Origin of the sequence: Syntrophus buswellii, from assembly GCF_046097065.1 — a bacterium.
Classification (GTDB): Bacteria; Desulfobacterota; Syntrophia; order Syntrophales; family Syntrophaceae; genus Syntrophus; species Syntrophus buswellii.
In genome coordinates this window covers 2,337,501-2,395,171 of the sequence record NZ_CP175563.1, presented here as the reverse complement: position 1 = coordinate 2,395,171, position 57,671 = coordinate 2,337,501, and the positions used below count along the sequence as shown (strand labels likewise).

52 protein-coding genes and 2 other RNA genes (2 of these 54 cut by a window edge) are annotated in these 57,671 nt (G+C 55.3%); 18 read left to right on the top strand and 36 right to left on the bottom strand.

Annotated elements, in window-relative coordinates; translation table 11 throughout:
• Nucleotides 1–35: the 5' end (the start) of a hypothetical protein gene (locus ACJ77P_RS10975; protein WP_408998242.1), read on the bottom strand. 382 nt of this gene lie to the left of the window's left edge; only the first 35 of its 417 coding nucleotides appear in the window; its start codon is at nucleotides 33–35; its stop codon lies beyond the left edge, outside the window.
• Between the two features lie 602 nt (nucleotides 36–637).
• Between ACJ77P_RS10975 and ACJ77P_RS10970 the strand changes: the two genes are divergently transcribed.
• From ACJ77P_RS10970 to ACJ77P_RS10960, 3 genes are all read left to right on the top strand, one after another.
• Nucleotides 638–1,702 (top strand): integrase core domain-containing protein, encoded by a 1,065-nt coding sequence (locus ACJ77P_RS10970; protein ID WP_408998241.1) that lies wholly within the window; start codon nucleotides 638–640, stop codon nucleotides 1,700–1,702.
• A 114-nt stretch (nucleotides 1,703–1,816) separates the two neighbouring features.
• Nucleotides 1,817–2,206 carry an AAA family ATPase gene (locus ACJ77P_RS10965; RefSeq protein ID WP_408998240.1) on the top strand — a complete coding sequence of 130 codons (390 nt, stop codon included), beginning with the start codon at nucleotides 1,817–1,819 and terminating at the stop codon, nucleotides 2,204–2,206.
• An 18-nt stretch (nucleotides 2,207–2,224) separates the two neighbouring features.
• Nucleotides 2,225–3,175: an ATP-binding protein gene (locus ACJ77P_RS10960; protein WP_408998239.1), complete on the top strand. Its 951-nt coding sequence runs from the start codon at nucleotides 2,225–2,227 to the stop codon at nucleotides 3,173–3,175.
• A gap of 14 nt (nucleotides 3,176–3,189) precedes the next feature.
• On the opposite strand, the gene ACJ77P_RS10955 is transcribed toward ACJ77P_RS10960, so the two are convergent.
• From ACJ77P_RS10955 to ACJ77P_RS10890, 14 genes are all read right to left on the bottom strand, one after another.
• Nucleotides 3,190–5,589: a TOTE conflict system archaeo-eukaryotic primase domain-containing protein gene (locus tag ACJ77P_RS10955; protein ID WP_408998238.1), complete on the bottom strand. Its 2,400-nt coding sequence runs from the start codon at nucleotides 5,587–5,589 to the stop codon at nucleotides 3,190–3,192.
• An 85-nt stretch (nucleotides 5,590–5,674) separates the two neighbouring features.
• Nucleotides 5,675–6,691, bottom strand: a complete 1,017-nt coding sequence (locus tag ACJ77P_RS10950; RefSeq protein WP_408998237.1) for a Fic family protein — start codon at nucleotides 6,689–6,691, stop codon at nucleotides 5,675–5,677.
• 18 nt (nucleotides 6,692–6,709) lie between these two features.
• The gene (locus ACJ77P_RS10945; protein ID WP_408998236.1) at nucleotides 6,710–9,961 is read right to left on the bottom strand and encodes a type I restriction endonuclease subunit R; all 3,252 of its coding nucleotides are present in this window, start codon (nucleotides 9,959–9,961) and stop codon (nucleotides 6,710–6,712) included.
• A complete protein-coding gene (locus tag ACJ77P_RS10940; RefSeq protein ID WP_408998235.1) occupies nucleotides 9,962–10,966 on the bottom strand; it encodes a virulence RhuM family protein in 1,005 nt (334 codons plus the stop codon).
• Nucleotides 10,963–11,151: a hypothetical protein gene (locus tag ACJ77P_RS10935; protein ID WP_408998234.1), complete on the bottom strand. Its 189-nt coding sequence runs from the start codon at nucleotides 11,149–11,151 to the stop codon at nucleotides 10,963–10,965. The genes ACJ77P_RS10940 and ACJ77P_RS10935 overlap by 4 nt, the downstream gene beginning before the upstream one ends.
• 70 nt (nucleotides 11,152–11,221) lie before the next feature.
• Entirely contained in the window at nucleotides 11,222–12,985 is a 1,764-nt protein-coding gene (locus ACJ77P_RS10930) for an ABC-three component system protein (protein ID WP_408998233.1), read from the bottom strand.
• Nucleotides 12,982–13,209, bottom strand: coding sequence for an ABC-three component system middle component 6 (locus tag ACJ77P_RS10925; protein ID WP_408998232.1), 228 nt, complete (start codon nucleotides 13,207–13,209; stop codon nucleotides 12,982–12,984). Before ACJ77P_RS10925 ends, ACJ77P_RS10930 begins: the two co-directional genes overlap by 4 nt.
• Nucleotides 13,206–13,964, bottom strand: coding sequence for an ABC-three component system protein (locus ACJ77P_RS10920; RefSeq protein WP_408998231.1), 759 nt, complete (start codon nucleotides 13,962–13,964; stop codon nucleotides 13,206–13,208). The genes ACJ77P_RS10925 and ACJ77P_RS10920 overlap by 4 nt, the downstream gene beginning before the upstream one ends.
• Entirely contained in the window at nucleotides 13,961–15,088 is a 1,128-nt protein-coding gene (locus ACJ77P_RS10915) for a restriction endonuclease subunit S (RefSeq protein ID WP_408998230.1), read from the bottom strand. The genes ACJ77P_RS10920 and ACJ77P_RS10915 overlap by 4 nt, the downstream gene beginning before the upstream one ends.
• Nucleotides 15,085–17,199 (bottom strand): N-6 DNA methylase, encoded by a 2,115-nt coding sequence (locus tag ACJ77P_RS10910; RefSeq protein WP_408998229.1) that lies wholly within the window; start codon nucleotides 17,197–17,199, stop codon nucleotides 15,085–15,087. The genes ACJ77P_RS10915 and ACJ77P_RS10910 overlap by 4 nt, the downstream gene beginning before the upstream one ends.
• 2 nt (nucleotides 17,200–17,201) lie before the next feature.
• On the bottom strand, nucleotides 17,202–17,435 hold the full coding sequence (locus ACJ77P_RS10905) for a helix-turn-helix domain-containing protein (protein WP_408998228.1): 234 nt from the start codon (nucleotides 17,433–17,435) through the stop codon (nucleotides 17,202–17,204).
• 588 nt (nucleotides 17,436–18,023) lie between these two features.
• Nucleotides 18,024–18,380, bottom strand: a transfer-messenger RNA (tmRNA) gene (gene ssrA / locus ACJ77P_RS10900).
• Nucleotides 18,381–18,501: 121 nt separating this feature from the next.
• Nucleotides 18,502–18,978: an SsrA-binding protein SmpB gene (gene smpB / locus ACJ77P_RS10895; RefSeq protein ID WP_408998227.1), complete on the bottom strand. Its 477-nt coding sequence runs from the start codon at nucleotides 18,976–18,978 to the stop codon at nucleotides 18,502–18,504.
• Between the two features lie 83 nt (nucleotides 18,979–19,061).
• Nucleotides 19,062–19,871 carry an ATP-binding protein gene (locus ACJ77P_RS10890; protein WP_408998226.1) on the bottom strand — a complete coding sequence of 270 codons (810 nt, stop codon included), beginning with the start codon at nucleotides 19,869–19,871 and terminating at the stop codon, nucleotides 19,062–19,064.
• 312 nt (nucleotides 19,872–20,183) lie between these two features.
• Between ACJ77P_RS10890 and selB the strand changes: the two genes are divergently transcribed.
• On the top strand, nucleotides 20,184–22,094 hold the full coding sequence (gene selB, locus ACJ77P_RS10885) for a selenocysteine-specific translation elongation factor (protein WP_408998225.1): 1,911 nt from the start codon (nucleotides 20,184–20,186) through the stop codon (nucleotides 22,092–22,094).
• Nucleotides 22,095–22,180: 86 nt separating this feature from the next.
• Nucleotides 22,181–23,179, top strand: coding sequence for a 3'-5' exoribonuclease YhaM family protein (locus tag ACJ77P_RS10880; protein ID WP_367361066.1), 999 nt, complete (start codon nucleotides 22,181–22,183; stop codon nucleotides 23,177–23,179).
• Nucleotides 23,180–23,272: 93 nt separating this feature from the next.
• Here the strand turns inward: ACJ77P_RS10880 and ACJ77P_RS10875 are convergent, their stop codons facing one another.
• Entirely contained in the window at nucleotides 23,273–24,415 is a 1,143-nt protein-coding gene (locus ACJ77P_RS10875) for a hypothetical protein (RefSeq protein WP_408998224.1), read from the bottom strand.
• Nucleotides 24,416–24,812: 397 nt separating this feature from the next.
• On the opposite strand from ACJ77P_RS10875, the gene ACJ77P_RS10870 reads away from it, so the two are divergent.
• Nucleotides 24,813–25,349 carry a hypothetical protein gene (locus tag ACJ77P_RS10870; protein ID WP_408998223.1) on the top strand — a complete coding sequence of 179 codons (537 nt, stop codon included), beginning with the start codon at nucleotides 24,813–24,815 and terminating at the stop codon, nucleotides 25,347–25,349.
• An 81-nt stretch (nucleotides 25,350–25,430) separates the two neighbouring features.
• Here ACJ77P_RS10870 and ACJ77P_RS10865 read toward each other — a convergent pair whose 3' ends face one another.
• The 11 genes from ACJ77P_RS10865 to ACJ77P_RS10815 form a co-directional block, all read right to left on the bottom strand.
• On the bottom strand, nucleotides 25,431–26,243 hold the full coding sequence (locus tag ACJ77P_RS10865) for an amidohydrolase family protein (RefSeq protein WP_367361063.1): 813 nt from the start codon (nucleotides 26,241–26,243) through the stop codon (nucleotides 25,431–25,433).
• Between the two features lie 189 nt (nucleotides 26,244–26,432).
• On the bottom strand, nucleotides 26,433–27,386 hold the full coding sequence (locus ACJ77P_RS10860) for a hypothetical protein (RefSeq protein ID WP_367361062.1): 954 nt from the start codon (nucleotides 27,384–27,386) through the stop codon (nucleotides 26,433–26,435).
• 252 nt (nucleotides 27,387–27,638) lie between these two features.
• Nucleotides 27,639–29,684, bottom strand: a complete 2,046-nt coding sequence (locus ACJ77P_RS10855) for a CHASE2 domain-containing protein (protein WP_408998222.1) — start codon at nucleotides 29,682–29,684, stop codon at nucleotides 27,639–27,641.
• 9 nt (nucleotides 29,685–29,693) lie between these two features.
• A complete protein-coding gene (locus ACJ77P_RS10850; RefSeq protein ID WP_408998221.1) occupies nucleotides 29,694–30,323 on the bottom strand; it encodes an OmpA family protein in 630 nt (209 codons plus the stop codon).
• A gap of 30 nt (nucleotides 30,324–30,353) precedes the next feature.
• Nucleotides 30,354–30,806, bottom strand: coding sequence for a FecR domain-containing protein (locus ACJ77P_RS10845; RefSeq protein WP_367361059.1), 453 nt, complete (start codon nucleotides 30,804–30,806; stop codon nucleotides 30,354–30,356).
• 392 nt (nucleotides 30,807–31,198) lie between these two features.
• A complete protein-coding gene (gene proB / locus ACJ77P_RS10840) occupies nucleotides 31,199–32,341 on the bottom strand; it encodes a glutamate 5-kinase (protein WP_408999425.1) in 1,143 nt (380 codons plus the stop codon).
• A complete protein-coding gene (gene obgE, locus ACJ77P_RS10835) occupies nucleotides 32,334–33,362 on the bottom strand; it encodes a GTPase ObgE (protein WP_367361058.1) in 1,029 nt (342 codons plus the stop codon). The genes proB and obgE overlap by 8 nt, the downstream gene beginning before the upstream one ends.
• A 228-nt stretch (nucleotides 33,363–33,590) precedes the next feature.
• A complete protein-coding gene (gene rpmA, locus ACJ77P_RS10830) occupies nucleotides 33,591–33,848 on the bottom strand; it encodes a 50S ribosomal protein L27 (RefSeq protein WP_367361057.1) in 258 nt (85 codons plus the stop codon).
• 12 nt (nucleotides 33,849–33,860) lie between these two features.
• On the bottom strand, nucleotides 33,861–34,172 hold the full coding sequence (rplU, locus tag ACJ77P_RS10825; protein ID WP_367361109.1) for a 50S ribosomal protein L21: 312 nt from the start codon (nucleotides 34,170–34,172) through the stop codon (nucleotides 33,861–33,863).
• A gap of 126 nt (nucleotides 34,173–34,298) precedes the next feature.
• Entirely contained in the window at nucleotides 34,299–36,791 is a 2,493-nt protein-coding gene (locus tag ACJ77P_RS10820; protein ID WP_408998220.1) for a TIGR03960 family B12-binding radical SAM protein, read from the bottom strand.
• A 15-nt stretch (nucleotides 36,792–36,806) separates the two neighbouring features.
• A complete protein-coding gene (locus tag ACJ77P_RS10815) occupies nucleotides 36,807–37,202 on the bottom strand; it encodes a hypothetical protein (protein WP_367361055.1) in 396 nt (131 codons plus the stop codon).
• A 133-nt stretch (nucleotides 37,203–37,335) separates the two neighbouring features.
• Between ACJ77P_RS10815 and ACJ77P_RS10810 the strand changes: the two genes are divergently transcribed.
• The 3 genes from ACJ77P_RS10810 (at nucleotide 37,336) to ACJ77P_RS10800 (ending at nucleotide 39,857) form a co-directional block, all read left to right on the top strand.
• Nucleotides 37,336–38,169 carry a hypothetical protein gene (locus ACJ77P_RS10810; protein WP_408998219.1) on the top strand — a complete coding sequence of 278 codons (834 nt, stop codon included), beginning with the start codon at nucleotides 37,336–37,338 and terminating at the stop codon, nucleotides 38,167–38,169.
• Between the two features lie 102 nt (nucleotides 38,170–38,271).
• Nucleotides 38,272–38,790 carry a hypoxanthine phosphoribosyltransferase gene (gene hpt, locus ACJ77P_RS10805; protein WP_367361053.1) on the top strand — a complete coding sequence of 173 codons (519 nt, stop codon included), beginning with the start codon at nucleotides 38,272–38,274 and terminating at the stop codon, nucleotides 38,788–38,790.
• Nucleotides 38,791–38,825: 35 nt separating this feature from the next.
• Entirely contained in the window at nucleotides 38,826–39,857 is a 1,032-nt protein-coding gene (locus tag ACJ77P_RS10800) for a DUF3426 domain-containing protein (protein ID WP_408998218.1), read from the top strand.
• Nucleotides 39,858–40,030: 173 nt separating this feature from the next.
• Here the strand turns inward: ACJ77P_RS10800 and ACJ77P_RS10795 are convergent, their stop codons facing one another.
• The 4 genes from ACJ77P_RS10795 to ACJ77P_RS10780 all read right to left on the bottom strand — a co-directional run bounded on the left by ACJ77P_RS10795 (nucleotide 40,031) and on the right by ACJ77P_RS10780 (nucleotide 44,774).
• Nucleotides 40,031–40,408, bottom strand: a complete 378-nt coding sequence (locus ACJ77P_RS10795) for a DUF1667 domain-containing protein (protein ID WP_367361052.1) — start codon at nucleotides 40,406–40,408, stop codon at nucleotides 40,031–40,033.
• Nucleotides 40,405–41,646 (bottom strand): NAD(P)/FAD-dependent oxidoreductase, encoded by a 1,242-nt coding sequence (locus tag ACJ77P_RS10790; protein WP_367361051.1) that lies wholly within the window; start codon nucleotides 41,644–41,646, stop codon nucleotides 40,405–40,407. Before ACJ77P_RS10790 ends, ACJ77P_RS10795 begins: the two co-directional genes overlap by 4 nt.
• Before the next feature lie 13 nt (nucleotides 41,647–41,659).
• The gene (locus ACJ77P_RS10785) at nucleotides 41,660–43,120 is read right to left on the bottom strand and encodes an NAD(P)/FAD-dependent oxidoreductase (protein ID WP_408998217.1); all 1,461 of its coding nucleotides are present in this window, start codon (nucleotides 43,118–43,120) and stop codon (nucleotides 41,660–41,662) included.
• Nucleotides 43,121–43,337: 217 nt separating this feature from the next.
• Nucleotides 43,338–44,774: a 4-hydroxyphenylacetate 3-hydroxylase N-terminal domain-containing protein gene (locus ACJ77P_RS10780; RefSeq protein WP_367361049.1), complete on the bottom strand. Its 1,437-nt coding sequence runs from the start codon at nucleotides 44,772–44,774 to the stop codon at nucleotides 43,338–43,340.
• Between the two features lie 810 nt (nucleotides 44,775–45,584).
• Here ACJ77P_RS10780 and prxU point away from each other — a divergent pair.
• Nucleotides 45,585–46,307, top strand: a complete 723-nt coding sequence (prxU, locus tag ACJ77P_RS10775; RefSeq protein WP_367361048.1) for a thioredoxin-dependent peroxiredoxin — start codon at nucleotides 45,585–45,587, stop codon at nucleotides 46,305–46,307.
• 89 nt (nucleotides 46,308–46,396) lie between these two features.
• On the opposite strand, the gene ACJ77P_RS10770 is transcribed toward prxU, so the two are convergent.
• The 5 genes from ACJ77P_RS10770 to purD form a co-directional block, all read right to left on the bottom strand.
• Nucleotides 46,397–47,572, bottom strand: coding sequence for a TsoY family (seleno)protein (locus ACJ77P_RS10770; protein WP_367361047.1), 1,176 nt, complete (start codon nucleotides 47,570–47,572; stop codon nucleotides 46,397–46,399).
• Nucleotides 47,573–47,649: 77 nt separating this feature from the next.
• Nucleotides 47,650–48,303: an L-threonylcarbamoyladenylate synthase gene (locus ACJ77P_RS10765; protein ID WP_367361046.1), complete on the bottom strand. Its 654-nt coding sequence runs from the start codon at nucleotides 48,301–48,303 to the stop codon at nucleotides 47,650–47,652.
• Nucleotides 48,300–48,812: a 5-(carboxyamino)imidazole ribonucleotide mutase gene (gene purE / locus ACJ77P_RS10760; protein ID WP_367361045.1), complete on the bottom strand. Its 513-nt coding sequence runs from the start codon at nucleotides 48,810–48,812 to the stop codon at nucleotides 48,300–48,302. The genes ACJ77P_RS10765 and purE overlap by 4 nt, the downstream gene beginning before the upstream one ends.
• A gap of 172 nt (nucleotides 48,813–48,984) precedes the next feature.
• Nucleotides 48,985–50,559 (bottom strand): bifunctional phosphoribosylaminoimidazolecarboxamide formyltransferase/IMP cyclohydrolase, encoded by a 1,575-nt coding sequence (gene purH / locus ACJ77P_RS10755; protein ID WP_408998216.1) that lies wholly within the window; start codon nucleotides 50,557–50,559, stop codon nucleotides 48,985–48,987.
• 12 nt (nucleotides 50,560–50,571) lie between these two features.
• Entirely contained in the window at nucleotides 50,572–51,903 is a 1,332-nt protein-coding gene (gene purD, locus ACJ77P_RS10750) for a phosphoribosylamine--glycine ligase (RefSeq protein ID WP_367361044.1), read from the bottom strand.
• A gap of 217 nt (nucleotides 51,904–52,120) precedes the next feature.
• Between purD and ACJ77P_RS10745 the strand changes: the two genes are divergently transcribed.
• From ACJ77P_RS10745 to tyrS, 8 genes are all read left to right on the top strand, one after another.
• Entirely contained in the window at nucleotides 52,121–52,900 is a 780-nt protein-coding gene (locus tag ACJ77P_RS10745; RefSeq protein ID WP_367361043.1) for an NTP transferase domain-containing protein, read from the top strand.
• A 14-nt stretch (nucleotides 52,901–52,914) separates the two neighbouring features.
• The gene (dusB, locus tag ACJ77P_RS10740; protein ID WP_408998215.1) at nucleotides 52,915–53,946 is read left to right on the top strand and encodes a tRNA dihydrouridine synthase DusB; all 1,032 of its coding nucleotides are present in this window, start codon (nucleotides 52,915–52,917) and stop codon (nucleotides 53,944–53,946) included.
• Between the two features lie 181 nt (nucleotides 53,947–54,127).
• Nucleotides 54,128–54,358 (top strand): cell division protein ZapB, encoded by a 231-nt coding sequence (gene zapB, locus ACJ77P_RS10735; protein WP_367361041.1) that lies wholly within the window; start codon nucleotides 54,128–54,130, stop codon nucleotides 54,356–54,358.
• A gap of 24 nt (nucleotides 54,359–54,382) precedes the next feature.
• Nucleotides 54,383–54,664 carry a cell division protein ZapA gene (locus ACJ77P_RS10730; protein ID WP_367361040.1) on the top strand — a complete coding sequence of 94 codons (282 nt, stop codon included), beginning with the start codon at nucleotides 54,383–54,385 and terminating at the stop codon, nucleotides 54,662–54,664.
• Between the two features lie 4 nt (nucleotides 54,665–54,668).
• Nucleotides 54,669–54,866, top strand: a non-coding RNA gene (gene ssrS / locus ACJ77P_RS10725) — 6S RNA.
• 226 nt (nucleotides 54,867–55,092) lie between these two features.
• Nucleotides 55,093–56,655 carry a ribonuclease Y gene (gene rny / locus ACJ77P_RS10720; protein WP_367361039.1) on the top strand — a complete coding sequence of 521 codons (1,563 nt, stop codon included), beginning with the start codon at nucleotides 55,093–55,095 and terminating at the stop codon, nucleotides 56,653–56,655.
• A 94-nt stretch (nucleotides 56,656–56,749) separates the two neighbouring features.
• Complete coding sequence (locus ACJ77P_RS10715; protein ID WP_408998214.1) at nucleotides 56,750–57,541, top strand: TIGR00282 family metallophosphoesterase; 792 nt, start codon at nucleotides 56,750–56,752, stop codon at nucleotides 57,539–57,541.
• Between the two features lie 68 nt (nucleotides 57,542–57,609).
• Nucleotides 57,610–57,671: the start of a tyrosine--tRNA ligase gene (tyrS, locus tag ACJ77P_RS10710; RefSeq protein ID WP_408998213.1), read on the top strand. Its footprint extends 1,228 nt past the window's final position; only the first 62 of its 1,290 coding nucleotides appear in the window; its start codon is at nucleotides 57,610–57,612; the stop codon falls past the right edge of the window.

Here is a 57,671-nt window from a genome sequence, read left to right as displayed (position 1 = left end):
TTTTCCTTTTCGCCTTTTCCACTGGGATTGTTCATGCCTTTCCTCCAGGTTACCAAAAAATATTGAAAACTTTGCACAACTCCAAAAGTTGGTTTTATAATTTCTGGTCAAACGACCAGCAGTATACTGCATTAACTATCCGATAATACTTGATTAGTTTTGATATTTCTGCTGGTTTTCCGGTTCAATTCAAGAGGATGAAGGAGACCGGCATGTCATTCAAGGAGTATGATTCTCACCCCTCGTTTTTCGATCCGGAACTGAAGCAATCCTTCGGAAATTAAAGAACACGGAAATTCCTCATTGAAGCAATGGATACCATCAACTGGAAACCCGTCAGCACAATCCTGACGGAACACGATCCGTTCGGCCAGCCGTTCCAACGGGTTTGCAGATCCGCCGGACACCGGAAATTGCGCTTCAACTTCCCCGCCTTTTTGCCTCAAGAACCCGCATCACCGACATCGTTTCGTTGTATTTTTACCCGATCCGTGGCATGGATCGTCGGCCACTTTTCAGCTCGGTTTGCCGGAGGGCCGAAACCGGGTCTTTCCTTAGGGGTGCGGAAACATATGCACCGCATAAATCATATTGAAATCAACAGGATATGCATCCTGTGCAGTATCGTGGGTTGGGCATGAAATTCAATCTTTTGTTCGTTCTTTTCACCTTTCTGGCGCATCGGTTTCTGCCGAAATACGACGTCCGGATGCAGCTGCTGATGTTCCAGGTCAAAATGCTGCGCGACCGGATCGACGATCAGCGCATTGTCCCCACCCCGGAGGAGCGGGCCGAGCTCCTGCGGTTGGGAAATGTGATCAACCACGACGTCGCCGACGTCATGCTGGTGGTCAAGCCGCAGACCTACCGGCGCTGGCTGAGTCCGAAAGCCAAAACCCGCAATCTTAAACCGGTTGGCCGTCCAGGCACCGCCGAGGATATCGTGGCGCTGATCCTGCGCATGGCGACCGAGAACCTTTCCTGGGGCTACAAGCGCATCTTCGGCGAGCTGCAAAAGCTCGGCGTTTCCGTGGGGCTCACCACCATCCGCGACATCCTCAAGCGCTCTGATTGCACCCCGCCGCAGGATAAGATCAAGAGCAGGCCCGCCCTTCCCTGGTCGAAATTTGTCAGCGCCCACATGGAATCGCTGGTGGCCTGCGACTTCTTCGCCAAGCCGGTCTACACCCTGCAGGGCAAGTTTGACGCCTATGTGCTGGTCTTCCTGCATCTTGGCAGCCGCCGGGTATATCTGAGCCAGCCGACCTTCCATCCCGATGAAGCCTGGGTGATGCAGCAGGCGCGGAATGTGACCATGTGGCTCGAAGATCACAGCATCGAGGCCAAATATCTGATTCACGACCGTGATACCAAGTTCACCCAGCAGTTCGATGCCTTCTGGCACCGGGCCGGGGTGCGCTGCATCCGCATCCCGCCGAAAGCACCACAGGCCAACGCTTTTTGCGAATCCTTCATCGGCACCTGTAAGCACCAGTGCCTGAACCACTTTGTCTGCCTCGTCCTCGGCCAACTGGCCCACATCAACCGCGTCTGGCTCGATTACTACCACACTCAGCGACCCCACCAGGGTACGGGCAACAACGTGATCTCCGCCGATTTCCGGCGCACATCCGCAGGCCCGGTCAAACGGCAGGAACGGCTCGGCGGCATCGCCGCCTTGTACGAGCGGGAAGCGGCGTAAACCATGTTTCTCCTATGTAACATTCGCGCCCGTTTTACGCAAAGCGCGATTGTTCCCCAAAAGCATTTCGGATGGCGGTTCGGTTTCCGGAACGCCAAGCATGAATGACAACGGTTGCAAAACGAACAGGGAGCAACGAGCCATGTCATGATCGAATGCCTGAAACGAGTCATCCGCGAATACCAGAACCTCGAGCCGCCGGGCAAACTGCTGCCCCGGCGTGTTGCCATTGGCAGCCTGCCGGGCAAGGTCTCGGTGGTCACCGGCGTCAAGGGGAGCGGCAAGACCGCTTGGCTGCTTCAGCGCATCCGTCAATTGATCGAGGGCAGTGTTTCCCGAGAAAACATCCTATATCTCAATTTGGCCGACGACCGGCTTTACTGGCTGCGGCACGAAAACCCGGATCTCATCCTGGAGGCCTATTTCGAGCTCCAACCGCAGAAGCGCGGCAGAGAGTCGTTTCACTGCTTTTTCGACGAGGTTCAGGCGCTCCCGTACTGGTAGCTCTTCGTCGACCGTCTCTTGCGTAACGAAAAATGCGAGATCACTGTCGCCGGTTCCTTGTTGCCTTCACCGGAAGAAGAAACCGCCAGTCCGTTGACCGGTCGAATCGTCTCCTGGGAGATCTTCCCGTTGTCGTTTCGGGAGTCCCTCGACGGCAAAGAGATTGAGAGCAACGGCCCCTTATCCACCAAGCAGCAGCTGACCATCCAAAAGGCGTTCGAGAACTACTGGCAGGTCGGCGGCTTTCCCGGAGCGAATGGCCTCGACCAGCAACAACGCATAGAAACTTATCAAACGAACTGGAACGCCATCCTTGCCAGCATCATCGGACACCACAACATTTACCACCCTCGGGCGGTGATCAACCTGGCCCACTGGCTGGTGGACAACACCAGTTCCTATTATTCCGTCAGTCACCTGACAGACTACCTGAAATCCCTCGGCCACCGGTTGCGCAAAAGCTCGGTGGTCGACTGGCTCGTCGGGTTCGAGGATGCCGGGCTGCTGTTCAGCGTCAACATCTTTTCCAACTCGCCAACCCGGATCAGTGTCAATCCCCGCAAGGTCTACTGCATCGACCACGCTCTGGTAACCTCGATCAGTTCCGGCATTCTCACCAAACGCGACAGCCTGCTGGAGAATCTGGTATTCACTGCGCTGCGCCGGGTGACACCGGAGATCTTCTTCCACAAGACCAAGACGGGCCGGGAAGTGGACCTTGTCGCGCGGCTGCTGACAGTTCCGGGACAAGAACGAGCCGTAATGCTGGTTCAGGTCTGCGCCTCGCTGGCCGACCCCCGCGTCAAGCATAGCGAGGTCCGCTCCCTCTCCGAGGCCATGGTCGAACAGGCGGTGGCGGAGGGGACTATCGTCACTTGGCGCACTGGTGAAACCATCCCCGTGGGCTTCGGCACGATCCAGGTCGTGCCGGTCTGGCAGTTTCTGCTGGAAATGGAGCCGCGAACCTAAAATAGCGGCTCGTCTTATTTTAGGCTCGAGTCGTTTCCTAAAACAACGCTTTCCATCGGTTTGATCTCATACCCCATGGCCCGGTAGCCGCGTTGGCGTTTGTCCCACATACGGGCGAGCTGGGGCTGATCGGTCTCGGCGTAATCGTATATGCGCACATCCTGCTTGTCGGCATGCTCCCGGTGCAGTCGTCCGGCGTATTGCTGCAAGGTTCCCTTCCAGGATATCGGCATCGCCAGCACCAGTGTGTCAAGTGGCGGATGGTCGAAACCTTCGCCAATCAGGCGACCGGTGGCGAGTAGTGCCCTCGGTGCCGACTCATCCAACGCATCCAGTTCTGCGAACACAGCCATTCGCTGCTTCTTCGACAAGCGGCCATGCAGGACATAGCAGTGCTCGACCTCATTCCCCAGCGCCTCCTGCAACAGCGGCAGATGATCCGTTCGCTCGGTAAGCACCAATACCTTTCGCCCTTCCCGATAGGCAGCCAGCACATCCGCTGCAATTCGCCGGTTGCGGGTCGCATCGTTGGCAAGGATGCGGAACACATCCTGAATCGGCGAATCCAGCGGAATCTCGGGTGCGGGCAGCACCTTCGGCCAGACCTCCAGTTGCGCCGGGGCGGTTTCCGGTCTGGCGGCGCTATGTCGTATAGGCCCGCACTGCATAAAGATGATCGGCTGATGCCCGTCACGGCGTATCGGCGTGGCGGTCAGACCCACCACAAATTTCGCTTTGGCCTGCTTGAGGATAACCTCGAAGGAAAAGGCCGACATGTGATGGCATTCGTCGATGATGATCTGCCCGTATTGGTCGAGCAGTTCGCCAAGATCCTCCCGGGGGGAAAGCGACTGCATGACGGCGATATCGATCTTGTCGGACGGTTTCTTTTTGCCGCCGCCGATGACGCCCAATCCGCCCTTGGGGATTTCCATGAATTCGGTCAATCGTTCCTGCCACTGGCGAAGCAGTTCGGTGCGATGCACCAGCACCAGCGTGCTCACCTTGCGCCGGGCGATCAGGGCTGCGGCGGTAACCGTCTTTCCGAAGGCCGTCGGAGCGCAGAGTACGCCGCCTTCGTGTTTGAGAATCTCCCGCACCGTTGCTTTCTGGTCCTTGCGCAAGGTACCGGTAAACTTGGCCGTCACCTTCCGTCCGGGCAGGCGTTCGTCCTGCAGTTCCGGACGGATGTCGTTCTCCTGCAACAGGTCGAGAACCGCATCAAGGCAGCCTCGCGGCAGGCCGATATGCTGGGGATAGTTCTCGGCGCAGCCGATGATGCGCGGCTTGTTCCACACCGGCAGTCGCATCGCTTGGGCCTTGTAAAACTCCGGATTCTGGAAGGCGGCCAGCCGGACCAGGCGGTTGGCCAGAGGCTGCGGCAGATCGGCCTTGGCAATGAAAATCTGGTTGGCCAGCACCAGGGCCAGCGATTCCGGCAATGGGCCAGCAATCCGGGCTGGTACAGGTGATGGACGTTGCCAGGGTTTGCCGTCCTCTTCCTCGCTGGCAAAGGCTACATCCAAGGGATGGCGGCCGCCGTTGGACCGCAGAATGGCATCTTCCAAGTCTCGCTGGGACATGGAACGGATGGAAGCCAGAAAGGCCCACTGGTCTGGATAGGGCTTCAGGTGTTCATCAACGAACACGCTACGCCCTGATTTCCTCGGTTGTTTCTGCAGGGGCAGCGCGATCAGGTTGCCGAAGCCGCCCTTTGGCATGGTGTCCTGATTGGGAAACAGGCGGTCGTAGCTGGCCAGAGACAATTGCCGGGTGCGATCGCAGGTATGGCTGATCAGTGCGGCCCCGAGCTGCCGGGCCTCCCGGGCCGGAACCGGCTCGGCAAAAAAGATCCAGGCGTGAGTACCATTGCCGGAGCGGGAGATCTCCAGCGCCGCCGGGATACTGAGTTCCCGGCAGGATTGCATAAAGGCTTCGGCATCCTCCTGCCAGTCAGCCTCATCGAAGTCAGCCGCCAGAAAATAGCAACTGTCGTCAGTCAGAAGCGGATAGACGCCGATGGTCTGTTTTCCGGCCAAATGGTCGTAGATCACCTGATCGGTCACCGGCAGCAACTGGCGCTGATTGCAGTCACCGCATTTCACCTTGGGTTTGTGGCAGACGCCGGGCTTCCACTCATTGCCGCAGGCAGGTGAATAGCCTGACGTGCCCTTGACCGACTCCCAGCGCTGGGGGTAGACATCCTCCCGCCCCCGGAACAGACGGCGGAACAGGGCAATCTTGTCATCGGTGGTGAAATGGGTTGGGGCTGGTGCGAATTCGGTTGGGGCGGGGCCTGGTTCAGGGATGGCCGGTTCTTCCCAGGCGACACCGTGCTGGGTCAGCAGTTCCTTGAGGCGGACGTTCTCCTCGCGCAGCCGCCGCAGTTCATCTTGTTCGCCGCCCGATACCATCTCTTGTCAATATTTCCATCGACCTGATATGCCATGGCTCGATTGTTACAAGCCATGTCGCAAGTTTGTCGCAAGTATCCCTCTGCTACTCGTCGGCATGGTGTTGCAGCCAACGATGGCCTTTACCGGTCAGCCGATAGCGCTGAGTCGGGCTGCGCGGGGTATCGGGTTGTGTGCGTTCGATCCATTCGTCTTCCAGGGCCGGATTGAGGTAGTTGTTCCGGAACGTAGGGCGGTGGGACAAACCCAAGGCCTGCATTAAATTGTTACTTCCAAGTTCGACGGTCCCAATCGCACGGATCAATGCCGCTACTTGGTCGGTCACTTGGTCGCTTACTTGATCGGTCGACACAGCCTCGCGGACTGCATCGCGCAACACACCCAGCATGAACTCGACAAAAGGAGTGGCATCCGCCTGCTGATCAGCCACCGCGAGTACCCGGTAATAATCTTCCTGGCGATCACGGATCACTGTCTCCACCGGCAGGTAGGCCAGCAGCGGCTTCCAGTTCCGGAGAATCAAGGTTTGCCACAACCGACCCATGCGGCCGTTGCCGTCGGCAAAGGGGTGGATGAATTCGAACTCGTAGTGAAAAATGCAACTGGCCACCAAGGGATGCTCGTTGGTGTTTTCCAGCCAAGTCAGAAGATCCGCCATCAGCTTGGGCACACGATCAGCAGGAGGAGCCATGTGAACCAGCTGTTCTCCCCGGAAGATGCCGACCCCGCCGGATCGATATCGACCCGTTTCATCCACCAGCCCACGCATCAACAACTCGTGAGCCGCCAACAGATCCTTCTCGACACAGGCGTCCCAGTCCTCCATGGCCTCGTAGGTCGCAAAGGCGTTTCGCACCTCCTGAATCTCGCGGGGGTGCCCCAACACCCGTTTGCCCTCAATCACGGCGGTCACCTGTTCAAGGGTGAGCGTATTGTTCTCGATGGCCAGCGAGGCCTGGATGGTACGGATGCGGTTCTCCCGGCGCAGTCGCGGAGTCAGGTTCTGTTCGGCCAGCACAGTGTAGCGGCCGATGGTTTCGCCGATCTCGGCGACAAGATTCACTATCGCCGGAGTGATGGTGTAAGGTGGCTGATATTTCATGTTGTCCTTCAATACTCTCTATGACGCCATGCTGGCGTAGTAGGGTGACGGCACCGTTGGGTACGCCCGGAACACATGCACGAAAACCGCCTCTGTCTTGTCCCGCACGTCCTCCTCTGAATAGGTTTCCGGCAGCCCGGTTTGCTCGCTCCAGAGATAATCCTGAATCGTCAGTCGGACCGCGTCCCGGGTGGATTCCTTGTCGCGCCAGTGATTGATTCGCAACTTTTCCGCCTTGAGCGTTTCCAGCAGATCGACGGCCACTGCCTTGATGCGCTTGATGTCACTGGGCGTCAGGTTTGGCTTTCTCAGCAGATCGAATACGGCGAGACTTTCTTCATCTAGCCCCTCCCGCACGGCGCGGCTCTCCTCATCGTCCATCTCATTGATGATCTGCAGCAGCGCGTCGAAGGTCTTTTCGATGGTCGCCCGATCCTTCTCGCGGTTGTACTCGGCGACGATCTCCTCATAATGCCTTTGGAAATCGGTGCGCAAGGGATTTTGCTGGAGCAGACGCTGCAGGCGTTGCTCGATGGCGGTTTTGAGATTCTGCACGGTGGTGCGTTTGGCCGGGTTGTGCTCGAACTCCCTGCGCAGCCGGTCGAAATCGATCTTGCTGATATCGTATGGTGGCGAATCTTCAGCAACAGCCGGTTGGGTCTGTGTCTCAATCACCTCATCCACGACCTGATGCAACTGGCGGATGATATCGGTGATATCCGCCTGTTCCCGGTCCTGTTGCAGGCTTTTATAGACGATGTTGATGGCGTCGAAGTCGCCCCGGCAATCATTGACGCCTTCAATGGTGATACAGGACTTGAACTTAGAGAACACCGCCCGGCACATCACTTCAAAGCGTTTGCGCGTCTCGTCGTTTTCGTTCGCCGCCTCCTTGGCCGCGAGAATCGCCGCATTCCTGGCAAAACCCGTCTGCCCGATAATCCCATCCAGAGACACGCTTCGCTCCGAAAGGAATCCCCGGACAAAGGCAATCGCTTCACGAAGATCGGCCAGCAGATCCTCATCCGGTTTGGCCGGTTCGGTTTCGCCGCCCTCCCCACCGCGCCCATCATCGCCGGTCCCGGCAAAGGTCGCCAGCGCCTTGCGCAGGTTTTTGAGGATGCCGCAATAATCGACGATCATGCCGTTGTTCTTGCCTTCGTTGATCCGGTTCGCCCGGGCAATGGCCTGCATAAGCGTGTGTGCCTTGAGCGGCTTGTCCAGGTACAGGGTCGAGAGGCAGGGGACATCAAAGCCGGTCAACCACATGGCGCAGACGATGGCAACGCGAAACGGGTGCTCCTCGGTCTTGAACGCATCGTCTAAAGACAGCTGCTGCATATTTTGGAACTGCGGCTGCTTCCGCATCGCCTCGGGCAGGTCGATGCCCTCCTTGATCAAGCGGCGGTGCGAGGTAATGTCCAGCTCCCATTGGCGGAACTTCTCGACCTCTCCCTGCTCCTCGCTGACCACCACCGCCATCCGTGTCTGACGCATCCACTCGATCTGGCGTCGCCGATACTGTTCGTCCTGCTCATCCGTGGCCTGGGGCAACTGCGCTTCCAACTCGCCGATTCTCGCGTTCCAATAGAACTCAACCAGCTTGTGCATGCGGACACAAGTAATCTTGTCGATGCAGACCAGCATTGCCTTGCCGGTTTCCCACGACGTGGAATAGTGTTGCACAAAATCGCGGGCCACCTGGTCGAGGCGTTTCCCGGCCGTGATGATGTGATAGTCGCGCTTGAGCTCCTGCTCCAGGCGCTGCTCCACATCGATATTGTCTGTCTCCAACTTCTCCAGCTTCTCGGCGATCCGCTCGTTCAGATCGCCGACCGCCACGCCGAGCTTGTCGCCACGCGCGTCGTAATAGAGCGGCACCGTGGCCTTGTCCTCCACGGCCCGCTGGAAATCGTAGGTGGAGACGTAATCGCCGAAAACCCGCCGGGTAATCTCGTCGTCCTTAAAGAGCGGCGTGCCGGTAAAGCCGATATAGCCGGCGTTCGGCAGGGCGTTGCGCATGTTGAGCGCCAGCGTGCCGTACTGGGTGCGGTGGGCCTCGTCGGTGATGACGATGAGGTCGTCGCGCCGGGAATAGGCCTCGCCTTCGCTAACTTTCTGGTTGAATTTCTGGATCAGCGAGAAGACGTGCGATTTGTGCTGGGCCAAGAGCTGGGCGAGATGCTCACCGCTCGCTGCCCGGCACGGGTCGCGGTCGTTGTCCACCACGCCGCACCCGGCAAAGGTCTTGTAGATCTGCGTGTCCAGGTCGTCGCGGTCGGTGAGGATCAGAAAGGTGAAGTTGCCGCCCAGCTTGCGATGCACCTTACGGGTGAAGAGCACCATGGAATAGCTCTTGCCCGACCCTTGGGTATGCCAGAACACCCCAAGCTTGCCGTTCCTGAGCTTGCGGTCGCGGACCGCCTCGATGGCCCGGTTGACACCCAGATACTGATGGTTACGGGCCAGAATCTTTCTCGATTCCCCGGCCGAGTCGTCGAAAGCGATGAAGTTCTCCAACAGGTCCAGGAAATTGGCTTTCGCGCACACTCCTTTGAGCAGCGTCTCCATGGCCACCACGCCCGGCTGATTCTCGGCCAACCGTTTCCACTCGTGAAAATGTTCGAACCGACTGGTGAGCGAGCCGAGTTTGGCATCCACCCCGTTGGCCAGTACCACCATGGCGTTGTGATGAAACAGATGCGGGATGGTGTCCTTGTAATCCAGAAAGTTCTGCTCGTAGGCGGCGCGGATATCCTTACTGACGTTCTTCAGCTCCATGAACAGCAGCGGCAGCCCGTTGACGAACCCGACGATATCCGCCCGGCGGCGGTACAGATCACCGCGCACCCACAGCTCCCGCACGCAGAGGAAATGGTTGTTCTCGGGAACATCGAAATCGAACACCCGCAACCGCTGGCGCACCCGTTCGCCCTTGGCATTGCGAAAGGTGACCTGTACCCCGTCCTTGATCAGTTCATACTTCTCGCGGTTGGTGGCAGCCATGGTCTGCGAGGCGGAAACCGTGACGATCTGGCGGACGGCATCGTCATAGGCCGTAGCGGGCAGCCCGGGATTGAGCTCCTCGATCTTGGCCCGCAGGGTGCGGGTCAGCACCACCTCGCGGTCCGAATCCCGGCCCAACAGGCCGTCCGGTCCGAAATCCTCGTTGTTGTAAGCGTACACCGACTCCCAGCCCAGTTCCTGCTCCAGATACTCGGCGGTGGTCTGCTGGACGAGGGTGTCTTCGGTGTAGGAGGCGGGGGTCATTCAATTGCCTCCCTTTTTCCGAGGCGGCTTCAGCTTTTTGATGTCCTCTTCCAGCTCCTTGAGGCTCTCTTCATGCTGGATGCGCCGCTGCGTTTCCCGGAACTTGTCATACTCCAGAGCGGCTTTTTCCTGGGCCATCTGGTGGCTGATTTTGCCTGCATGGGTCAGCAACTCCCGACCATTGAGCTGAATAATGGCATCCAGCCGTTGAATCCAGTCTGTCATGTGCATGGGAATTCTCTGCTGGGCCATGGTTTCGGAGAAGGCCAGGTATTGTTCCACCAGTAGGCCGAGCAGCTTCATTTCGTCCTCGGCAAGGTAGTTCTTGGCGATGCTCACATCGCCTTTGCGCACCGCCAGATCGCCCTTCTTGTCGAACGACTGCATACCCATCAGGGGCAGCGCGGCGTCCGCCCGGCGATACACCAGTTCCGCCGCCGTCTGCCGGCTGATGGCCCAGAGGAGTTTGTTCTGAACCACCTTGAAAAACTCAACTGTCTTTTCGTCCCTGGGGTCGTAGTCGATGCTGGTGGTATAGATATCCTTGATTTTCTGATAGAAGAAGCGCTCGGAAAGGCGGATTTCACGGATGCGTTCCTGCAACTCCGTGAAATACGACATCGAATTGCCCGTTTTGAAGCGCTCATCGTTCAGGGCAAACCCCTTGACGATATATTCCTTCAGCCGCTGGGTGGCCCAGATGCGGAACTGGGTACCCTGGTGGGACTTGACCCGGTACCCGACGGAGATGATCACGTCCAGGTTGTAGTAATTAGGGGCTTTTTGCTGAAATTCGGAAATTCCGAATTTCTTCATCACATCCGCTTCAACCAGCTCGCCTTCAGCGAATATGTTTTTGATATGCTCATTGATGGTTGACTTGGCTTTGCCGAACAGCCCAACCATGTGGTCCTGGGTCAGCCAGACCGTCTCATCCTCCAGCCGGACATCGATTTTGATCTTACCGTCGGTGGCCTGATAAATAAGAATTTCCGAATCATTCATGCCGCTGGCTCCATGCTTAAAGGGTCACTTATCGGGTCAACGTGACCTGATAAAACCATGCTGCCCGTGCTGGCGAAAGCCGCCATCTCCGAGGCCAGGGAGTCGGCATTCTTCACATCCGCCTTGAACTGGCGGGTGGAGTCTTCGCCGCGGGTGATTTGGGCGAGGAGGGTATTAAGGTTCACTTGTTACCTCCCTGCTCTGATGTACCGTTGGCGGCCGTCTGCTGGCCAAGGCTGTTCTCCGTGTAAGCACTCATCTACCCGGCCTCTCGAAACGTATGCCGAGCAGACTGTCTGACGGCGAAGTATCCGATAATCTAAGACGCACAAATTGTTGGAAGTCAAAGCCTTCGGTAAAGTCTGCTTCTGGAACCATATCCGAATTGATGGTGCAGATATATTGACCGTCAAATACAGAGGTGATCTCGTGAGCTCGCTCGAATGCCAGCGCCCGTTGCCGAACATCAACGGAGTCGTACATCAAGGTGTCATGAATGAGGAAGTCAATACCTCGTCCGCTTTGCATTTGAAGCTGAAGCACAGCAAGATCGAAACAGAAAATTTTCATTTTCTCTATTCCCTCGCTTCCGCTGCGCTCAATATCCACTTGATACTTGTAACCGGTCTCGCCGACATCGATCACCAGCTTGCCGGGTGATTTATAAAGAGCTTGAGAATGCTCATTGAAGAGGCGAACAACTTCAGACCACTTATCCCTTCTCTCCTCATGGTCGCGTTCAGCTGTCTGAACCAAATCGTCCTTCGCCGCCTTTACTTCACGTTTTGAAGCCTTTAGGCTCTTCATTTCCCGCAATCTGGCCTGCACGCGCTCAAGGGAGCCATGCAACGACACATATCTTTCTTGGAGTAACGTCATCTCCTGCAGTGCGCCGTGCGTTTGAAGAACCTGCATCACCTCGGCACGAAGATCGGTCTTTTCCCTGATGCGTGTTTCTCTGTCGTCGACAACCTGCCGGATACGGGTGATTTCAGACCCCAGGAATTCACGACGATTCGAGATGATGTCATGGTGAAACGCTTTGGCTTCTTCCAGTGTCCGCTTAACTGTGTCAGGGAAAACTAGACCTGCCTCTTCATACAAACGTTCAAGGGATACCGAAGCAGGTGGCTTTTCTTCCTTGATGGATTCTTCATAGCGTTTCAAGCGACGCCTGTAGGCAACATTTTGGTTGGCAAGTTCGTGAATCTCTGAGGTCAGCCGGTCTGCTTCTTCCTGAACGGATTCATACTGTGGATGGACTTTGAATGTGTCCAAAGCCTGTTTGGCATTGGCGGCCTGTTGCTCCAACTGAATGCGCTGGGTTTCAAGTTCGCCGACGGTGCCTATTGCGCCTTCCATCGCCCCCGTCTTGATCGCCTTCTCGAGCGCCTTGGCGCCTTCTTCTTGGTCCTTCAGACCTTGCCATCGTGAGGCATACTCCCAATTCATTCCCAGTACATAGGCAGTGTGAAGCTGGATGTCCCATGTCTTCTGTTGCCGGAAATGTCTGAAAGGGCTCGTATACGCATCCGGCCCAAGACGCACAAAATAGGAGATCAAGCTTCGATAGCTCGGTCTGTATGGGAGTTGATCCGACGAACGAGGTAGATCAAAAAATGCCCACCCCAACAGCATTCGCCATCGTTCTGCCTTGTAGACTCGCTCACCAGTCTGATCGTCCAGGTCAGGATTCTCTGGCCATCCGTCCGTTGGTCCCTCAACGATAATTCGGTTTTGATCCGCCACCGCTCGCGTGACCTTTACTCGATTGCCGCGAAGGGTGATCTCAAGGGTGAACGCCCAAGATTGTAAGGGCTCGATCAGTAATCCCTTGCCTTTGGTTGGGCGGCTTCCGAGGCAGAAATCGATAATCTCAAGCAGCGTCGTTTTGCCGACGCCGTTTCGAGTGTCTTTCTCCGTGGAAGTCTCAGAACGCTCGGCCAATATGACATTAAGTCCCGTGGTGAACTCGACGGGATGAAACGAGCGATGATTGGCAGTCAAGCTGTGGATCATGAGGCCCCCCGACGGATCATGCCTTTAGAGAGATCGATGACCCCTATGATGTATAAGAGATCCAAGGCAAGGACAAACCGTTCAAATGTGCCAACAGAAGGTTCATCTCGCACTTTATCCCAAAGGCTGGTAATGGTCTGTTGCCGTTCAACGTGACGAAGCACAACAGCGCCGACACCGATCAGCGCTTGCCCTTCAGATATGTGCTTCGAAGGAAGAATCATTTCTCAAACACCTCGCAGGTTTCGAAGAGATGTGAAAGTAGGGCAAGGCCAGCGGCCCGAGTCTTGAAATCGTCCCCTTTCGATGATGAAAAATTGAGCAATTCCTCGAACACGGCGTCAGAGTTTAGCTGTTTATCCTGTATGATGGTTCGGTATTTTTCCTGGAAGCCACCGACCAGCCGCTGAATAAATCCGGAATCTATTTGCTCAACATGTTCAAGGTAGGTTTTGACCTGTCGAGCCTGCATAAGCCCCATGGCAATCATTTGCCGAGTCGTATCGGACAGTTGATTCTTTTTGATCTTTGCGTCAGGTGTGATAACCGAGAAACCTTCGGGTTGGGTCAATGCCTGCTGAGAGGAAATACCATTTACGGCGACCTCCAGCTCGGCAAATGATATTTGGGACATCGACTCGTTAAGGCTGTCTTGAACCCATGATTCATGTTCGATTTTTAGTTTTCGCAGGGATGCTACGGTATATCGGTTTTCATGGGCGTCCACGATGTCGTGACATGTTGGGCAAAGCAGTACCCAGTTATCATAAGTATCGAGTTTGTCTTTTGGATAACTGGAATCGGAACGAGGACCGTTCTCTGAATGGGCGACAATATGGGCTATCTTGCCAATCTGCTTTGTCTTGTCCGTGGTCGTTCCCTCAAGAACAACTTCTTTCCTGCACCTTGGAAATGCGCAACGAGCCGCTGCCAAGCCGTACAAAATTTTAACGTCTGCTAAGGGGTACTTGCGGCTCATACCGCCACCTCCCCGTTCATCATTTTGGGCAGGAGGAGGTCGCGGGCTTTGGCGAGCGATGCATTCTGCCGCTTCAACAATTCCATCTGCTGATGCAGCGGCAAAACCGTTTCCTCGAACAAACGATGAATCTTCTGATCCGCGACCAGCAGCAAACGGCTGTGGGCAAAATCGCGATTCAAGCCCGGAACGGCAACATCCGTGCTGATGAAGGTCATCTGCTGCAGGGCGTAGTAGAGGAAGAGCGAGCAGTTTCCCGAGTCGATGTAGTACACCGTATCGATGGGGTGACAATCGTCCGGTGACCAGTACACGCTGCCCACATTACCTTTGCGGCCGACGATGATGGTTGGGCCGGACACGAGGGCTTTTGCGTGGGACCCAACAATCCCGCTTGAGCCGTAGACCGGAAAAGGCCCAGGGACGCGGTCGTCGTTCTTCAGGGCTTTACCGTATTTCATGGTGGCAATCGTACCCAACCGCTTCTTCTCCCACCCCTCCGGCACGCTGTCGATGATTTGGGTGTGTTCGTGGCCGGGGAAGCGGAGGTGGACGAACCATTCCTTGTAGAGCAGCCGCGCCGCCTGCTCCAGCAACTGGATCCGCCGCCGGTTGTTCTCGATCAGGTCGTCGTAGGCGGAGAGAGTGCTTGCAATGTTGACCCATTGATGTTGAGGAGGAACACGTAATTTGATCTTGGAAAAAGACGTCTTGTTGAGAATAGGCGTGGCTGAGCCACCACCAAGCCCAAAGCCCCTGATTGAGTCGGTGTTATGGACAAGAAGGTAATAGACAAATTTCGGGTCAATGCCCTCACTTGGGATGATGCTGTTGATTTGCTGGTTCGTCAGGCAATCTGAGGATGACAGGCCACATTTTCCAATGGTGTTGCCTATGCAGGTCACCATCACTGCATTGCTAGGGATAAACTGATTCAGGTGAGACTTTTTCGCATCATCCGTGACGGTTCTCTCGGTTGTGTGGCAGTAGTAAGTCTTCCAGTCCAAATCCGATGGAGTCACGAACTGGTATTCTCCATCAAAAAATGCAGCATTTTTCGTACTGGGAGTCTTGCCGGTTACGACACGGCCAAGATCGGATATTGCGACCGTGCTTCCGCTCATACCCCCAGCTCCTCGAAATTCTTCTTGATCGTCGCCGCCAGTTGCACCGCCTCGGTGTTCAAATCCTCCAGCTCCACATGGATGTCGCGCAGGGCCTCCTCGAAGTCGAAATCCTCGTCCTCTTCCTCCGGCGCGACGCCGACATAGCGGCCGGGGGTGAGGCTCCAGTCGTTGGCAGCGATCTCGGCGCGGTCCACCAGCTTGACCAGGCCTTCCACATCCCGCAGTTTGGCCTCAGGGAAGCGCTCGGTGAGCCAGTGGGCCTGACGCCAGAAGTAGCGCACCTGCTTGAGCTGTTCCGCGGCCAGAGCGCGGGCCTCGTCGGCCGCCTTGCGGGCGCGGGTGATGTCGCGGCCCGCCCAGGCGTCGCTGTCGCGACCGGCGCATTCGTTCTCGCAGGTTTCGATCAGGCGGCAGGCGAGCTTGTAGAGCAGGTCGCTCTGCCTGCCCAAATCGCGGCTAGTCTCGGCCAGGGTGGCGAGGCGGTCCACGGCTTTCTTGAGTTCGCCATTAGTCGTCTTCTGTGTTCCCCAGGCCGCCTGCTGTTCGCTGACGATCTGTCGGAAGGAATCAAGGTCCGCCTTGAAAAGCGGGATGGCGTCATCCAGCTCCTTAAGCGGTTCAATGTGGGGCGCGTCCTTGGCCAGGGTCTTGAGGAAGGGTTCAATACTGCTGCGCAGTGTGGCCAGCGCACCGATGAAGTCCGGCAGAGGTTCGACCGTTGCGCCTTCGTCGTCTTTCATGGTGAAGCAGGCCGCGCCCTCGGCCAGCATGCGCTGGCAATAGCCCGCCACCAGATCGAGATAGCGCCCGGTCTCGCCCCGGTAGAGCCAGGCAATAGCCAAGAGGTTCTGCTCCTGCTCGGGGGAAAAGTCGAAAATCTTGCGGGTGACTTTTCGATAAATGTTGCGGGCGTCGATCATCAGCACCTTGTCGCGGTGCGCTTCCGGCTTGGCGCGATTGAGGAACCAGAGCTCGCAGGGGACGGTGCGGGTGTAGAAGAAGTTGGAGCGGATGGCGACCATGACATCCACGTCGCCGGACTCCACCAGCTTCCGGCGCACCTTGGCTTCATCCCGCCCGGCGCTGGAGGCCTGGGACGACATGACGAATCCGGCCCGGCCCTGAACGTTTAAGTAGCTGTAAAAGTAGCTGATCCAGACGTAGTTGCCGTTGCTGACCTTGCCCTTCCTGTTGACGCCGGGCAGGCCGAAGGGCAGGCGCGGATCGCTCTTGACCTTGTCGGCGTCGATCTCGTCCACGTTGAAGGGTGGATTGGCCATGACGAAGTCGGCTTTGCGCAACAGCTCATGCGGGTCTTCATAGTAGGTGATCGACTTCTGGATGTCGCCTTCCAGCCCATGCACCGCCAGGTTCATCTTGGCCAGGCGGATGGTGGTGGCGTTCTTTTCCAGGCCGTAGAAGGTGAGCTTCTCGGTGGGGTTCTCGTGCCGCCGCTCGACCACTCGGGCGCTCTGCACGAACATGCCGCCCGAGCCGCAGGCCGGGTCGAGCACCGTGCCTCCCGCCGGTTCGATGACGTTGGCGATCAGCGAGACGAGCGACACCGGGGTGAAGAACTCGCCGCCGTCGTGGGCCTTCTGATCGGCGAACTGGGTCAGGAAGTATTCGTAGATACGGCCGAAAACATCGCCGGAGACCCGTTTGAGCTCCTCGGGGTTGAGAGTGCGCAGTAACTGGCCGAGCACGGCGTTGTCGAGTTCCTGATATTCGCTCTTGGGCAGCACGCCGCGCAGGTTCTCGTAGTCGGCCTCGATGGACTCCATGGCGTCGATGATCGCCTTGGCGCGGTCGGCGCTGTCGGGCAGGGAGACCAGAGTGTCGAACTGGGCCTTGGGCTGCAGGAAGATGGCGCTCTTCTGCGAAAAATCCTCCTTGGTCAGCGGTCGGGTCTTGCCGCCCCGGGTGGGCAGGCCCGCTTCGATGGTATCCTTGACGCCGAGATACCGGCTGTAGGCATGGCGTAGAAACACCAGGCCCATGACCGGCAGGAAATATTCGTTGCTGGCGTAGTTGGAGTTGGCCCGCAGGGTGTCCGCCGCGCTCCAGAGCCGCTTTTCAATGGCTTCGATATGTTCAAGCTGGGCCATGCTCAGGCTTCCTTCCCAAAATACGCTTTATGCAGGGCCTCGCCCTTGTCCCCCAGGCTGCGCAGCAGGCTCTCGATCTTTTCCAGAGCCAGCGGCGACGGCTTGGCGCGGTCGTTCTCCCAGCGGTTGATCGTGGGGAAGGTCACCCCGAGCTTGGCTGCGAACTTTTCCTGAGTCAGACCGGTAAGTTCCCGAAGCTCACGGACCAGCCTCGCCATGCTGTGTTGCTCGTCCAATGGATTTCTCCTTGCTGAATCTATCTGATGTACTGGCGCACCATTCATAACGCCCGATTTATCACTTGATATATCATCCATGGAGCCGCAAATGTCAAGCGCGACCTTGAAATCATTGCCGAAATTCCCCTGCGACACGGCAGTAAAAGATTTCCCCCGACACATTCTACAGTCACCCGGTAAGTAAGACCCATGCAAGCCAGCACAAAAAAATTCGACCGACACCCGACGCTTTTTCCGTCTCTCCGGTAAGTAAGGGCATAACCCAAAATGAGGAGTGACCGACCATGGATATCAACGACCTGTATGACGGAATCATGAAGAGTATCAACCAGTTTGCCGACTAGATCGCCGAGCAGCGGTTGCAGGCAAAGATGCAGGACACCGGACGAGGTCCGGAGAATGGGGGTAAGAATGCGGAGAATTTTGAGGCGAAAGAGAAGCGGGGTATGACCGATTTCCCCAAAAGGGAGAGATCGGGGCGGTAGCGCCGGAGCCCTGAAAGCGACGCAAGTCGCTGACAATACGCAGAAAAAAACCCGTCCAGTAACCGGATGCGGCTAATGAACGGGTGTGTCTTGTGTCTCATGGTGGAGGCGGCGGGAGTCGAACCCGCGTCCGAAAACATTCCACTGCAGTTTCTACGTATGTATCCTTTGATTTGTCTTTCGCATCCCGTAACGCCCAAAGGCAGGCTTGACAGGCTGCTATCCCGTGTTGAATTTCGCCCTTTTCCCCGCAGGAGAAGGTAAGGACTATCCTGCCTGAAATGACGCCCTCTCTGATCCGGCAGGCGGAACCAGAAAGAACGTTAGCCGACTAAGCGGCTAAAGCGTACTCGTAGTCGTTTGCGAGTATTGTTTTCCTACCTGTTTAACGAGGCCTGTAGGAACCTCGATACGCTGCTACAGCTTCAACTATCCCCGTCGAAACCGTGACGCCCCCTATTTTTCTCTCAAAGAACAGATGATCCGCAAGGAATCTTTACTTTCCATTATAATAATACCGGCGATATCATAAGTCAAGGGCTCTCTGTCAACCGATAGGGTGAACCAAGTTTTCACTCTCATCCTTCCCGGCTGCGGCTTCGCAAGCCACGCTCCATGGCCCGGCGGTCCTCCTTCAGCTTGAGATCCTCTCTTTTGTCGTAGAGCTTCTTGCCGCGGCCCACCCCGATTTCCACCTTGATCCGGCCGTCTTTGAAATATACCTTCAAGGGAATCAGGGTAAATCCCTTTTCCCGCGATTTCCCGTAAAGCCTCTTGATTTCCCGTTTGTGCATGAGCAGCTTGCGGACCCGTTCCGGTTCGTGATTCAGGCGATTGCCATGGGAATAGAGGCCGATGTGCATTCCGTAAAGAAAGATCTCTTCATTTTTTACCGCCACGTAGCTGTCTTTCAAATTGCCCTTGCCGTCCCGCAGGGCTTTCACTTCCGTTCCCACCAGCACAATTCCGGCCTCATAGGTATCTTCGATAAAATAATTGAGCCTGGCGGTTTTGTTCGTGCAGATGATTTTTTCCGACGTTTCCTTCTTTGCCACTTCGATTTTACCTTCGGGTTTTTGTCCGTCCTTTTCGCCGCTTTTTCTGCATGGCCGTTAACGATGACGGATGGCTGATTTCCTTACCGGTCCAGGCCGCAGTCGTTCACGACCATTTCCATTCTACCTGAAACCGGCCGCCGCGAGGCGGGCAGGCCGGGCAGATAATCCATCTTGACGTGGCCCATCGCCTTGAAAATATTGGCGCGGATGTCCTTGTTGTCCCGCTCCAACTGGTTCAGCAGGTCTTTAATGTAGCGTCTGCGGGAGACGGGGCCTGTTGGGCATGCCGATTCTAGAATCGGAAATTCCCGTTCACGGCTGTACTTCTTGACCAGCTCCTCCCGGATATAGGCAAGGGGCCGGATGATGTGCTTCGTTCCGCCGAAAATCGGCTGATCAGGCATCATGGTGCTGATTTCCCGGCCATAGAACATGTTGATCAGCAGCGTTTCAATGATGTCATCCTGGTGATGTGCCAGGGCGATTCTGTTGCAGCCCTTCTCCTGGGCGATCTCGAAAAGCCGTTTCCTTCGCAGCCTCGAACAGAGAAAACAGGGATTCTTTTTGTTGTAAGCGCTGTGCGACAGGGGTCCGATCTCCGTCCTCTCCAGGACGCAGTCATATCCTCCCTCCTTCAAAAAGCGATCCAGCCGGTCATAACCCGCCGAGTCCTCCTCAAATCCAAGGTCAATGTGAACGGCGACAAGGTGGAATTCGGGGACGAAAACCATGGGGGAATTAAGCAGATCCAGCAGGGCCAGGCTGTCCGCCCCGCCGGAAACCCCGACAAGAACCCTGTCCCCCTTTTCGATCATGCGGTAATCCATGACCGCCTTCTCGATCCATTTTTTGAGATGATAAAATAGTCTTGTTCTTTTGATGTCCGTCAACGGGTATGGAATCTCCTCAATGGTGAATGCTGTTTTCATGTCATAGCGAAGAACGGTTTTTATAGCAAGGAAGAACAGAAAGGGAAAGGAAGACCTTTGCGGAGACCGGAAGATTTCCCTTCCGGGCCGGGAAGGAAATTCAGGGAGCGGACCCGCCTGAAAATTCCGGGAGGAGATGGGATGCTTTTATCCGTTGTGAAAATGAAGGGACTTTGTTAAGAAGAATTTTCCCGGAGAAACTCTCCAGACAGTCTTTTTTTTTCAACAGGGAACTTCCTTCATCGAAAAGCGGTTATAAGGTAGTAACATTCCATGAAGCACATTGTTCTGGGCACGGCAGGGCACGTTGATCACGGCAAGACGGCGCTTATCAGGGCGCTGACCGGCGTGGATACGGACAGGCTCAAGGAGGAGAAGGAGCGGGGCATCACCATCGAACTGGGCTTTGCCTCCCTGCGTCTTGGCAGCGGCCGGATCTGCGGCGTTGTGGATGTTCCGGGCCATGAACGGTTTGTAAAAAACATGGTGGCCGGGGCTGCGGGCATCGACATGGTCCTGATGGTCATTGCCGCGGATGAGGGCGTCATGCCGCAAACCCGCGAGCATCTGCAGATCTGTTCCCTCCTCAATATCCGCAAGGGGCTCGTGGCGCTGTCCAAGATCGATCTTGTGGATCGGGACTGGCTGGACCTCATTCAGGAAGACCTGGCCGATTTCCTGAAAGGATCGTTTCTCGAAGGCGCGCCCGTCATCCCCGTTTCCGCGCAGACGGGCGAAGGGTTGCCCGAGCTTCTCGCCGCCCTGGAAACGGTGGCCGCCGGAATTGAAGAGGAGCCCGATACCGGGGTTTTCCGCCTTCCTGTGGACCGGGTCTTCACCATCCGCGGATTCGGGACTGTTGTCACCGGGACGTTGCGTTCCGGCCAGGTCCGTGTGGCGGACACCGTGCAGATGCTTCCGGGAACCGTAACGGCGAAAGTGCGGGGGCTTCAGGTTCACAATGCCGCGGTGGCTACCGCGGAAGCCGGCCAGAGGACAGCGGTCAATCTGCAGGGGCTGGAGAAGGCGGAAATCCTGAGAGGGCAGGTGCTGGTCCATCCGGACACCATGAGGCCTACCGTGCGCGTTGACACCTTCATGGAATACCTTCCACCCGACAAGAAAAAACTGACGCACCGCTCCCTGGTGCGTCTTCATACCGGGACCAGCGAAACCATGGCCCGGATCCTTCTGATGGACCAGGAAGAGCTCCAGCCGGGTGAAAAGGCCTACGCCCAGTTCTTTACATCGGAACCGGTGGTAACCATGGCCGGAGACCACTTCGTCATCCGCAGCTATTCCCCCATCACCACGCTTGGCGGCGGGCTGATCGTGGATCCCCTGCCGCGGAAACATAAGCGGAATGACCCGGCTGTCCTGGAGTCCTTCGAACAGCTTCATCACGGCAGTGACGAGGAGAAAACCAGCGCCATCATCGAGCGGTCCGGTGCGGAAGGCGTTGCTCTTGCCCCGCTGGTCATGCGCACGGGGATTCCGGCAACGAGGCTGAGGAAAATCCTGGATCACCTTCTTTCCCGGCATGCGCTCGTTCTGCTGGACAAGGATAATCTCACGGTTGTTTCCGCTTCTTACCATTCGCAGCTTCAGAATAAAATTCTCCAGGAATTAAGCGCTTACCATAAAAAATATCCTCTCAAGGAAGGTTCCCTCAAGGAAGAGCTGCGATCCGTTCTGGGACGCCATGTTCCGGTTCGGCTGTACCTGTCCTCCGTCCAGGCCCTGGAAAAGGCGGGGAAAATCGTTTTGGACCGGGAGATTATCCGGCTTGCCGATCATACGATTCAGTTGAAGGAAGACCTGGCGGAGCTGCGGGAGGCCCTGGATCGCCTTTATCTGAAGGCGGGCTTGACTCCGCCCACGATGCGGGAAGTGATGGAACAGTTCGCCGCCAAAAAGGATTCGGCGCGCAAGGTCATGGACGTCATGCTCCGCGACGGCGTCCTGGTCAAGATCAGTGAAGACCTCTATTTTCATCAGGAGAGCCTCAATAAACTCCGGGAGAATTACAAAAAGCTTCTCCTGAAGGAGGGAAAGGCGACGCCCGCCAGCTTCCGGGAGCTGACAGGATTGTCCCGGAAATTCATCATTCCCCTGATGGAATATTTCGATCTGACGAGACTGACGATCCGTGCCGGGGAGCATCGGCTCCTCCGGGAAAAATAATCGTTAAAAACTTTATTGAATTCAATTTCTGCGATCCGATCATGCCGCCTTTTAAATTTCCAATGAAAAGTGTAATGGGGGACCTATTGAAAGTTAAAACCGTATACATCAAGGATATACAGCCGGGTGAAAAGGTGATGGACTCTTTCCTCGTGGCGGAGAAGAACATGGCCTTTTCCCAGAAGGGTTCTCCCTACCTCAACCTTCGCCTTAAAGACAAGACGGGGCAGGTCGATGGCAAAATATGGGACAACGCACAGGAAATGGACAAGCAATTCCGGAAGGGGGATGTCATCCAGGTCAACGCAAGGGCGGTGAGTTTCAAAAACTCCCTTCAGCTTTCAATCCACTCCCTGACGGCCCTTGATGATTCCGATATTCTTCTCAATGATTACCTGCCCACCACCCGGGGGAACGTCAAAGCGATGTTCGGCGAGCTGCAAACCTATGTTAACCGGATCGAAAACCCGCCGCTAAAGAAGCTGCTCAAAGCCTTTTTCGATGACCGGGAAACCGCCGAGCGTTTCAAGCGGGCTCCGGCGGCCAAAGGATTCCATCATATTTACCTGGGGGGGCTGCTGGAGCACACCCTTTCCGTAACCCGGCTGCTGGACCAGGTCGCCTCCCACTATCCAGGCGTGAACAGGGATCTTGTGCTGGCTGGAGGCATCCTCCACGACATCGGCAAGATCAAGGAATTTTCCTATGACCGCCTGGTTGAGTACAGCGCTGAAGGGCGGCTTATCGGGCACATCATCATCGGCGTGGAGATGATCGACCAGAAGATTGCCGGGATCCCCGATTTTCCCGATTCCCTGGCCATGGAACTCCGTCACCTCATTCTGAGTCACCATGGCATACTGGAATACGGCTCCCCCAAGCGCCCGAAAACCCTGGAGGCCCTGATGGTCCATTACGTGGACGACCTGGATGCCAAGGTCAACGCCTTCCAGGAATATCTGAACGACTTCCGGGACGAAGAAACGGGATGGACCCCCTATCACCGATTCCTGGAACGGTATCTTTACCGGGGAAGAGTGGAGGAGGGAAGGGTGGAAGAGGCCCCGATGCCGGAGGAGCTATAGGGCCACTGTACTGATCTCGGCTGTCAACCCGGCCTGGAAGGAAAATTCCCCGCAGAAGAAGCCCATCCTCCACGGGGAATCCGAGTGGCTCTCCTAATAGCGGAACACGGCGGCCATGCGCGCCCCGGCGGGCAGAAGGCCCGGCTCCACAACAAAGACCATGCCACCGTTCAAAAATGTCTGGATGGCGGCAAAATCCGCAAGATCCTCATTTCCAGGCTCCTGCTTTTCATCCAGGGAAATCGTGTCATTTGCGGGATTGTAAGTCCCCCAGTATTCATATCCCTGGACAACAAACAGGATCCCCACCCGCCCATGATAGGCTGCAGGGATGATTTCCTGGACATTATCCGATGTCAGGCCCGTTCCCATGGATTGGTTGTACTGCGAGAGGGCCTCGTTCACAGCTTTCTGAAAATGGGGGGTGACAATGTCGTACGCATCACGGTGCAGCTGCTCCGGGCTTAACCCCTTGGGGTTGCCGGAAATGCCCCCTTCCATGAGGAAGGGATAGCTGTTGGCTTCCCGGTAAATGGGGAACTGATATTCCACCCCGGCGAGAACCAGGGGGACATTGTTCTCTTTGAGGAGGTCATGAAGCCCCTTGTCGACGCGCTGGAAGTACTGTAACAGGTTGCTTTTCACATCTTCGATGTCGGCGCCATGGCCGGACATCATTCCCCCTTGCCCGACTCCCTTTCCCGACCGGAATTTGACCTGTCGTTCGGGATTGTCCGTCTGCAGGGCTTCGGCAAGGCTCTTCGGCATCGTTTCGACGTTCACCTCTTTAACGGCCTGGGACGTCCCTTCAAAGAGGGTGATTTCATTCTGGCTTAAAGCGAGAACATAAAATCGTTCGTCCCCGTGCAAAAGCGGCATGAGCGGCTTCAGATGAAACCGGTCCGTGATGACAAGAATTTCGTCAAAAGAAACGGGCAGGCAGAAATAATGGAATTCATCCTTGGAAAGAAAGATGGCCAGACCATCACTCTGATTTCGCCAGAACAAGACATTGTTGACCAGTTCCTGAACCGGTTCGAGAAGTTCCTTGACCTCCAGCGTCCGCAAACCCGAATTTGTCAGTGTTTCTTCCGCACGGCGAACGATATTGCGCAAACGAATTGAATTCTGCTGGCTCTCCACACCGGACCTGTAGGTCGGCATAAACATGGATACGCACCAATCATTCCGCCTCTGCATCAATGTTTTCAATTCTTCTTTGGACAATGCATTCATACGGCTCTTCTCCCTTCGCAAACATTTTTCTTGTGGTTAACATCCCTCGAACTTCCCGCTGAGCAATTCACCATGAAAAGATCCTGCTTTCCGCGCGTGGAAATGTAACATAAACACTAAAACCGGGAGCATTTTGAAACATTATACCTAAAGAAAAAGCAAAAGTCATTTAAAGGATGATTCAAAACAAAGAGATGCCTGTGTGTTGCCTGTGGGCTCCCCTCTGTTCCGTCCTGCCCTCCATGGCCATGACAGGCATTGCGGAACGGAATCCTGTCGGCGGTTTAACGTCTGAAGAACCATTGCTTTTTGCTCCAGGAACTGATATTCAGCTCTCCGGCTTGAATGTCTTTTGTCCGTGCAGGAATATCAAAACATTATAATTTCAGGATCCCTTATGCTTATTAACGAATTAGGAATTTTCACCCAGTCCTTTACCCGGTTTCTTCAAGAGCAGTGCGAAGAGGACGTCTGGTATGATCTGCGCATCAAGATCGCCTTTGTCAATGGTCAACTCGAGGCCCGACTGGACACGCCGCCGCTTGTAGAGACAACCTTCCTTCCCTATGAACCGCTGGAGGGAGAGAACTCCATTGCAGAACCGGTAGCCTGGTCTATGGCTGCGGAAGCGATTCCCGAATATCAGAATCTTTCCGGGGAAGAAGACGAACTGCCGGACACGAGGAAGATCGCAGGCAAAGGACAGATCATCACCTGTACCAACGGCCATGAAATATGCGAACTATCCAGGGATTATTATGAAGACCAGGATGTCAATCCCGACCTTTTTGAACATTTCCGTCCCCCTCAGAGAATCATAACGGATAGCGACCGCATCAACGAAATCAGATGCCAGATCTGCGGCGCCCAATGGATTTCGGGAGGCGCTTGGAATATCCGCTTTTTCAGTGAAGGGCACTGGATTCCAGAGTAGTGCCGGAAAAGATTCTTGGGGTTACGGCATCGGCAGAGGGGCTGCTGGACCCTCGTCGGGGTGCCCCCGCCGGGCCATTGTTCAGAAGTTTCCGCCTCTTCCCAATCCCAGCAGATGGGCCGCATTGGAAAAACAGATTTTTTCCTTATCCGTCTCTGTGAGGAAGGGAAGCTGAAGTAAAAATTGAAGCTCCTCTCCCTGATCCGTCCAGGGGCTGTCCGATGCAAACAGCAGCCGGTCCGGCGGATGCCCCTTGAGAATGCGCTCCAGGAGCGGCATGGGGGTCTTGCGCAGTACGAAGGCCGTATCCATGTAGAGATTCCGGCCCAACAGATGGGTTTCCGCCTCTTCGTAAGCCCCTTCCCCGCCGAGATGCGCCACAACCATGCAGAGTTCGGGAATGTCCGAATGGACCGCGGCCAGCCGCTTCGGTGTCGCATGAACCGGATGGGGCAGCCCTCGATCCACCCCTGCGTGGAAAAGAACAAACATTCCTTTTGCCGCAGCCGCTTCATAAAGAGGATACACCCGGGGATCGTCGACGAAAAAATCCTGATAATCCGGATGAAGTTTGAACCCCCGGAACCCCTCGTTCATCAGCATTTCCAGCTGTTCTGAATCGGGGGGGGCGGCTGGGTGCACCGTGGCCAGGGCTTCAATCCCCGGCTGCCGGATGGCCGTCAGCCAGCTTTGAATCGAAGGGACCTGTTCCGGTTTTGTGGCCACAGCCGACACAACGGAAAGGTCGATCCCGGCGGCCTTCATCGATTTTTTCAATCCCGCCAGCGTCCCGTCGGTGTAGGCGTCAACACCTGCCCGCGAACGGATTGCGGCAACCGTCCTGGCCGCCGCATGATCCGGATAAATATGGGTATGAAAATCAATCTTCTTCATGGTCATCCCATAAGGGATTACACGTTTCTTTTCAAGTGCAAAATCGGATCGCTTCCATTGACAGAACGGCAGGCCTGCCGTTTTTCTCCCGCCGCTTTGAAGGAATGAACCGCTTTCGTTAAAAGAGCCGGCCAGGGCCTGACGGGATGGCCGGCCGGAAGAAAATGGTTTCGCTGGATCCTGTATCCTTCATCTGCCTGCATTGGCGGGCCGCCTGTCGGGCCCACCCTCCGATCGTTGCGGTGCCTCCCCCGGTGTTGACGCAGCGCGCCATGACGAGGCCCCTGGAGATGGTTGACCCGATGGCCGTGCGTCTTCTCCCTGTCTTAGTGACGGCCCCTTTACCTTTTTCTGCGCCTGTTTCTGTACCTGCTGTCTTGGCGGTTGGGTGTTCTTCTGCCCGGCGGGTTCGTACCGCTTAGGATTTTTCACTGTTCCTTGAAGATGCTTTCCCGGCTGCTCCGCGCCTTGCTGCTGGAATCCTTTATGGGAAGCCGGCTTCTGGACTTTGTCCCTGGGGGGCGGCTCGGTCCGCTGGACAGCGGGAGGAATGAACCTTTCCGCCTTTTCAGGCTTGCGCTTCTCAACGTCAGGCAGCTTCCCCGGGTCACGGGGCTGCCAGGGAACACTTTGCTGCCCCCTCTGCTCTTTCGTTTGAGGATGGTGACGCTCTAGCCCCCAGCTCTTTTCCTTCTCCCAGTATTTATTGCCCTGCCAGGTTCTCCAGTTATGCTGGAGGCGTGCGCTTGGAATCCTCTCACAGTTCCATCGATACCCCTGCCAGTTGCGGTCTCGATAATTTTTCCGCCAGCCCGGATCCACTCCGGAATAGAAACCAGGTACGGAGTTGTAGGGTCTCCAGCCCTGTTTGTAGTTTTCCGACCGATACCAGCGGCCATTCCATGGGCGCCACCACCATCCGTTCCAGAAAAACAGGTCTACATCAATGTCCGGAACCGCGTAGACATCATTTGTGTAAGGCATCACGATGACATCCGGAGGGGCCGATAATGCAATGGGAGGCGGTTCATAACTTGAGGGCTCTCCGTAGTAATCCGTTGGAGGCTGTTCGAAACCGACATAGCAACCCTGGGTGAGCAGAAACAACACAGCGGCTAATCCGATCCGTAGAAATTTTTTCATGGCTTGTCCCTTTTCTGAGCGTGATGTGTTTTTTGAACGTTTTTTTGAAGTGTACAACAGGTATAAATCAAAGGATGTGCCAATCTTTCTGAATGGCCCATGGATTCACAATATCAACGCCTTGTGGCGATTCCGAGTCGGTGGTACGGCTTTTTCGTGGGCGTTGGACTGGGTACGAAATGCACAGCCTGGATAATAAGTATCCATAAAAAGAAGGGAACGCCGCAAGCGAAACGGCAGAAGAAGCTGGATTTATTCTCTCGGGGTTTTCGATCGGAGTGATTCATGAATGCCGGCATCGGCAAACTGTTCTGCTATGGATTTGAATGTTCCGTGGATCTCTCCGAAAGCGTCAGTGAGCCCGGGGTCGAATTGCGAGCCCCGCCCGGCCAGAATGATCTCAACGGCCTTTTCGTGAGGAAATCCCTTTTTGTACGGACGGTCCGATATGAGGGCGTCGTATACATCCGCTATCGCCATGATTCTGCCTGACAGGGGGATCTCCTCGCCTTTGAGCCCGGTCGGGTATCCCCTGCCGTCCCAGTATTCATGGTGGTATAAAGCCATTTCACCCGCCAGATTCAGGAAGGAACTGTCTCCGAGTTTGGCCTGCGCGTCGTCGATGACGCGTTTGCCGTATACGGTATGCTTTTTGATCTCCTCTGTTTCTTCGGCCGTAAGCTTATCGGGTTTGAGCAGGATGTGGTCCGGCACTCCGACCTTACCGAGGTCATGGAGCGGCGCCGACTGGAAGAGTTGTTCGATATAGGCGTCATTCACCGTTTCTGAATAGGCATGCTTATTCCGGATGTGCTCAGCCAGAGCCTTCACATAGCTGCGTGTTCTTCTGATGTGGCCGCCTGTTTCCGAGTCCCGCGTTTCGGTGATATTGGCAATCGTCTCAAGCATGGCATCCTGCGTTGCCAGCTGCAGCCGGGCCTTTTCCTTCAGGAGCCGCTCTCCGTGCCAGAAGTCCAGAAAGGATAACAGGGAAAAGTTTGAAGCATAGGCCAGTGCGGGGTAGAGGGGGGAGATATAGATCCCCTTCCGGAAGAGGTAGACGGGAAGGAAGACCGCCGTCAGCGCGGAGAGCAGCAGAAACGTCAGATTGACAACAGCCTTGCAGTGGGCAAAGAGAAGAGCTGAAAGCAGTCCGAAAAAAAGGAGGGCGATAAACTCATAAAAGACAGCAGCCTTCGGCCGCAGAAGGAAGTCGCCCTGTAGGATGGAGTCGATGATGTTGGCATGCACCTCCACACCGGCCATGGAAGGGTCGGTCGGCGTCGCACGGATATCAAACAAGCCGGGGGCTGTCGCTCCGACAAACACGATGCGCCCATCAATCTCCCTGTTTCCGATGGTGCCGTTGAGAATGTCCGCAGCCGACAGGTGGCGGTATGTACCCCGTGGGCCGCGAAAGGGGATCAGGAACGATCCCTTGTCTTCCAGGGGGATCTCGAGGCCTCCCAGCGAGAGGCTTTCCGCCCCTGCCTGACCAACGCTCAAAACGAGCTGGTCCATCCCGGCGACAGACAGAAGCACCGCTAGGGAGAGCTGTGGATAGAATCGGCCTTCATATTCCATGATGAGGGGGACTCTGCGAATAATTCCGTCGTGATCGGGCTTTATGTTGATAAAGCCCGAAGCCGGTGTCGCCTCGGAAAGCGGCTGGAACAGACCGTCGACAGAGGACGGCTTGAAAAGGCCGTTTTCGGAATCAGACACCCCTTGCTCCCTCTTGAACAGCAGATCAACCGGATGAAGACGGGTTCTTTTTTCGATGCGGTCCCCGAATACAAACTGGTACCCCAGAACAAAAGGACCTTCTTTCAGGGTTCCCGCAAGCAGCGCATCATTGTCGAGATAGTGAGGGGGTATCCCCGAGAGGCTGATGGCGCAGTGGAAGTCTGATCGAATCTCCCTCTGGATATTCTGCAGAGAGCTTCGGTCCGGTTCTGTAAACAGGATATCGACGCCGACACTTGCTGCGCCCATTTCGCGCAGTTTTTCCAGCAGCTGGGAGATCCTGTATCTCGGCCAGGGCCATTGACCATACTGGGCGAGGCTTTTTTCATCGATATCGACAATAACGATGTGGCCTGAAGGATTTCCTGCGGAGCGCAGTTTGAGCAGGGTGTCATAGAGCTTAAGTTCGATGGAAGACAGCACAAGGGGCTGGAAAACATAGAGAGAAGCGACGGCGCAGGTCAAAAGAATCCCGCAGAAAATAATCAGGGTGTCCTTCCTGATCTTCCAGATCCCGTGGAGGCGGGCGGATAATCGTTGCAGTGCGCTCATGATGACGGGCTATTTTACAACAACTTCAACTCTGCGGTTAAGCGGTTCTCTTATATTTTTCCCTGTTTGAACGGCGGGGTCCCACGCCCCGTGGTACCTGAGCTCCATCGATTCGGAGCGAATGCCGTGGGAGAGGAGCACATCCCGGACCATCTCGGCGCGGGCGTAGGACAGTCTCATATTGGTCTCGTCGTCCCCGGTGGCATCCGTGTGGCCGATAATGCTTATTTCATAGAACATCCTCTTGGCATCCCTATCGCGGATGACGGACAGGAGTCCGGGGATTTGGCTCTTTGACCTGGCCGTCAGCTCTGTTGTGTCATGCAGAAAATAGAACACAAACGTCATCGGCTCTGAGGGAAGGGCCTTCATGGAACTGCCGAAAAGCAGATCAATTTGGCCCGGGTCCATTCCTTTCGGGTCCGGCAGGCGCTCCCCGGATCCGGTGACTTCCAGCGCGGCATTTGGAATGTTCAGTGTCCTGGTTCCGCCTTTTGCGGCAACAGTTATTGAACCAACCCCGCCATCGGCATCCTGAAGCAGGACAATGGTCTCCCGTGGAGTTGCGCAGCCGGATAGAAACGTCAAGGCCAGGAGAACGAAAAGAGATCCCCTGATTTTCCTGCATGCTGTGTTCATGGCGAAAAACGGTAATGGGGGATCCTGGTCTTAATCGACTTTAATGTTGTATGTGGTGCCGCGGACGCCGATAACAGACTGGGGAGTTTCAAGGACGACAGCCTCCGGGGAGAGCTTGGTCATTTTTCCGGAGACAAAGGAGGCGACGCCTTTGGCCAGTCGGTTGACCATGGAAAATTGTCTGAGGGCCGGCTTGAAGACAAACTCCTTCAGTTCCAGGCGGGAATTCGGCCCAAGGCTTATTCGTGAATGATCCTTGAAAATGATGCCCACGGAACCATCCGCCCCTGTCCGGACGGTATCCCTGGAGTAGACGGGAGCGCCTTCCAGGGCCGTTACAACGGTCCCGTTCCGTTCGATGATCACCTCACCTTTGCACTTTCGCAGGCTGCCGGAAGCTTCATCTGAAGCATTGACGGTCCATGTAAAAGAAAGCATTAGAAAAACCGCAAACAAAACCCGCAGAGATACCGTTCTGTTCATACAAGCCTCCGTTTTTTATCGTCAATTTCTAAAGGTCCCTGAAGCGCACCATGCTATGGTGTGCGCATAAGATGCATAAATTGAACCCTGATCAGAGACGGCGACGGCTTCGGAGGAGGTCGATTTCTTTCCAGCGGGTGTTGGGGATTGATGAAGGGGAAGGGGGACCTGGCCCAGATTCCATGTCCTGCCGCAGCGGAGGCAGCGGGGATTGCTCCTGGATGTGTCGGGGAGGGAGTGTTTCTTGAGGCTTTGGAAACCTGGGCGGCCTTTTAGCCATCAAAAAAGCCGGTCCTCCCGGCTGAATCGGCATCATGAAGGGGGGGCAATCTTGCGGGAGGAAAGGCCCAGCAGGGCAGACTCCTAGCGTTGCCTGCGCCGGGCCCTTTTTCCTATTTGCGGCTCCGCCGCGTCACTGCCAGGTTGTCACGGTGAATGACTTCGTCGTAGTCCTTGTGTCCGAGGACCTGTTCGATTCTTGACGTTCTGAGTCCCATGATCTTCCGGATATCGCCGGCGCTGTAATTGACCAGGCCCTTCGCCAGGGGGATACCGTCCCTGTCGACGCAGGTGACCGGATCTCCCACGACAAAGTCTCCTTCCACACTGACGATTCCTGAAGGGAGCAGGCTTTTCCCCTCTTCCAGGATCGCAATGCGTGCACCGTTGTCGATGCTCAGGATGCCCCGGGATCTCAGGGTGAAGGCGATCCAGTATTTCCTGCTGTTGAGGTGCTCTTTCATTGGCAGAAAGAGGGTGCCCACTTCGTCTCCGTCAAAGATCCGCGACAGGACGTCCTTCTCTTTGCCCGGGGCAATGATGCAGGGGATCCCGAAGGCTGTCACCTTTTTGGCTGCCATGACCTTGCTTTTCATCCCTCCCGTTCCGACGGAGGTTCCCTCCTCTGAGGCGGCCGTCTCGATGTCCTCAGTGATTTCCCGGACAAGGGGAATGAGGCGGGCGTCCTTGAATTCAGCCGGATTGCGGTCATAGAGCCCGGGCGTGCTGGTCAAATTGATCAGCAGCTGGGCTTCGATGATGTTGGCGATCATGGCGGCAAGGTTGTCGTTGTCGCCGAACTTGATCTCGTCGATGGCCACCGTGTCGTTTTCATTGATGATGGCGATGACGCCCCATTCCATCAGCGTGGAAAGTGTGTTGCGCACGTTGAGGAAGCGCCGGCGATCGGTCAGATCGCTCATGGTGAGGAGGATCTGCGCGACATAAAGGCCGTGCTTCCCGAAGTCGTTGGAGTAAACACGCATCAATCGGCCCTGCCCGATGGCGGCCGCCGCCTGCTTCTGGGGGATGCTCCTCAACGCCGCGGTTATGCCGAGGCGATGTTTTCCGGAGGCAATGGCTCCCGATGTGACCAGGACGACCTGAAAACCCTTCCGGGTCAGGGCGGCAATCTGATCCACAAGATGCTGGATGATCTCCAGGTCCAGGCCGTCAGCCCCTGTGAGTACGGCGCTGCCTATTTTGATCAGGACTCTTTTTACATTTTTCAGCACATCTTCCCTGTTCTCATTCATGTTCTTCTGCCTGTTTTCTAATATTTCCAAGAGCTTCTCCGATCTTGTTCAGCAGGGCGGGGATGCCGTCGCCGGTCGCGGCGGAGAAAGGATAAACAGCGATGCCATGTTCCGCAAAGATCATAAGGGTATCGTCCAGTTTCTGTCGGGTGGCCGGCAGATCCGTCTTGTTGATGGCTACAATCTGGGGTTTCAGGATCAGGCTGGCGCTGTAGGAGGCCAACTCGGAATTGATGACTTCAAAATCGCGCCAGCCGCCGTCGGATTCCTCCCGTGAAATGTCAAGGATGTGAAGCAGCAGGGACGTTCTCTCGATATGGCGGAGGAACTGGATTCCCATGCCAACTCCCTCGTGCGCCCCCTCGATAAGACCGGGGATATCTGCCAGGACGAAGGTTTGAAAATCGTCGCCGAAGCGGACGACGCCGAGATGAGGTGTCAGTGTGGTAAAAGGATAATCGGCGATTTTTGGGCGGGCTGCGGATACTCTGGAGATGAAGGTGGATTTCCCGACATTGGGCAACCCGATGATTCCCACATCGGCAAGCAGCTTGAGCTCCAGTTGGATCCAACGCTCTTCGCCGGGGATTCCAGGCTGGGCAAACCGGGGGGCCCGATTGGTCGCGGTGGCGAACCGGGCATTACCGCGTCCGCCGATGCCTCCGTGAGCGACGACATACCTCTGGCCCTCCTGGACGAGATCGGCCAGCACCTCTCCGGATTCGACATCCATCACCAGTGTGCCGACCGGAACGGGAACGATGAGATCGGGAGCGCTCCGACCCGTCCGGTTGCTTCCTTCGCCATGGCCTCCGCTTTTGGCCACGTGGTGCTGGTTGTATTTCAGGCTCAGCAGGGTATTGTGGCTTGCGGAGGCCAGCAGAACCACGTCGCCTCCCTTTCCGCCGTCGCCGCCGTTTGGGCCACCGAAGGGAACGTACTTCTCTCTGCGGAAGCTGATGCAGCCCCTGCCTCCGTCTCCGGCCCTTACGTAGATCTTTGCTTCATCAATGAATTTCATGAGGAATTCTGGCTTTTCTGCCTGAACGTGCCCTGGAGCGATGCGAACGGCTTCCGGCTGCCGAGGCAGCCCCCGAAAATAAAAAGGCACTGAAACAGTGCCTTCATCTTCTTTGCGCGGCAACCAGCCCGTTATCTATTCCTGCTGACAGACTATCTCAAACCTTTACGGCAACCTGCATTCCGGATTCCGGAAACGCTCGGGACCCTCCAGCACAACAACGGGCTTTCAGGCTGCTTCGTAAACACTGACTTTCTTTCTTTTCTTGTCGTACCGTTCAAATTTCACCACGCCATCGATCAGAGAATAGAGGGTGTAATCCTTGCCCATGCCGACGTTGTTGCCGGGATGAATTTTGGTCCCCAGCTGACGAATGATGATGGACCCTGCATGAATGCTCTGGCCGCCGTACACCTTGACCCCGCGCCTCTGGGAATTGCTGTCTCTGCCGTTCCGGGAACTTCCCTGTCCTTTCTTGTGTGCCATGACGCCCTCCGCTTAAACCGAAATTTCCTTGATTCTCATCTGTGTCAGTTGCTGGCGATGCCCCGTTTTCTTATGGAAGCCCTTTCGCCTTTTCCTCTTGAAAACATAAATCTTCGGACCTTTGGTCTGGGAGACGATTTCACCGACAACTTTCGCGCCTTCCACAACAGGCGTTCCCACCCGGACCTCTCCTTCCCTTGCTACCATCAGCACACAGTCGAAGACCACGCTATCTCCTTTGCCGCCATCGAGCTTTTCAACGGTCAGCAATTCTCCTTCTGAAACCCTGTGTTGTTTCCCGCCTGTCCTGATAACTGCATACATATCCATGTCATCCTTCTTATCAGTTAAAATTTGAATTGATGATTATAAAAATATTGCCGTATTTGTCAATCCTTTTGTTGAGGGGCCAGTGAAAATTTCCGGAAACGCCGGATGATTTCCATCCCATTACGGGGAAAACAAGGTTTCCAGCTTTCGGAGCTCCATCAGCGGTACGATGTCTCGCTCGAATTCGAGCACCTCGGTGAGAATTTCGCCCGGCTTGACCCCCCCCTCCGATCCGAAGAGCAGCCGGAGTCTCAGCGTTCCGCATTCTTTTGAAAGTTCAAGAGCCTCCACCAGGGGACGGATGTCACGGACGATCTTCCGGCCCTTTTTTTCTCGAAGGATCGAAAAGGAGGATGCCTCCCGGAATTCAGCCGCTTTCTGCTCCACCCGGGGCCATGGAACGTCAGCCGCCAGGCGTTCCGGTACGGTGATTTCGTAGACGAACCCGCGAATGGTGTCTGAAAGGGACGGGGTCCCCGGAAGGATTTCAGTCATTTCCACCACTTCCAGCCCTTCGGGAAGACCGGAATTGATCGCTCCGGCAAGGTCCCCCGGCCCTGAAGAGAGGTTCCGAAGATGAATATCGGCATACTCCCCTTCGCTTTCCATGCCGACGGCCGTGGCAAAGGCAAAAGAAATCTTCGGATGAGGATGGAAGCCTTCGGTAAAGACAAAGGTCGAACCCGTTTTTTTGATGGCCCGGATCAGGGCTTCCGTGATTTCCAGGTGGGACAGCAGCCTGGCCCTTCCCAGTTTCCGGAAAATCATCCGGAGGCATGAGGCCGGAACATGCGGCTCCGGTTCCTGGCCGGGCCGGCCGGTAGCGGCTTCACAAGGCTTCTGCTGTTCGGTGTGCGCCTTTTCGATCCGGAATTCCTTGAAATCGCAGACGCCGCATTGGCGGCAGGCCCCGTTCCGGCAGTCCTCCGTCAACGTGCCGGAAAGGGAATTCTGGAGTTCCTGGAGCAGAAAATCCCTGCTCACGCCGCAGTCTACGGAATCCCACGGCAGGGCCTCGTCGAAGGTGCGCTCCCTGAGATAGGCGTCCGCCGAGATGTCCAGGTCCTCCATGGCCTGCTCCCAGAGTTCGAACTGCAGTTGATCGCTCCAGCCGTCAAACCGCCCGCCGAGACGAAACACCCTTTCGATGAGATTTCCTAGGGACTGGTCCCCCCGGGAGAAGAGCCCCTCAAGCAGGCTCATCCGGCGGTCGTGGAGCTTGACGCTGATGCTGCGGCTGCGGACGGCTTTTCTCACATACTGCTGCCTCTCCGCAATTTCGTCCATCCCGATCTGTCGGTGCCATTGAAAGGGTGTGTGAGGCTTGGGAATGAAGGTCGAAAGGCTCAGGGTAACCTGCCCCCGGTTCCGGGCCTGCCTCAGGACCCTGTGCCCCAGTTCGACGATGCCGTCCAGATCCTCTTCCCGTTCAGACGGGAGGCCGATCATGAAATACAGCTTCACAGCCTTCCAGCCGGCGTCAAAAACCTGGGCCGTCGTGGCCAGGAGGTCCTCTTCCGTATTGCCCTTGTTGATAACGTTCCGCAGGCGCTTGGTTCCCGCCTCCGGAGCCAGGGTGAAACTCGTCTTGCGCACCTTGCGGATGCCTTCGATGAGCGTCCGCGTGAGGGTTTCCGATCGGAGAGAGGGGAGGGACAGGGCAATCCGGCGGTCGTAATACCGGTTCATGAGCCGGATCAGCAGATCCTCGATCCTGCTGTAATCGCCGGAGCTGAGAGAAAGAAGGGACAGTTCGTCATAGCCCGTGGAGGCGAGCTGCTCCTCTGCTGAAATCTCCAGGGTGTGCAGATTCCTCTCCCGGACGGGCCTCCAGACCATTCCGGCCTGGCAGAACCGGCATCCCCTGGTGCATCCCCTGGCGATTTCCAGGGTGATGCGGTCATGAATGGTTTTCATCAAAGGGACCACGGGAGCTGACGGCATCCGCCATGAATCGAGATCGGACACGATCCGTTTGCGGATCCTCCGGCCTGAAACATGCGTGGGAACATAAATGCCGGGAATGGACGCGAGCTGCTCCAGCCGTCGGTTCCGGTCATATTTCCCGGCCTTTGCCTGTCTCAGGGCTGCGGCGATTTCGGAGATCACCTCCTCGCCTTCGCCGATCACGAAAGCGTCAATGAAAGGTGCCATCGGGGCGGGATTGAATGTGCAGGGTCCGCCGGCGATAACGAGGGGGGCGTCCTGAGAGCGCTCGGAACACCGCAGGGGAATGCCGCCGAGCTCCAGCATATTGAGGACATTGGTATAGGACAATTCATATTGAAGTGAGAATCCGACCAGATCGAACGCCGACAGGGGCGTTCGGGATTCCAGCGTCGTCAGCGCAAGCCCGTGGGTGCGCAGCACTTTTTCCATGTCCGGCCAGGGGGCGTAGCATCGTTCGGCGGCCACATCGGGGTAACCGTTTAGGATTGCGTAGAGAATCTGAAGGCCCAGATGGGACATGCCGACCTCGTAAGTGTCGGGAAAGGCCAGCGCGATGCGGACGGAGCAGGAGCCCGGATCCTTTCGGATGGAATTGACTTCTCCCCCGAGATAACGGCTCGGTTTGGAAACCAAGGCAAGAAGCTCTTCCTGGTTTATTGACAATTCTCGATGCTCCCTTCAGATTCCCTTTTCAAGGTATTCCCGGTACCGATAGGGATTATTGAGAATTTCCCTGTGTTTTGAACGGGCGAACTGTTCCGGAAAGGTGGCCCGGGAGAGATAGGACAGGGCATCGGCCTTGAAGGTTTCCAGGAGCTCCTGGAATACGGTCCCGGCGTCCCGCGTCTTGACGAAGGTCCGTTCCTTTCTGTATTCGTACGGCATTTCCTTTCCGAAGACGGAGGTCGTCAGTCTGTAATGGTCCGATTCCAGAAAATAGTCCGCCTTCAGCTCCATCTGGATCGTCACGATCAGGATGACGCTCGTCGTATCAGCCGCAATGACCCGCGAGGCATCCCAGATGTGCATGGTCAGTCCGTTGGGCAGGTTGATTTCTTCAATTTGTCGTTTCATGGTTGATGGTGTCCTTACGTTTCCTGTTTCGAAAATACTGGAATTCATCTTTTCCGTTCTTTTCGAGAGCTGACTCCTTATCATCTTTATGCTTGACCTGCAAATCCATTCCTCTTATAGTCCCTTTTCATCCATGGAAGCCGAAAATTCGAACCCAGACAACACCTTTGTTCATCTTTGTCAGCCGGATTCCTGCAAGTCCTGCGGCGCCTGCTGCGGATTGTACAATTATGCCGAAAGCGGCCGAGAATCGTTGATTTGCCGGTTGCGCTGGCGAACCGCGCTTTTTCCCGAGATCGTGAAAAGTCCGGGCGATCTGGATCACTATTCGAACCTGGTCCGCAGCTCGGAAGATCAGGCCCGCCGCTATGAGGTGATTTACTGCTGTGAATACCTTGGTTTTCTCGATCCCGGAGAGAAGCGGGTCGGTTGCCTTCTTCACCCCCTTCAGAACGGCGGCGTGGATCTTCGGGGCGTTTCATTCTACGGCCGGGAGCTCTGTGACGGCCATTTCTGCCCCAGTTACACGTATCTGACGAAAGAGGAAAAACTGGCGCTGATTTTCGTCCTGGACGACTGGTATCTCTACGGACTGTGCGTGACGGATATCGATCTTGTAAAATCCTACTTCCGCATGGTCGGTGACCGTCTCCTGGAGACGCCCCACCCGGAAAAAATGAAATCGGAACCCCTGCGGAAGATCGTTCGGGAGTTTTTCGAGCTGAAGCTGGCCTGGCCGTACAGCGATCCGGCGGTGAACCGGCTGGGAAAGTATTTTTTTGACGGATCCGAGTACAGGATTGATCGCATAGATTATGAAGCCCTGGGATGCAAAACGTCACGCTTCGATTCCATCCTTCTGAGCCTTTCCTCCCGTTTTACAGGCAGGGACGAACTTCTGGCCGCCGAGAAGATTCTTCAAGGACACATCGATGCCTTCGTCGAGGCTTATTCCGCCTCGCGCTGACATTCCGTTGCGCCGTCTTCCTGCGGACAGAATAAAAAGGAGTGGGCTGATTCCTGAGTGATATGATTTTTGCTTGAGAGCTCTATTGTAATTATGGAAACCATGAATAAACAGATCCTGATCTCGAAGGATGCCATTGACCGGCGCGTCGGGGAACTGGGCGAACAGATATCACGGGATTACGCCAACAGCGAACTCATTGTTGTCGGCGTTCTCAAGGGGGCTTTTATTTTTATGGCCGACCTGATCCGGGCGCTGCGCATTCCCTGCCGGGTTGATTTTGCAAGGCTGGCCAGCTATGGTTCAGGGGCGTCGAGTTCCGGCAAGGTGGTCATGACGAAGGATATTGAAACCTCCATCAAGGGGAGGGATATCCTGATTGTCGAGGATATTGTGGATACGGGACTGACCTTGAAATTTCTCGTGGACTGGTTCCTGGAACGGAATCCCCGCTCCCTGAAGGTTTGTGCATTTCTCGATAAGCGGGGGCGGCGCAAGGTTCCTTTTGAGGCTGACTATGTCGGATTTACTGTGGACGATGCCTTTGTAATAGGATATGGCCTCGATTTCAACGAAAAAGGTCGATTTCTGCCGGATGTGTATCGTGTTGACGAACTGTAAGGTCTTTAATCCGGAATCCTTGAAGGGGAATAACTATGATTATCCAGTGTATTAAATGTTCTACCCGGTTCCGCTTTGATGAGTCTCTGATGGAGGGTGACGGTGTGTGGGTCCGCTGCAGCCGTTGCCAGGAGGTCTTTTTTCAGGAGAATCCCGTCAGGATGACGCGCAGTGAAGAACCTGCCGCCTTGACGGAGACCGGCGCCGCGCCTCCCGAAGCGGACACGGGCCCCGCCGATTTTGACAAAACCCTCGAAATCAGCGCGAACAAGGAAGAGCTTGATACCATTCTGGCCAAGATCGAAGAGACGAAGAAAACCTTTGAGGAACATCATCAGCCGGAGGCCCTCGTCACGATCGAAAAAGAGAGCGGCCAGCAAGGGGTCGTGGAGGCGGAAGACGTTCAGGAGATCCTGAAATCGGAAGTTACAGGATACAAGGAATTCGAGCAGGTGGAGCTGGAGACGGAGGGCCCTGTGGCGACGCCGCCGGTCAAACGGGGTTTCTGGAGACCCTGGCGGATCATTGTCCTGATCATTTTCATCAATCTTCTTTTTGGGGGCGTGTATGTGTGGCTTTCCCCGGGAATGAGCGAGCGTCTGATCTCCAACCTGTCCTCAATGGTTCCCGCCCTCGGAAACCTGGTGGGAACGGAGACGAGCCCGGCTGAATTTCATTTGAATCAGATCAAGCTTCAAAATGTCCGGCAGCGGTTCGTCGACAACGTGACGGCGGGTCAGCTGCGGGTCATAGAGGGGGTGGCGCTGAATGCATCGAGCTACCCGGTCACGCGGATACAGGTCAAGGGAGAGCTTTATGACGGCAACGGAGTGATCATCACGGAGCGGCTGGCATACAGCGGCAATCTGCTCAGCGATGATGAATTGGCGGCCTTGTCCGAGGAAGCCCTGCAGAAGGAGCTGGACCTTCCGATGGGCAGTGACTCCCAGAATATCCGGGTGGAGCCGAAGGGGCAGATTCCCTTCATGATCATCTTCCCCCATGAACCCCCGGGGGTAGCGACGGCGAGGGTTTCAACCGTGGGAGGAGAGAAGCTGCCGAAATAAGACAGTTGTTGAGCCTGTAAGAGCGGGGGCCGGTGACGGATTTCAGTCATTGGCCCCCGTTTTTTGTTCGTCCCGGAACGCACGCCAACCGGGTTGCGCCATCTGCCCCGCTGCGTTCGCAGGTCTGCGCCGCCATCACCCCGCCCGTTAGTTCCTACGAGGCGGGACTGGAACTATGAAGCGGTCCGCACATGGCGGGTGGCGATGATGTTGCAGGATGTATCCGCCGGTTTTGAAATGAGGATGTCTCCGATACGCACCGGCGCCTTTAAACGGACTGCCTTGATGGCCTCCATGACCTTGGCGATGCTGGCCAGCGGGATGGCGGAATCGGTTCGAACGCTGACCAGGGGAAAGTCTCCGCCTTCCACCAGGATACTGCTGGCAATGGTTCTCATGGGGTTGATGAGTTCCTGCTCCGCCCATTCCGGACCCCTCTTGCAGTGATAGCCGACAACCTCCTTGATCACGGGCGTCGGCCCATCCTCCAGGGTAATCTCCAGCGGGCAGCCGTTCGGGCACAGGACGCAGGTCAGTTCTTTTTTGATCATGCCACGGACACCTCCAGTCTGCCGGCTTCGGAAATCTTCTCCGCCTTGACCTTGATGTGGATCATTTCCGCAGGGTGAAGCCTCAGCATTTTCTTGTTTGCCACCAGCCTTTCGCCATCGTTTACCTTGACGACGCGATTCCGGGAGGGAGATGCCACCCGGAGGGAAAGGGTCACGTCCCGCCGGCCGCTGACGCTCTGCGGGAGGACATAGCGAACCCCTTCTCCGGCCAGAATCGGAATGGATTTTTGGGGCGGGGAAATCTCCCCGTTGAGGTATTGAACGGCAAACTGCCCGGCCAGGGCGGACTCCTCCGAAACCCAGTCCGCCAGGTCATGGACATGAAGAACATTTCCGCAGGAGAAAACGCCGGGAATGCTGGTCATCAGGGTATCGTCCACGGAAGCGCCGCTGGTCCGCGGCTCGATGGCAATGGAGGCGTTCCGGGAAAGCTCGTTTTCCGGAATGAGGCCCACCGAAAGCAGCAGGGTGTCGCAGGGGACGAACCACTCCGTTCCCGGAATCGGTTTGAAACTTCCGTCCATGCGGGCCACGGTCACCCCCGTCAAGCGCTCTTTCCCATGAATCTGGACGACGGATGTGGCGAGGTGAAGGGGAATCCCATAGTCGTTCAGGCACTGCTGAATGTTGCGGGGCAACCCGCTGGAGTAGGGGAGAAGCTCGAAGACGCCCTCCACCCTGGCCCCTTCCAGGGTCATCCGGCGGGCCATGATCAGGCCGATATCCCCTGAGCCCATGATGACCACCCGCTTACCGACCATGATATTCTGCAGGTTGATGAAGTTCTGGGCCGCTCCCGCCGTGTAGATCCCCGAGGGGCGCGTGCCGGGAAGGGAAATCGCCCCGGCTGTGCGTTCCCGGCAGCCCATGGCCAGGATCACCGCCCGGGCGTCAATCTTTGTGAAGCCGTTCCGGGAGCTGACGAAAAGGTTCCGCTCGGCGTCCATGTTGAGGACAATGGTTCCCAGCATCACTTCGCCCTTCATCTTTTCGTATTCGTCGATGTAGCGCTGGGCGTATTCCGGCCCGGTGAGTGCTTCGCCGAAGCGGTGCAGTCCAAATCCGTCATGGATGCACTGATTGAGGATCCCTCCGAGGATTCGGTCCCTTTCGAGAAGGAGGACATTGTCGCAGCCGTTCTGACGGGCGGACACCGCCGCCGACAAACCGGCCGGTCCTCCTCCGATAACCACCAGATCGCGTTTTAGAGTTTGCATCGTCTTGTCTTTCCTATCGCACTCGACCGGCAAAAAGCGGGGAAGCAGCGTGCTGTAATAAATAGTCTTCGGGCCTGTACCCGAATTCCTTTTCCAGGATCGCAACGATCCTGGGCAGGCAGAACCCGCCCTGGCAGCGGCCCATCATGGCCCGGGAGCGGTATTTCAGCCCGTTGATCGTGCGGACGCCCAGGGGGTTCTGGATGGCGTCCAGGACCTCTTTGCGGGTGATCTGTTCGCAGCGGCAGACGACCTCCCCGTAATCGGGGTCCTGGGCTACGAGATCCGCCTTTTCTTCCGGGGACAGCTCGAAAAAGAATCCGGCCCGGCCCTCCCGTTCGGCAATAAAGGAGTCCTTCAGCGGAAGGGGCAGAAGTTCCTCCACCAGATTCCGGACCATCAGGCCGATGGCCGGCGCGGAGGTCAGGCCGGGACTTTCGATGCCCACGAGATTGATGAAACCGGGGATGTCTTTGCGGCTCTCGATGACAAAGTCCCGGAACCCACCTTCGCTGGGCGGGGCCTGCTTGGCCCTCAAGCCGGAGAAATTGCGGATGAAATCCGCTGCTGAAATCCCTGGCAGGAGTTCGTGCCCCTCTTTCTTGAGGAGGTTCATGATCTCCGCCGTAGAGGCGTAATCGTCCGCTTCATCGACGTATTCGTTGCTGGGACCGATGAGGATATTGCCGTCCACGGTGTTCGTCAGGTGGATGCCGAGTCCGGCGCCTCCCTTGTGGGGAGCCGGATAGACAAGCAGCGACAGGGATCCGGCCAGCCGCTTGTCCAGGATGAGGTATTCCCCGCGGCATGGGTAGATCCTGTATTCGTCGATTCCCAGCATCCGGCAGATCGCATCGGAGTAGAGGCCGGCGGAATTGATCAGGACCCTGCTCCTGAAGCGTTCTCCTTGGCGGGTGGAGATGTCAAATCCTTCTGCCGTCCTGCTGATCGCCGTCACCTGCTGTCCGAGATGATAGGCAACCCCGTTGGTGTAAGCGTTTTCAGCCAGGGCGATGGTGAGGCCGTAGGGACAGATGATGCCTGTGCTCGGAGAATGGAGGGCCATGATGCCTCCGATGCCTGGCTGCAGCTTCTCCATCTGTTCCCTGTTCAGAATGGACAGACCGGGAACGCCGTTGGCCTCTCCCTGCTCCTTGAGGGAATGGAGCGTTTTTATATCCGCCTGCTCCTGAGCCACCGTGAGTTTTCCGATATACTGGATCTTGACTTTGAGGTCTTTGCAGAGGGCTCCCATCATGGCATTGCCCCGGACATCGAGCTCCGCCCGAAGCGTGCCGGGTTTGTAGTGGATGCCGGAGTGGACCACGCCGCTGTTCCGGGAACTGGTCCCGCCTCCTACATCAAGCTCTTGTTCAAGCACTGCCGTCTTGATATCGAATCGGGAAAGTTCCCGGGCGATGGCATTGCCCACCACCCCTGCGCCGATGACGATCACATCGTAGAAATTGGTCATGTCAATTCGAATGTTCCTCTGAGAGTTGTTGCTTTCAAGGATTTTTATACATCCCGGCCAGATACGTCTGATCCGAAACGTACGCGAAGCTCATATCAGAAAACGTTCAGTCTTTCAACGAGGACAAGAGGATAAAATCAAAAAAAGAAGGCCGGCTGCTTTTCACATCCGTGAATCGCAGAGCCAGCCTTCCTTGCCTTCAGTGATGGAGAAGTAATCAGTCTTTAATTCCAGCTAACCGCTTCGCGGCCTTCTTCTTGCTCTCGGTGTCTGTCTCACGGAAAATGGTCACCCGATGCGCTTCGGCAGATCCGCCGCCATGGATGTCGGAGATGGTGTCGGCGCTTTCCAGGGCCATCTTTTCCACCAGGCGGAACATCCTGATGCGATTTTCCACGGGGACACTGTCAACGCCCTTGAGATATTTCTTCAGGAGCCCACCGATTTCCGGATTCTCGAAATCCCTGTCGGAGGGAAGATCTGCAACGAAACCACCGGCGATGTCTATCATGAGCCTCGTTGCCTCGGCCATCTCTTTACCCTCATGGATCTTGGAGGCGTTGGCCAGGACTGTATCAATGAAGTAGTTTCCCGATGGCTGCTGTTTTCCTTCATAAGACGATGCCAGGCAGCAGCCGTACAGCGTCTCCGCCCTGTGGATCATATCGATGACCTTCTGTTTGAGATGGCTCAACTTTGCGGTGCCGTTGTAGTCCATCATGGTGAGGGCGGCGCCGGTCATGCAGTCGATCTTTCCGGATTTGCAGCCACCGTGGCTCTGGCGGTGGAACGAGGAAAACTTGACCACCATGTCCACTGCGAATTCCGTTTCGCCGCACATAAAAACACGGTTCCAGGGAACGAAAACATCGTTGAAGATCAGGGTGGGGCAGTACTTGGAATAATACATGTTTCCGCAGTCATAGCCGTCAAGCTCTCTCTTGTCGAGGCTGGAGCGGCCGACCACATGGATGAGCCCCGGGCTGTCGGCGGGAATCGCGAAGGCGACGGCGTAGTCTCCGTCGTTCTTGCCCATGGCACGGGTGGGCAGCACGATGATTTCATGGGAGGAAAGAGAGCCCGTCTGGTGGGACTTGGCACCCCGGACCACGATCCCGTCTTCCCTCTTTTCCACGATGCGGAGAAACATATCCTTGTCCACCTGCTCGTGGGGCGCCAGCGAGCGGTCGCCCTTTACGTCGGTGACTCCAGCGTTTCCCGTGAGGTCGTTTTTCTGCATGTGCTTGAGGAATTCCAAAAAGTTTTCATTGTAGTGGGTGCCGTATTTCTTGTCGATGTCATAGGTGACAATGGCCAGGGTGGACAGACAGTCCAGGCCGGTGCACCTCTGATGGCAGGTTCCCACGTAATTGGCCACTTTGCGGTTGATCTTCACCCGCGCTACGAGATCCGTTATGCTGGCCGGCGGCAGGGTGAAACGGCTTACCGGTTCGTTGATCAAGGGGCTGATCGTAACGAAAAGGTCCTTATTTTCCGGCATGCTGGCCAACTCATAGGTCGCGCCCGTGGCTTCGATGCCGGCGCGGATCCGGGGATTGTCGACGACGTTGGTGATCTTTTCTCCAAACATATAGACCGTGGGTTTGAGAGCCCGCAGCGATTCAATGTACTCTTCCTTTGTCTTAAGACCCATGAAACTTTCCTCCTAGAAACTTCAGATATTGTCAACTATAATCAAACGGAAGGGATCCCGATGGTTGGCAGGTTCCGTTTAACTGCTGAGGCCCTTTTTCTTTCCAGCGGCCACGATGTTGATCCAGCCGGAAAAAATTCCGGTGACTGAACACACTTTGTTTTTGATGATTCTAAAAAAAACGGCTGCTGAAGCGCTTTCTTATGAAAATAAATTTTTAATTTAAAATTTGATTTTCTTTCTATCTCTTTTTCAGTTTTCACGTCAAGCATTTTTTATGGCCATCAAGACGCCTCAATGGAAATCGCAGGCATCACAATGGCCGGGGCACAGGCATCGTTCAGGATTATTATCATGCAGATCTTAAAGATTATAAGTACTTAATGGTCAAAAGAATCATATTTCAATATTTAATCAGATATTCAATTTATTTTTCTGCTTTAATTTAAGGATCCATCCAAGTTTTTTCATGTCAGACCGCCGCACTGCCGGCATGGACGCTCTGCAAATCCCTGGTCCGGCGCCTTCTGTAACAGGGGGCCCCGGCTGAGCGTCGTTATTTGCTTTGACAGGCAGGATCCCCTGGATTATTCTATTCCCGAATTGAATGGAAAACGGGCAGGTATTCCATCCTGAATAAAGCGGTTAACCCAGGAGCCCGCCTTGTTGTGTCAAAGGGGGATCCTTTCTACCCCACGTTCCCTGATGCGTTGCGACCGCCAAAGCCGAAAAATGTGAAGCAAGGAGTGTTTTTGAGCGGTTCATGAGATGGAGATAGGGGAGATCACCATTGGAGAAAGGAGGTTTGAGATGGCGGAAAAGGCCAAAGTAGGATGCGCCCGCCCCACGGGCGGGTTGGTCGGACAGTCTAAGGAAACAGTAGCGGAGACAAAGGGGGCGCAGCCGTCCCAGGAGGTGAAGAAGATGATTCAGGTAGGAAGACCGGCGCCGGATTTCGTTGCCCCCGCGTATCACAAGGGGGAGTTTACTTCGGTAAAACTTTCAGATTCTCTTGGCAAGTGGGTGGTCCTCTGCTTCTATCCGGGAGACTTTACATTCGTTTGAGCGACCGAAATTTCGGCGGTCGCCGATCATTATGCGGAATTTCAAAAGCTTGGAGCCGAGGTCTTTTCCATCAGTGTCGACAGCGTCTTTGTCCACAAGATGTGGAACGACTACGAGCTGGCGAAAATGGTTCCCGGTGGTGTTCCTTTCCCCATGCTTTCCGATGGAGGTGGAAAGTTGGGAATGGCATACGGTGTTTACGACGAGGAGGCTGGAGTTGAAAACCGGGGCCGGTTTATCATTGATCCCGATGGCGTGATTCAGGCCTATGAAGTGCTCACGCCTCCTGTTGGGCGCCTGGTAGCGGAAAACCTCCGCCAGATCCAGGCCTTTCAACATGTCCGGGCAACGGAGGGGGCGGAGGCGACTCCGTCAGGCTGGAAGCCCGGCAAGATCACGCTCAAGCCCGGTCCGGACCTCGTCGGCAAGGTCTGGGAGGTCTGGAAAACCTCCATGGAAAAAGATTAGCCATTCCAGCTCATGTCCGTCGACCAGCCTTCGGTGCCGGTGCGTTGGGGCGGTCGACGGCATGAAGCAGTCTTCCTTGCCTGGAATCCTCAGAAGTGCTTGCGGTTCAGGATATGGACCAGCCCCATCGTTCCGAGCTGGATTGCCACGGCCAAGGCTGAGATGACCCAGTAGCCCGTGGAAAACTTGGCGATCAGCCCGGCATCCACCATGCCCCGGTTGAGCCAGAAATGGGTCATCACCGCCAGTGCCACCCCAGGGCAGACCAGGGCGTAGGAGCCTACCGATGTTTCCCTTCCGAAAATAAACTTCCCTGCATAGCCAAGGCGCCTCAGAACCGCTCCTGTCAGCAGCGCAAAGAGTAACTGGGCTGAAAGAAACTGTGAAAGCATCATCAATCGGTTGCCGCCGCCGCTGGCCAGTTCAAAATGCTCGCCGAGTCCGTGGCTCTGGCGCAGAGACAGGATGCCGATAATCGTCAGCAGGGGGATGAATACCGACAGTGTCGGTGCGGTTTCAATATTGGCGCCGTTTTCCATCATCGAGCGGATGCCCAGAACCAGTGCGATGCCTCCGATGAGGAGCGTAGCGATCAGGAAAAAGGTTGAAAGGACCAGCCCGAGACCAGCCACCAGAGGGGTAGCTGACATCCCGGCAGGTGCGGCCAGCCCCACGCCGATCATGGCCAGGGCAAAGGCTGGAAGTGCCTGGGCAAAGGAGTTGTTGACCGCGCAGCTGAATCCGCCAACCGTCAGCACCCGACCGAAGAATGCTCCCAGCATGCGGAAGGCCATCAGTCCGATCATAAGGAAGGCGGCGATTGCCAGGGGGAAGAGATACTCCACCACGCTCCAGAGTCCGGGGACAAAGACCATCCCAAGGATGAAGATGACGTTGACGCTCATTGCGAGGGCCAGCGGCATAGCCAGCAGTTGGGTTTCCGCGTTGGAGCTGCGGAGTCTGCCATAAGCCTCGGACTTTTTCCAGGTTTGAAAGCGGATCAGGTTCCAGATCAGATACTTGAGATTGAGGAAGGCATAAAAGGCGATACCGGTAACCGCCGCGATGATCACCGCCCGAGCAGCGGTCTCGCCGGCGGAAAAAAGGGCGACCAGATCCTCGAATACAGGCACTGTGCGGCCGGGATGCGGGGTCCAGTGCATCAGCCACATGAAGAATGTGACCGTCAGTCCGCCCGTACCGAGTGAAGCAAGAAAATAGAGCGGGCTGTACGTTTCCGATGGCGTGGTTTTTCCGGATGGCACGGCAACCTCCCTGAAATCTGAATACTCTTCAATGTTTTCAAAAACGAAATAACCGGTATGTCACAGCTCCAAAGGGGTTACTTCAGAGCGCGTCCCCTCAGGACTTTGGTGATTTCACCTTCCGGAATCATGCCGACTCGAAGGAGCTGCGGTGGATCTTCAGCCACGTTGACAACCGTGGATCCTGCCAGCCCGGGGGTTCTGCCCCCGTCAACGATGCCGTCGAGAAGTGAGCCGATTGTCCGGGCGACCTCCTGAGCGGTCACGCACTCCTTCCCTCCGGACAAATTGGCGCTCGTGGTTGTCAGGGGCGCTCCAAGGGCCTGGGCCAGACTCCGGGCGATGGGATGGCTGGATATCCGAATGCCGATCAGTCCGGTGTGTGCCGTCAGCCGCGGGGACAGGGATGGAGCCGCCCGAAACACCAGCGTCAGGGGGCCGGGCCAGAATGCGCCCATGAGCCTTCGCGCTGTTTCCGGGACCTCCTCTACCAGGCTGTCCAGTTCGTCTTCTGCTCCCATGAGAATCGGAATCGGATTGCTAAAACTCCTGCCCTTGATGCCGAAAAGTTTTTCAATGGCGGCTTCATTTCCTGCGTCTGCTCCCAGGCCATAAAAGGTTTCCGTGGGATAGGCCAGAATCCGTCCCTGCCTCAGAAGTCCGGCGGCTTCTTGAATCAGGGAGGGGTCAGGATTCCCTGGATCGATCGTTATCACCGGTGTTGAACTCATGCGCGGATTTTTTGAAGAAGGTCTTCCTGCCTCTTTTCAACTTCCTGGGACATCGTGTCGATATAAGTGAGAAGCCTCTGCCGGAGCTCTTCATCATTGAGCGATAGAATTCGGACAGCAAGCAGTGCGGCGTTCTTTGCCCCTGCTTTTCCGACGGCCATGGTTGCAACGGGGACGCCACCCGGCATCTGCACCGTGGACAGCAGGGCATCCAGGCCGTGAAGTGCCGTTGCATCGATGGGCACCCCGATGACAGGCAGGGGGGTCTGCGAGGCGATGACACCGGCCAGATGTGCTGCGGCGCCTGCCCCGACAATGATGGCCTTGACGTTTCGCTGGGCCGCCTTCCGGGCGAAATCGGATGTTCTCGTCGGGGAGCGGTGCGCCGAGGTTAGAAATACCTCATTGGCGATGGAAAATGCATCGAGAATTTTAACCGCTTCTTCCATGACGGGATAATCGGAATCGCTGCCCATCACGACGCTGACAATATCGTTGCTCTTGTTCATTAAAGGGTTCTCCTGCTCCGGAATAAATGGGGTGAAAAACGGATCAAAGCGAAAATACGGGCTGTAGTATACAGCCGATAACAGAGAGAATCAAGAAGGTGAAAGAAGAGTCATGCGGCAGGCGGAACATTTCAGGACTGCCTGCCGCATGAGAATCCGCGCGGACCGCCTATCAGTGCTTGAAATGGCGGGTACCGGTAAAGATCATGGCCATTCCGTGCTCATCGGCAGCCTGAATGGCCTCCTCATCCCGCATGGAGCCGCCGGGTTGAATGATGGCCGTGATGCCGGCTTCTGCGGCCATGTCTACTCCGTCACGGAAGGGGAAGAAGGCGTCGGAGCCGAGCACGCATCCTTTCGTCGGCAGCATGGCCTTCATCATGGCAATTTTGACGGAATCCACACGGCTCATCTGCCCGGCGCCGACTCCGACCAGCTGATCCTTGGTCGTAAAAACGATGGCGTTGGATTTGACATGCTTGACGACCCTCCAGGCAAAATCCAGCGCCTGGTATTCTTCCTCCGTCGGGGTCCGCCTGGTGACGACCCTGGCTTTCCGGACATCGAAGGGATCGCGGTCCCTTTCCTGAACGAGCAGGCCGCCGACGACCCGCCGAAAATCGTATCCCAAAGATCCTGCCGTGAATTCGCTGGGGATTTGCAGCATCCTCAAGTTCTGTTTCGCCTTTAATAGATCCAGGGCATTCTCGTCAAAGCCGGGTGCAATAACGACTTCCAGAAACGTCTTGAGGATCTCCTCCGCTGTTGCGCTGTCAACCGTTCGATTGAGGGCCACAATGCCGCCGAAGGCGGAGATGGGATCCGTTGCCATGGCTTTCTGATAGGCGTCGGCGAGATCTTTCGACGTGGTGGCCGCTCCGCAGGGGTTGGCGTGCTTCATGATCACGGCGGCGGGCAGGGAGAAATCGGAAACCATGTTCCATGCCGCATCACTGTCCATGATGTTGTTATAGGACAACTCCTTTCCATGAAGCTGGCGGGCATTGGCGATCGAGGCCGGAAAAGGACGATGCTCCCGATAGAAGATGGCCCGCTGATGGGGATTTTCACCATAGCGAAGGTCCTGGGCTTTCTCGAACTGCACCGTCATGGTGTCGGGAAATTCCTTGGGCGCGCTGCCGTAAGGCGTCAGCTTCCCCAGGTAGTTGGAAATGGCTGCATCGTATCTGGCCGTCAGCTGGAAGGTTTTTACAGACAGGTCGAAATTGGTCGCCTCGGAGATCCGTCCGTCATGCCCCTTCATCTCTTCAAGGATCCGGTCGTAATCCGACGGGTCCGTCACAACACTGACAAAGCGGTAATTTTTCGCGGCGGCCCTGAGCATCGTCGGGCCGCCAATGTCAATGTTCTCGATGGCTTCTTCAAGGGAGCACCCTTCTCGGGACACCGTGTCTTCAAAGCGGTATAGATTGATGACCACCATGTCGATCATGTCAATTCCATGGCTTTTGGCAGCCTCCTGATGGCTTTCCTGATCCCTGAGCGCCAGAAGTCCCCCATGGATTTTGGGATGGAGCGTTTTGAGCCTTCCGTCCATCATTTCAGGAAAGCCCGTATAGTCGGAAACATCCCGGACGGACAGGCCGCTTTGTCTCAGCTGTGCCGCCGTTCCGCCCGTTGAGAGGATCTCCACCCCGTAGCTGACCAGACCTCTGGCAAATTCAACAATCCCCGCCTTGTCAGTCACACTGATAAGGACCCGCTTTATTTGATTAAAATTCATCATTTTTCTCCTTCTTTATGTTTTCCTCTTCATATCCTCCATATGGCGGATTCTCTTTTCAAGAAGAGGCCAGGTTCCGATATCCGGGCGATGGTCCACAGGGCCTTTTATGGCTGTTACAGCTTTTTCCGCAATTGTTTCCGCTGCATCGATGCGATCGGCAATCCCGACGACACCAATTGCCCGTGAAGAGGTCATATAAAGCCCATCTGCCTTCTGATCGACGGAGGAATAGTACAAGCGGGCTGCCCCCACATCTCCGATCTCTATCCGGGAGGAGGTGGAGCCTGCATCGCCGTCATCTGCAGGCAGACCGTAAGCCTTGGGGACAATGTACTTGCACACGGTGGCTTTCTTTTCAAATTCGATAGGAAGGCTCCCCAGCGTCCCCTCTGTGATGGCCGTGCAGAGATCGAGAAAGTCTGTTTTTAAAAGCGGCAGGATATTCATGGCTTCAGGATCGCCGAACCGGGCGTTGTATTCGAGAAGTTTCACTCCGGATCGGGTAATCATGAATCCCCCGTACATCACACCCTTATAGTAACAGCCGGTTTCCCGGTAAAGGGCTTCGGCTACGGACTGGGTAATGGACAATCCCGCCGCGATATCCTTTTCCGATAGAAAAGGCAGAAGGTGATTTTCAAAGGAATAGGATCCCATCCCGCCCGTGTTGGGGCCCTGGTCATCGACAAAGCGACGCTTGTGGTCCTGGACCGGTGGCGTAGCCACGACGGTTTTTCCGTCGCAGAGGCACTGGAGAGAAAATTCCTCCCCCTCCAGCTTTTCTTCGATGGTTACTGACGGATGGGTTTTGAGGATTTCCCTGCAGGCCTTCAGAGCCTCGCTTCGAGATTCGAAATGTTCCCCCTGTACGAGGACCCCTTTGCCGCCGGTCAATCCATCGGGTTTGAGAACGATTCCGTCCAGCTTCTCGAGAAAGGCTTCCATGCCTTCCATGGACGAGAAGGCTTTAAAGGTGATGTTTCCCGGAACATTGTACTTCTCGAGGAGATTCCGGGTGAAGGACTTCGATGTCTCCAGCCGGGCCAGGCTTTTCCGGGGGCCGACACAGGAAATTCCCCGTGAGGCCAGGTAATCGACCACCCCTTCGTTTAACGGGTCTTCGGGTCCGATGACGGCAAGATCGGCGGCACAGGCCTTTGCAAATTCCCCGATGGCCTCAAGATCGTCATATCTGCCCAGCTGAATCTGTTCTGAAAAGGAGGAGATTCCAGGATTATTCGTTTTCATGTAGGAAAAGAGCCGAGGAGCGCGGAGAGACCGCGCAATCGTCTCCGCAAGGACATGTTCTCTTGCCCCATTGCCTATCAACAGGATATTCTTCATTTATTCGACCTCCTGCATCGCCTTCCCTCAAATTTCAGGCGGCAGGCATAAATAGCGAAAAAACCATTCGGAGTCAATCAAATCTGAAGGCGGCGGATTTGCTGCCAGACTTCTTCCGGCTTCGCTTGACAGAGGGCATGCAAATTGATAGATGCAGATCCTGCCGGAATGGTTCGTCATCTTTAATGAAAACCCTATTCTAACGAAAGAGAACCGTATGAATACATCCAATGGCCAGATCAGGAATAACCGTCTCGGAGTGATCATTCTTGCCGCAGGCAAGGGGACTCGCATGAAATCCGAGAAGGCTAAAGTGCTGCATTGCGTTCATGGGCGGCCCATGCTGTCCTTCTCGATTGAGATTGCCAGGAACGCCCTGGCGGAAAAAATCATCATCGTTGTCGGCCACCAGGCGGATGTTGTCAAGGCAAATTTCAGGGACGAGGACCTGATCTTTGTGGAGCAGCGTGAACAGCTGGGGACCGGGCATGCCGTGATGCAGGCCCGGGGGCCCCTTGAAGATTTCTCCGGCGACATTCTGATTCTCTGTGGAGACGTTCCTCTTCTTTCCGCGGAGACGGTAAGCCACCTTCTTGAGTCTCATGCCAGGGAACAATCCGTTGTCACCGTTCTTACCGCCATGCTGGATGACCCCTTCGGCTATGGACGCATTGTGAAAACGTCCGGGGGAGACGTTCTGAAGATTGTAGAAGAGAAGGATGCATCTGAAGAGGAAAAGAAGATCAAGGAATTCAATTCAGGGATCTATTGCGTTGAAAGTTCATTCCTGCTGCAGGCGGTGGGGGAAATAAAAGATGACAATGCCCAGAAGGAATACTATTTAACCGATATTATTGAAATCGCCTGCAGGAGAAACCTTCCCGTCAGGGCGGTGAAGGTGGAGAATGTTCAAGAAATCCTGGGCATCAACACCCCTGAGGACCTTCGGCGGGCCGAAGATCACATGGCGGGAATCTCCCGGGGAAAAGAGCCATAAGATATTCGGATTCTATGAATAAAATCGATGCAGGGCAGGTCGTGCACAGCCTTTCCCTGGGTTCTCTAAAGATACAGAATAATATGATTTTGGCTCCCCTGGCCGGAATTTCCAATGCGCCTTTCCGGATGATGATGCGGGAAGCGGGGTGTGGCCTGGCCTATACGGAGATGATCAGCGCCAACGGCCTTGTTTGCGGGAATGACAAAAGCCGCCGGTATCTGGTCTTCCACGACGAGGACAGGCCGTTGGGGGTTCAGATCTTTGGAAGTGATCCGGCCATCCTGGCCGAGGCCGTGCAGATTGCTGACGAGCAGGGGGCGGACCTCATTGACATCAATATGGGCTGCCCGGTCAAAAAGGTGGTCAAAAATGGCGCCGGCGCCGCCCTGCTGAAAGATCCCGATCGGGTTGAGCGGATCCTCTGGGCGGTGAGAAGGGCGACTCGAAAGCCCTTAACCGTCAAGATTCGTTCCGGCTGGAGCAGTCAAAATATAAACGCTGTTCTGATCGCTGACATAGCAGAGCAACAGGGAGCGGATGCCGTCATTGTTCATGCCAGGACGGCGGCCCAGGGATTCAGCGGATCGGCTGACTGGCGAATCATTGAGGAGGTCAAGAATTCTGTCGGCATTAGCGTCATCGGAAACGGGGATGTCAAAACAGGTGATGATGCGCGGAACATGATCGTAACGACGGGCTGTGACGGGGTCATGATTGGGAGGGGGGCGCTGGGCAACCCCTGGATCTTCAAGGAGGCTCTTTCGCTTCCGGACGCGGCGTCAGGCGATGCCAGACCCTCTCTCATGGAGCGTAAGAAAATGATTTTAAGGCACTTGGAGATGGAATCCGTTTTTGAGGGCGGCGACGGTGCGGTTGTCCGGTTTCGAAAACACCTTCTCTGGTATACGAAAAAGTTGAGAGGCGGGGCGGCTTTCCGGGCAAAGGCAACAACAGTGAGCGACAAGGATTCCGTGCTGGGGGAAATCGAACGTTTTTTCGATTCCTTGGAGATGCCGGATCGCACCCGTGAGGCTTTCAAATAAGACCTTGACATTTAGGGCGTGTATTGTAATATTTTTGCCAAATAAATTAACGGGAGTGTAATGATAGAGAAAGATTCTTCCGCAAAGCTGTAAGGGCGATACAAAAAATACTGCCCCGGGATATTTTTCAAGAAACCTGGAGGGACTCTCCAGGCAGGGGCTAACATTAACGGGGTGAGTTGTGGAATTATTAATACTGAAGGAATTGGAAGAAAAGATAAAAGGTCTGGCCCGGGAACATGCTTTGCTAAAGAAGAGGAATCTTGAATTAGAGGAATCGTTGAGAAATAAAACGGTGGAGTTGGAAGAGCTGAGCGCTAAGATAAAGGAATTTGATGAGGAAAGAGTAGCGATTCGCGTAAAGGTAGATTCTCTCTTGGAACTGCTTTCCGATGTTAGCGTGCACGAGTAGGCTGTCATATAGATAAGGTTGTGCATGAAAAAGGATTATTACATCAAGATTCTGGGCCAGGAATTTACCGTTTTGAGTGATTCAGGGGATGAGCATGTCAAGAACGTCATGGACTATATCAATCACAAAGTGATGGAATTGGAAAACAAATCTCCGAACACCAGCACGTTGAATATAGCCATCCTCGTTGCTCTGAATATCGCAGATGAATATATGAAGCTTCTTCATGGGGACAATGGAGAGATTTTCAGTCAAATAGACAGACAGGCACAAAATTTGATAAACCTCATTGATGAGATAAGATAAAAAAGTTCCCCTGCGATGTGCGTGATTAGCTATCTTCTTTTTGAGCCAACACCAAGTAAACGGGAACCTTCCCTTGTTTGCCGTGCGCTAGCTTGACCGGTCCCGCGACCAGCGGGCGTCAGGAAGCCTAAAGCAAATAATAAGGTACCCACTTTGAACCTCGGTTCAAAAGGGGCGTTAACACGGCATATGCGGGGGTTACTTTTTCTGGATAAGCAACGTTCCGCTAGAGATGTATCTCTAAAGTCTCCTCAACAAATCCCGCCATCCGATTTTTGTTTCTCTTAACCACCAGAAATCGTCCTTAAGGTAGTCTGCCTGCGTTCATTCATGTGTAAGTGAATGAATATTAAAAGAAATATCTTTTAGGTGCCCGGCAGGATGTCTTCTGGATGCTCGACAGGCAAGTGAGGAGGTAAAAGGTGTTGTTGAACAATACTATAATCGCATTGACGATATTCGGATTGATTGCCATTGGATTGGCCATCGGTTATTTTTTAAAATTCCGGCTTTCTCAAAAACGGCTGGAGTCATCGGAACATCTGGCCGTGAGGATTATTGACGAAGCGAAAAAAGAAGCTGAAACCATAAAAAAAGAGGCCGTGCTCCAGACAAAAGAGAATCTTCTTCGACTGAAAGGGGATTTCGAGAAGGAAACAAGGGAAACCAAGCAGGACCTGGACAATCTGGAGAGGAGGATTCGCTCAAAGGAGGAAAGTCTCGATAAGCGGATCGATACGCTCTCCCAGAGGGAAAGTGGTATAGAGGGGAGGGAAAAGGCGCTCCTTTCAAAAGAGAGTCAGATTAATGAGAAGCATGAAAAGCTCAACAGGCTGATCGAGGAACAGCAGAACAAGCTGGAGCAGATTGCCGGCATTACCTCGGAAGAGGCGAAAGAACTGCTGACGCAGTCCATGGAGGCGTCCGCAAAGCGCGATGCCGCCATATTGATCCGGAAAATAGAAGAAGATGCCAAGCGGGATGCGGACAAGAAGTCGCGAGAAATCATCGCGTATGCCGTGCAGCGATATGCCGGTGATTATGTTGCTGAAAATACGGTATCGGTGGTAAATCTTCCAAGCGATGAAATGAAGGGGCGCATTATCGGAAGGGAAGGCCGGAATATCCGGGCCATTGAGGCCGCCACGGGCATCGATTTGATCGTGGATGATACGCCGGAGGCTGTTGTGCTTTCCAGCTTTGATCCCATAAGGAGAGAGGTGGCGAAGATATCCCTGGAGAGGCTCATTACAGACGGTAGGATTCATCCGGGAAGAATCGAGGATATCGTCAAGAAAGTTCGGCTGGAAGTTGACAATATCATCAAAGAAACGGGGGAGAGGGTTTCCTTTGACGTGGGGGTGCACGATATACATCCCGAAATAATCAATCTTCTTGGAAGCTTGAAATATCGGACGAGTTTTTCTCAAAATGTTCTTCAGCACTCTATTGATGTTGCCCATCTGACCGGCATGATGGCAGCGGAACTGAAAATGAACATTAAAGAGGCAAAACGGGCTGGTCTGCTTCATGATATCGGCAAGGCCGTGGATCACAAGATAGAAGGAACCCATGCGGCCATCGGCGCGGACTATGCGAAGCGTTTTGGCGAATCGCCCCGCATTGTTCAGGCCATTGCCGCTCACCATGACGACAGCCGGACGAACACCCTGCTGGGAGTTTTGGTGCAGGCTGCAGATACCCTGTCGGCCGCACGACCGGGGGCCCGGAGGGAAATGCTGGAAACCTACGTGAAGCGATTGGAGGAATTGGAAAATATCGCCAATTCGTTCAGCGGCGTTGAAAAATGCTATGCCATTCAAGCCGGGAGAGAAATCCGTATTCTTGTCGGAAGCGAAAAAATATCCGACAATGATGCGGTTATGCTCTGTAAGGACATTGTCCATAAAATTGAATCGGAATTGACGTATCCAGGCCAGATTAAGGTGACGGTCATCAGGGAAACGCGAGTGTCTGATTTTGCAAAATAATGAGCATCTGAACGGCGGGCGGGCTTCGCGGATTTCCATTTCCCGTTGACAGCGGGAACGAATCGTCAGCCTCCGTGCATCAGTGCTGAAGGTCATGGGAATGAGAATCCTTTTTATCGGAGATATTGTCGGCAAGCCGGGAAGAAGAGCCATCCGGGAGCTTCTTCCCGATATGATCACCTCCTACGGAGTTGATTTCGTTATTGCGAACTGCGAGAATGCGGCCGCCGGGTTTGGAATTACCCGGGAAATTGTGGATGAGCTGTACCAGGGTTCCATCGATGTCCTGACCTCGGGCAATCATGTCTGGGACAAAAAGGAGATTCGTGACTTTGTTGAAGATTACGAAACCCTGCTCCGGCCGGCAAACTATCCTGAAGGAACTCCAGGATGGGGGCATGTTCTTGTAAAAATGGAATCCGGCATCTCGGTTGGGGTCTTAAATCTCGCAGGGAGGGTTTTCATGCAGCCCATCGATTGCCCCTTCCGAACGGCGGAAAGGGAATTGGCCGCCTTTTCCGGAATGACGAAGATCATCATTGTCGATATGCATGCCGAGGCGACATCGGAAAAAAAGGCGCTGGGGTGGTTTTTAGACGGTCGGGTGAGCGCGGTGCTGGGAACCCATACCCATGTCCAGACGGCGGACGACGAGATACTGCCGGGAGGAACCGCCTACATCAGCGATGCGGGAATGACGGGACCTTTCGATTCTGTGATCGGCGTCAAAAAGGAAGTCGTGATAGACAAATTTCTGTTTCAGATTCCCAATAGATTCGATATTGCAAAAGGGGATATCCGATTGCAGGGGGTTGTGCTGGACGTTGATGAGAAGGATGGTAAATGTTCGAGAATCCAGCGCCTCAGTGTTCGTCTGAATTCATGATGCTTCATGATCCTGGAGAGAGGATTTCGAGATTCCGACGTTAGAATATCCTGGAGGAGACTTAGAACTTGAAAAACGTATATGATGTTTTTCTGGAAAGAGGCTTTATAGAGCAGGTAACCGATGAAGA

Coding starts and splice junctions, on each gene's coding strand:
- ACJ77P_RS10815 (WP_367361055.1), bottom strand. CDS start 37,202: ATGAAACGACAAATTGAAGAAATCAACCTGCCCAACGGACTGACCATG.
- rplU (WP_367361109.1), bottom strand. CDS start 34,172: ATGTATGCAGTTATCAGGACAGGCGGGAAACAACACAGGGTTTCAGAA.
- selB (WP_408998225.1), top strand. CDS start 20,184: ATGAAGCACATTGTTCTGGGCACGGCAGGGCACGTTGATCACGGCAAG.
- ACJ77P_RS10930 (WP_408998233.1), bottom strand. CDS start 12,985: ATGATCCACAGCTTGACTGCCAATCATCGCTCGTTTCATCCCGTCGAG.
- dusB (WP_408998215.1), top strand. CDS start 52,915: ATGAATAAAATCGATGCAGGGCAGGTCGTGCACAGCCTTTCCCTGGGT.
- purD (WP_367361044.1), bottom strand. CDS start 51,903: ATGAAGAATATCCTGTTGATAGGCAATGGGGCAAGAGAACATGTCCTT.
- purE (WP_367361045.1), bottom strand. CDS start 48,812: ATGAACAAGAGCAACGATATTGTCAGCGTCGTGATGGGCAGCGATTCC.
- proB (WP_408999425.1), bottom strand. CDS start 32,341: ATGAATGAGAACAGGGAAGATGTGCTGAAAAATGTAAAAAGAGTCCTG.
- ACJ77P_RS10940 (WP_408998235.1), bottom strand. CDS start 10,966: ATGAATGATTCGGAAATTCTTATTTATCAGGCCACCGACGGTAAGATC.
- ACJ77P_RS10850 (WP_408998221.1), bottom strand. CDS start 30,323: ATGAACACAGCATGCAGGAAAATCAGGGGATCTCTTTTCGTTCTCCTG.
- hpt (WP_367361053.1), top strand. CDS start 38,272: ATGAATAAACAGATCCTGATCTCGAAGGATGCCATTGACCGGCGCGTC.
- ACJ77P_RS10845 (WP_367361059.1), bottom strand. CDS start 30,806: ATGAACAGAACGGTATCTCTGCGGGTTTTGTTTGCGGTTTTTCTAATG.
- ACJ77P_RS10865 (WP_367361063.1), bottom strand. CDS start 26,243: ATGAAGAAGATTGATTTTCATACCCATATTTATCCGGATCATGCGGCG.
- ACJ77P_RS10920 (WP_408998231.1), bottom strand. CDS start 13,964: ATGAGCCGCAAGTACCCCTTAGCAGACGTTAAAATTTTGTACGGCTTG.
- ACJ77P_RS10800 (WP_408998218.1), top strand. CDS start 38,826: ATGATTATCCAGTGTATTAAATGTTCTACCCGGTTCCGCTTTGATGAG.
- ACJ77P_RS10870 (WP_408998223.1), top strand. CDS start 24,813: ATGCTTATTAACGAATTAGGAATTTTCACCCAGTCCTTTACCCGGTTT.
- ACJ77P_RS10790 (WP_367361051.1), bottom strand. CDS start 41,646: ATGCAAACTCTAAAACGCGATCTGGTGGTTATCGGAGGAGGACCGGCC.
- obgE (WP_367361058.1), bottom strand. CDS start 33,362: ATGAAATTCATTGATGAAGCAAAGATCTACGTAAGGGCCGGAGACGGA.
- ACJ77P_RS10860 (WP_367361062.1), bottom strand. CDS start 27,386: ATGAAAAAATTTCTACGGATCGGATTAGCCGCTGTGTTGTTTCTGCTC.
- ACJ77P_RS10915 (WP_408998230.1), bottom strand. CDS start 15,088: ATGAGCGGAAGCACGGTCGCAATATCCGATCTTGGCCGTGTCGTAACC.
- ACJ77P_RS10730 (WP_367361040.1), top strand. CDS start 54,383: ATGAAAAAGGATTATTACATCAAGATTCTGGGCCAGGAATTTACCGTT.
- ACJ77P_RS10745 (WP_367361043.1), top strand. CDS start 52,121: ATGAATACATCCAATGGCCAGATCAGGAATAACCGTCTCGGAGTGATC.
- ACJ77P_RS10855 (WP_408998222.1), bottom strand. CDS start 29,684: ATGAGCGCACTGCAACGATTATCCGCCCGCCTCCACGGGATCTGGAAG.
- ACJ77P_RS10765 (WP_367361046.1), bottom strand. CDS start 48,303: ATGAGTTCAACACCGGTGATAACGATCGATCCAGGGAATCCTGACCCC.
- purH (WP_408998216.1), bottom strand. CDS start 50,559: ATGATGAATTTTAATCAAATAAAGCGGGTCCTTATCAGTGTGACTGAC.
- ACJ77P_RS10810 (WP_408998219.1), top strand. CDS start 37,336: ATGGAAGCCGAAAATTCGAACCCAGACAACACCTTTGTTCATCTTTGT.
- ACJ77P_RS10715 (WP_408998214.1), top strand. CDS start 56,750: ATGGGAATGAGAATCCTTTTTATCGGAGATATTGTCGGCAAGCCGGGA.
- ACJ77P_RS10910 (WP_408998229.1), bottom strand. CDS start 17,199: ATGGCCCAGCTTGAACATATCGAAGCCATTGAAAAGCGGCTCTGGAGC.
- ACJ77P_RS10950 (WP_408998237.1), bottom strand. CDS start 6,691: ATGAAATATCAGCCACCTTACACCATCACTCCGGCGATAGTGAATCTT.
- ACJ77P_RS10970 (WP_408998241.1), top strand. CDS start 638: ATGAAATTCAATCTTTTGTTCGTTCTTTTCACCTTTCTGGCGCATCGG.
- ACJ77P_RS10795 (WP_367361052.1), bottom strand. CDS start 40,408: ATGATCAAAAAAGAACTGACCTGCGTCCTGTGCCCGAACGGCTGCCCG.
- ACJ77P_RS10945 (WP_408998236.1), bottom strand. CDS start 9,961: ATGACCCCCGCCTCCTACACCGAAGACACCCTCGTCCAGCAGACCACC.
- ACJ77P_RS10875 (WP_408998224.1), bottom strand. CDS start 24,415: ATGAATGCATTGTCCAAAGAAGAATTGAAAACATTGATGCAGAGGCGG.
- ACJ77P_RS10785 (WP_408998217.1), bottom strand. CDS start 43,120: ATGACCAATTTCTACGATGTGATCGTCATCGGCGCAGGGGTGGTGGGC.
- ACJ77P_RS10780 (WP_367361049.1), bottom strand. CDS start 44,774: ATGGGTCTTAAGACAAAGGAAGAGTACATTGAATCGCTGCGGGCTCTC.
- rpmA (WP_367361057.1), bottom strand. CDS start 33,848: ATGGCACACAAGAAAGGACAGGGAAGTTCCCGGAACGGCAGAGACAGC.
- ACJ77P_RS10925 (WP_408998232.1), bottom strand. CDS start 13,209: ATGATTCTTCCTTCGAAGCACATATCTGAAGGGCAAGCGCTGATCGGT.
- ACJ77P_RS10955 (WP_408998238.1), bottom strand. CDS start 5,589: ATGGTATCGGGCGGCGAACAAGATGAACTGCGGCGGCTGCGCGAGGAG.